Here is a 55,354-nt window from a genome sequence, read left to right as displayed (position 1 = left end):
TCGGGTCGTTAGCTCAGTTGGTAGAGCAGTTGACTTTTAATCAATTGGTCGCAGGTTCGAATCCTGCACGACCCACCAATTTAATATTAAATATCGAATTGGTGCCGAGTAAAAAATCTTTCAGGTAACACCCGAATGGGGCGTTAGCTCAGTTGGTAGAGCAGTTGACTTTTAATCAATTGGTCGCAGGTTCGAATCCTGCACGCCCCACCAATATCAAAGTGGGTTCCTGAAAAGAATAAAGCAGTAAACCCCATATGGGTCGTTAGCTCAGTTGGTAGAGCAGTTGACTTTTAATCAATTGGTCGCAGGTTCGAATCCTGCACGACCCACCAGTGTAAAAAGGCGCCCTAAAGGCGCCTTTTTGCTATGCGCAGAATTTAATGATTCGAACCTGCAGCAGGTTCGGTGTTGAGCGTAGCGAAACAACGGAGCCGCTGGCGGCGACGGCCCGAAGGGCGAGCGAAGCGAGTCATCCTGCACGACCCACCAGTGTAAAAGAGGGCGCTGGTGGCGCCTTTTTGCTATGCGCAGAATCCAACGATTCGAACCTGTGTCATGCCTGATGGCGCTTCGCTTATCAGGCCTACAATGATTGATCTGGTCAATGGCTACGCCCTTGTAGGTCGGATAAGACGTCAGTCGCTATCCGGCGTTAGCAAGCGCAATTGTTGTGACTTTTGCCGCTCAATCCGCTATCTTGTTTAGCATATAAAACAAATATGACCGAACATGGCATGCATCGCGCCTTAAGTCGGTTGTTTCGTTAAGCCAGTAAAACGAGAAAGCATGATGAGCGTGATGTTTGACCCTGAAGCCGCAATCTATCCGTTTCCCCCGAAGCCGGTACCGCTGAGCGCCGATGAAAAGGCGTTCTACCGCGAAAAGATCAAGCGCCTGCTGAAGGAGCGTGACGCAGTGATGGTTGCGCACTATTACACCGACCCTGAAATCCAGCAACTGGCTGAAGAGACCGGCGGTTGTATCTCTGATTCACTGGAGATGGCCCGCTTTGGTGCAAACCATTCTGCCTCCACGCTGCTTGTCGCAGGGGTTCGCTTTATGGGCGAGACGGCCAAAATCCTCAGCCCGGAAAAAACCATTTTAATGCCAACCCTTGAGGCGGAATGCTCGTTAGATCTCGGCTGTCCGATTGACGCGTTCAGCGCGTTCTGCGATGCCCATCCGGATCGCACTGTCGTGGTCTACGCGAATACCTCCGCGGCGGTTAAGGCCCGCGCCGACTGGGTGGTGACGTCCAGCATTGCGGTTGAACTGATTGAGCATCTGGATAGTTTGGGTGAAAAAATCATCTGGGCACCGGATCGCCATCTCGGGAAATATGTCCAGAAGCAGACGGGGGCGGATGTCCTCTGCTGGCAGGGAGCATGCATCGTCCATGATGAGTTCAAAACGCAGGCGCTGAGCCGCATGAAAGGGCTATACCCGGATGCCGCGATCCTGGTTCATCCGGAATCACCACAGTCGATAGTGGACATGGCCGATGCCGTCGGTTCGACCAGTCAGCTCATTAATGCAGCTAAAACCCTGCCGCATCAGCAACTTATTGTCGCCACCGATCGGGGTATTTTCTACAAAATGCAGCAGGCGGTACCGGGCAAAGAGTTGCTGGAAGCCCCCACAGCCGGTGAAGGGGCCACCTGCCGCAGCTGTGCGCACTGTCCGTGGATGGCGATGAACGGCCTCAGAGCGATCGCTGAAGGCCTGGAGCAGGGTGGGAAGACCCATGAGATACACGTTGATGAGGCGCTGCGAGAAGGCGCACTCGTGCCGTTAAACCGCATGCTGAAATTTGCGGCTACACTACGTGCGTAGATAATCAAACGCTCTGGGGGAAAAGATGGACTTTTTTAGCACGCAGAACATTCTGGTACATATTCCAATCGGCGCAGGGGGGTACGATCTGTCATGGATCGAAGCGGTGGGCACCATCGCCGGTTTGCTGTGTATTGGCCTTGCCAGCATGGAGAAGATCAGCAACTACGCTTTCGGCCTGATTAACGTCACGCTGTTTGCGATCATCTTTTTTCAGATCCAACTCTACGCCAGCCTGCTGCTGCAACTTTTCTTCTTCGCTGCCAACATTTACGGCTGGTACGCCTGGTCGCGGCAGACCACGCAGAACGAGGCGGAACTCAAAATTCGCTGGCTGCCCCTGCCTAAGGCGCTGGGCTGGCTGGCGGTTTGCGTGGTGGCGATCGGTTTGATGACGGTTTATATCGACCCGGTTTTTGCCTTTTTGACCCGCATTGCGGTGACGCTCATGCAGATGCTTGGCTTGCAGGTCGCCGTCCCGGAATTGCAGCCAGATGCCTTCCCGTTCTGGGATTCCTGTATGATGGTGCTATCGATTGTGGCGATGATCCTGATGACTCGCAAATACGTCGAGAACTGGCTGCTGTGGGTGGTTATCAATGTGATTAGCGTCGTGATCTTTGCCCTGCAGGGGGTTTATGCGATGTCGCTGGAGTACTTGATCCTGACCTTCATTGCGCTCAACGGTAGCAGGATGTGGATTAACAGCGCACGCGAACGAGGCTCGCACGCGCTGTCCCATTAGTGGTGATGATGTGAATGACCGGATGTCTTCTGGTTCAGATCGCAGTCCGGTCCGTGACAGGGCTGATATTCCATCTGAATGGTGGCGTGTTCAATCTGGTAATGATGAATCAGAAAGTGCTGGATGCGTTCCAGTAGCCCGTCATGATCGTGCGGCGGAATCACCTGTACATGCAGGGTCATGACCGGTTTTTCACCCACCATCCACACGTGCACGTGATGGACATTACGCACTTCGGGAAGCTCCCGGCTGAGGTGGCGTTGCAGGGCAGCGATATCCAGCGAAACCGGGGCACCTTCCAGTAACTCATTCACGCTATCTTTCAATAAGCGCCACGCGCTCCGCAGAACCAGCAGCGAGACCAGTATTGACAGAATCGGGTCAGCGGGCGTCCAGCCGGTCCAGATAATAATTACCGCCGCGATGATAGCCCCGACCGACCCCAGTAAATCGCCCATCACATGCAGTGCCGCGGCGCGCACGTTGAGGTTTTTTTCTTCGCTGCCACGATGCAGGATCCAGAAGGCAAAGACGTTTGCCAGCAAGCCAGCGACGGCGATGATCATCATCATGCCGCCTGCCACCGGGCGCGGCGTGTAGAAGCGCTCAATCGCCTCCCAGACGATTAAAATCGTAATGACTACCAGCGCAATCGCGTTGACGAAGGCGGCCAGCGTTGTCAGCCTCAGCCAGCCGAAGGTGTGGCGGATAGTTGGTGGTCGGCGGGCAAACTGGACGGCCAGTAGTGCAAACAACAGCGCGGCGGCATCGGTCAGCATATGTCCGGCATCGGCGAGTAGCGCCAGCGATCCGGATAAAATTCCTCCCACCACCTCCAGCAACATAAAGCCCGCAGTGATGCAAAATGCGAGCAGCAGTCGGCGGGCGTTGCCATCCTCGGGCAGGTGCGGGGCAGAATGAGAGTGTGAGTGCGCCATAATGTCATCCCTTGGTTATTCTTATCTTAACTGTATGACATCATACCGTTTCTGGACGAATAAAATAAAAAGGAGAGCCAGGGCTCTCCCGAAAGTGTTGACCAACCTCATGCTGATACCGGACAAGCAGAGATCGCCTAATTAAAAAACGGGAAAATCAATTTATTGATTTTCGGCTGATAACCACAAAGAAGGAAAAACCACGCTTTTTCCTTCTTTGTCTGCAATCAGAGGAGAGCCAGGGCTCTCCCATTATTAGTCCGGTTTTCAGTTTTACTGGGTGGTACCATCGGTTTTGCTATCAACATCGTTGTTCATACCATCACCGGTTTCCACTTTTTTGTTCATGTCCGGGCAGCGCCCGTCCTTACACATTGTGTTTTTGTGTACTTCATCCTGGGTCATTCCCTCCTGATTCATGGATGAGCCATTTGGATGCAGCATCGTGCCGCCAGAGTTGATATTGTCGTTATCGACATTATTCGGGGCGACGTTTTCTTTTGCATCCGGGGCAACCTGGCCGGCGTCGGCGGCGGCGTTCGCCTGGCCATTATTGCTCTGGGTGTTGGATTCGGCGGCCAGTGCAGCGCTGCTGGCGAGGCTGAGCGTGGCGGTCAAAAAAAGTGAAGCCAATTTTGTCATTTTCATAAGATGCTCCTGTTTTGGTTGAGATGTCGGATAACGTCTTCCAACAGTGCATATGCCAGTCAAAGGGTCAGGCAATGGTTGAAGATCCCAGATGAGCGCAATAGCTCAGTAGAGAATCTTGAAAAAATTCACAAACAGAGTGGTTGCAGTTAAGAATTGTAGGTTAGATCTCGTTTTCCGCTACTTTCTGGCGTTTTTCAGCTAAATTCCAGGATTAATCCGTCCGAAGTGTAAAAGCCCGTTTACACTTTTAGACTGAGGATATAGATTGGAGGGATTGCATTCATTTATATAAGTATGGCAACGCTGGAATAATCATGAATTATCAGAACGACGATTTACGTATTAAAGAGATCAACGAGTTATTACCCCCTGTCGCACTGCTGGAAAAATTCCCCGCTACAGAAAATGCCGCCAACACGGTTGCCCATGCGCGTAAAGCCATTCACAAAATTTTGAAAGGGAATGACGATCGCCTGCTGGTGGTGATTGGGCCGTGCTCAATTCATGATCCCGTCGCGGCGAAAGAGTACGCGGGTCGCCTGCTGGCGCTGCGCGAAGCGCTGAAAGGCGAGCTGGAAATCGTCATGCGTGTCTACTTTGAGAAACCGCGTACGACCGTTGGCTGGAAAGGGCTGATTAACGATCCGCACATGGATAACAGCTTCCAGATTAATGACGGTCTGCGTATTGCGCGTAAGCTGCTGCTGGATATCAATGACAGCGGCCTGCCGACGGCTGGTGAATTCCTCGATATGATTACCCCGCAATATCTGGCGGACATGATGAGCTGGGGCGCGATTGGCGCGCGTACCACAGAATCTCAGGTTCACCGTGAGCTGGCGTCGGGTCTCTCCTGTCCGGTTGGCTTCAAGAACGGTACCGATGGCACCATCAAAGTGGCGATTGATGCCATCAACGCTGCCGGTGCGCCACACTGCTTCCTCTCGGTCACCAAATGGGGTCACTCCGCCATTGTGAACACCAGCGGTAACGGCGACTGCCATATCATTCTGCGCGGCGGCAAAGAGCCGAACTACAGCGCTGCACACGTAGCGGCGGTGAAAGAAGGTCTGGCGAAAGCGGGTCTGCCTGCGCAAATCATGATTGATTTCAGCCATGCCAACTCCTGTAAGCAGTTTAAAAAGCAGATGGAAGTCGGGGCCGATGTGTGTCAGCAAATCGCCAACGGTGAGACAGCCATTATGGGCGTGATGATTGAAAGCCATTTGGTTGAAGGTAATCAGAATCCGGACAGTGGTGAACCGCTGGTGTACGGTAAAAGCATTACCGATGCCTGTATTAACTGGGAAGATACCGACACTATCCTGCGCCAACTCGCGGATGCGGTAAAAGCGCGTCGCGGATAAAACGTCCTAAACCTGAAAAGCCGACTGCTGGAGTCGGCTTTTTTGTCTCTTCGTCGTCTAACAATCTATCGAGATATAATTTCTTATATAGCGTGTGGCAAGTGCGCTATAATTCGGCCTTCATTCGCCAACTCCCGTTACCCGCTATGTCTCTTCTTTCTCAGACACCCATTGATGATGCCATTAATACACAATATCGCAGGATCATCCGCACGCGTGTGCTGTTGGTACTGATGAGCGTACTGGCGATTGGCGGCTCGCTGTTGCTGGATTTCACGCTTGGCCCGTCAGGTTTGCCAATCGGCGAGCTCTGGCAAACGCTGATTCATCCAATGAGCGCCAGCGGCGGCACTCGGGTTATCGTCTGGGAAATCCGCCTGCCTTACGCCCTCATGGCGCTATTGGTGGGCATGGCGCTGGGGCTGGCCGGGGCTGAGATGCAGACCATCCTCAATAATCCGCTGGCGAGTCCGTTCACGTTGGGCGTCTCTTCGGCAGCGGCATTTGGCGCGGCGCTGGCGATTGTGCTGGGGATCGGCATTCCTGGTATTCCTGACGCGTGGTTCATTCCAGCAAATGCCTTCATTTTTGCGTTGCTCTCTGCACTGTTGCTCGACGGCATAACCCGCTGGACCCGCGTGGCGACCTCTGGCGTGGTGCTGTTTGGTATTGCACTGGTGTTTACCTTTAATGCGCTGGTGTCGATGATGCAGTTTGTGGCCGATGAGGATACGTTACAGGGGCTGGTGTTCTGGACAATGGGCAGTCTGGCGCGGGCGTCGTGGGAAAAACTGGCCGTACTGGCGTTGGCGTTTATCTGCGTTGGCGCGTGGTCAATGCGCAGCGCCTGGCAACTGACCGCGCTGCGACTGGGGGAGGATCGGGCGATGAGTTTTGGCATCGACGTACGCCGCTTACGCCTGTCGTCGCTGTTGCGCATCAGCCTGCTGTCCGCACTCTCAGTGGCCTTCGTCGGCCCGATTGGCTTCATTGGCCTGGTGGCACCGCACATCTCACGTCTGCTGTTTGGTGAAGATCACCGCTTCTATCTGCCTGGCAGCATCCTGACGGGCGGGCTGGTGCTCTCTCTGGCCTCTGTCGCCTCGAAGAACATCCTTCCCGGTATCATCATTCCGGTGGGCATTGTCACCTCGCTGGTGGGCGTCCCGTTCTTTCTGAGCATTATTTTGCGCCACCGGGGGAGCATGTCATGAGTGGCTTGATCCTGCGGGGCGTCACTGCGGGCTACCCAAAACGACCGGTGATTGACGATCTTCATGTCGACGAACTGCCGCGCGGTAAAATTACCGCGCTGCTGGGGCCGAACGGCTGCGGGAAGTCCACCTTGTTACGCGCGCTGGCCGGATTGAGTAAAGCGCAGGGTGAGATGATGCTTGGGGGAAAAAACCTGTCGGCGCTGTCGCTGGCTGAGCGGGCCGCCAACGTCGTGTTTTTGCCCCAGTCACTGCCGCAAGGGGTACATTTGCATGTTCTGGAGTCGATCCATGTCGCGCAGCGGGCGCTGGGTAAACGCGATGATGAACAGGTGCTGGCGATTCTCGAACAACTGGGGATTGCCCATCTGGCGTTGCATTTTCTTGATCAGCTTTCCGGGGGACAACGGCAACTTGTGGGGCTGGCGCAATCGCTGATCCGCCGTCCCGAGTTGTTGTTGCTCGATGAGCCCCTGAGCGCGTTAGATCTAAACTACCAATTTCATGTGATGAATCTCGTTCGCCGTGAAACCCGGCTACGCAATATGGTCACGGTGGTAGTGGTACATGACATCAATATTGCGCTACGCCATTGTGAACATGTGCTGATGCTGAAAGCCGGAAAGCGGGTCGCCAGCGGCGAGCCGGAAAAGGTCATCACCACGGAAAGTCTGGCGGAAGTGTATAACGTACAGGCTCGCGTGGAGCGTTGCTCGCAGGGCAGGGCGCAGGTGGTGCTGGATGGGGTGACTGGAGTTTAAGAAAAATGGCCCGGTCAGCATTCGCCACCGGGCCATTCAGATTACTTCGCTTTACCCTGGTTGGCGACGGCAGCGGCTTTCGCGGCGATCTCGTCAGCATTACCCAGATAGTAGCGCTTGAGCGGTTTGAAGTTTTCGTCGAATTCATACACCAGCGGTACGCCGGTTGGGATGTTCAATTCGAGGATTTCTTCTTCGCTCAGGTTATCGAGGTATTTTACCAGCGCGCGCAGGGAGTTACCGTGCGCCGCGATGATTACGCGCTCGCCGCTCTTCATGCGTGGCAGAATGGTGTCGTTCCAGTAAGGGATAACGCGATCGATAGTGAGTGCCAGGCTTTCGGTCAGCGGCAACTCTTTTTCGGTCAGTTTGGCATAACGCGGATCGTGGCCCGGATAGCGCTCGTCATCTTTGGTCAGTTCCGGCGGGGTCACCGCGAAACCACGACGCCACTGTTTAACCTGCTCGTCACCGTACTTTTCAGCGGTTTCCGCTTTATTCAGACCCTGCAACGCCCCGTAGTGACGTTCGTTCAGCTTCCAGGATTTCTCCACCGGCAACCAGGCCTGATCCAGTTCATCCAGTACGTTCCACAGCGTGTGGATGGCACGTTTCAGCACGGAGGTATAAGCAAAATCGAAGCTATAGCCTTCAGCTTTCAGCAGTTTGCCTGCCGCTTTCGCTTCGCCCACGCCTTTTTCGGACAGGTCAACGTCGTACCAACCGGTGAAGCGGTTTTCATTGTTCCACTGGCTTTCGCCGTGGCGTACCAGAACCAGCTTAGTTACAGCCATACTCTCACTCCTCAAGCTTTATCGAATGATAATAATTCTCATTATATTGCCATGACAGGTCAGCGGCAATGCTTACGCATAACCATAGCGAAAATAGTGCAGCAGTGTAAGGTTCTTGTGAACTCTGAGTTGCGATTTTGTCTTTGAGTGGTGGGGATTTGAGCAAGGTGAGATGTCTTAAGCCCGACACGCATGCGCTATCGGGCACTTAACACAGGGTCGCTGCACCCTCAGGAAGGAATAAAGCGATATTCCGTCAGGCTGGTGTACTCTTCGCCGGGGCGCAGAACGCAGTCTGGCTGCGGCCATTCCGGATGGTTCGGGCTGTCCGGCAGGAATTCACTCTCCAGCGCCAGACCCTGATAATCGCCGTAGGCGTTCGGTCCGCGTGAAGAGGTGCCGCCGAGAAAGTTACCGGAGTAAAACTGCAGCGCCGGGGCCGAAGTGTAGACTTCCATCTGCAACTTCCCGTCCTCAGAAGAGAGCAGGGCAACCGGCTTTTTACTGTCGCCTTGTGCCTGCAACAGGAAGGCGTGATCGTAACCCTTCACTTTGCGCTGGTCGTCATCGGCAAGAAACTCACTGGCGATAACCTTCGCGGTGCGGAAATCAAATGAGGTTCCGGCGACCGGTTTCAGACCATCGCGTGGGATCCCGCCTTCATCAACCGGCAGATACTCATCCGCCAGAAGCTGCAACTTGTGGTTGCGCACGTCGGTCTGATCGCCGTCGAGGTTGAAGTAGACGTGGCTGGTCAGATTCACCGGGCACGGCTTGTCCACCGTCGCGCGATAGGTAATGGAAATGCGGTTGTCATCGGTCAGACGATACTGCACCGTGGCGCAAAGGTTGCCCGGAAACCCCTGATCGCCATCGTCTGAGCTTATGGCAAACAGAACCTGACGCTCGTTATGGTTAACGATTTGCCAGCGGCGTTTATCAAATCCGTCCGGCCCACCGTGCAACTGGTTGACGCCCTGGCTTGGTTGCAGGGTCACCGTTTCCCCGTTGAGGACGTAGCGGCTGTCGGCGATACGGTTGGCGTAACGACCAATTGAGGCACCCAGAAACGCCGCTTGCTCCTGATAATGTTCCGGACTGGCACAGCCCAGCAGCGCTTCACGCACACAGCCGTCGGAAAGGGGAATGCGGGCCGAGAGTAATGTAGCACCCCAGTCCATCAGCGTGACCACCATCCCTGCGCTATTGCGCAGGGTTAACAGGCGGTACGGCTGACCATCGGGTGCCAGTGCAGGTGTTTCATTCAGCACTGTCCTGCTCCTTGTGATGGTTTGCACACATAGAAAGTTTCTTTGATACCGGTTTTGGCTTCGTACTGTTCGGCGACGGCCTGCTGGACCGCTGGGACCAGCGCTTCCGGCATCAGTGCGACGATGCAGCCGCCAAACCCGCCGCCGGTCATGCGCACGCCGCCTTTGTCGCCAATCGTGGCTTTGACGATGTCAACCAGCGTATCAATCTGCGGCACGGTGATTTCGAAATCATCACGCATTGATGCGTGCGATTCCGCCATCAGTTGCCCCATGCGGTGCAGATCGCCTTTTTCCAGCGCGCTGGCAGCTTCTACCGTCCGCGCATTCTCAGTTAACACGTGACGGACGCGTTTGGCAACCAGTGGGTCCAGTTCATTCGCCACGGCGTTAAAAGCCTCGAGGCTGACATCACGCAATGCCGGTTGCTGGAAGAAACGTGCGCCCGTTTCGCACTGTTGACGACGTGTGTTGTACTCGCTGCCGACCAGCGTGCGCTTAAAGTTGCTATTGATGATCACAATCGCCACGCCTTCTGGCATCGAGACCGCTTTGGTGCCCAGCGTCCGGCAGTCGATCAGCAGGGCATGATCTTTCTTACCCAGCGCAGAAATGAGCTGATCCATAATTCCGCAGTTACAACCGACAAACTGGTTTTCCGCTTCCTGACCGTTAAGCGCAATCTGTGCGCCGTCCAGCGGCAGATGATAGAGCTGCTGGAACACAGTACCGACCGCCACTTCCAGCGAGGCGGAAGAGCTCAGGCCCGCGCCCTGCGGAACATTACCGCTGATGACCAGGTCCGCGCCGCCAAAGCTGCTGTCACGTTTTAACAGGTGTTTCACCACGCCGCGCACATAGTTTGACCATTGCTGGCTGTCGTGAGTCACGATGGGGGCATCAAGGGAGAACTCGTCAGTCTGATTATCGTAATCGGCAGCAATAACGCGGATCAGGCGGTCGTTGCGGGCAGCGCAACTGATGACGGTTTGATAGTCAATGGCGCAGGGTAGCACAAAGCCGTCATTATAATCGGTATGCTCACCGATAAGGTTGACGCGGCCTGGTGCCTGAATAGTGTGGGTCGCAGGGTAGCCGAAAATTTCTGCAAACAGAGATTGTGTTTTCTCTTTCAGACTCATTTTTATACTCCGGATTCGCGAAAATGGATGTCGCTGACCGCGCGCAGACGTTCTGCCGCTTGTTCCGCTGTGAGATCGCGCTGGGTCTCTGCCAGCATTTCGTAACCGACCATAAATTTACGGACGGTCGCGGAGCGCAGTAACGGCGGATAAAAGTGCGCGTGCAACTGCCAGTGGCCATTCTCTTCACCGTTAAACGGCGCGCCGTGCCAGCCCATCGAATACGGGAAAGAGCACTGGAAGAGATTGTCATAACGACTGGTCAGTTTTTTCAACGCCAGCGCCAGGTCTGCACGCTGTTCGTCGGTCAAATCGGTGATGCGTAGTACATGCGCTTTCGGCAGCAATAGCGTTTCGAACGGCCAGGCCGCCCAGTAAGGCACCACCGCCAGCCAGTGTTCGGTTTCCACTACCGTACGACTGCCGTCAGCCAGTTCGCGCTGTACGTAGTCGACCAGCATCGGTGACCCCTGCTCAGCTAACCAGGCTTTTTGCAGACGATCTTCGCGTTCGGCTTCGTTTGGCAGGAAACTGTTGGCCCAAATCTGTCCGTGGGGGTGGGGGTTCGAGCACCCCATCGCCGCGCCTTTGTTTTCAAAAACCTGCACCCAGGGATAGTGTTTCCCGAGATCTGCGGTTTGCTCTTGCCAGGTTTTCACAATTTCTGTCAGGGCGGGAACGCTAAGCTCTGGCAGGGTTTTGCTGTGATCCGGCGAAAAGCAAATAACGCGACTGGTGCCGCGTGCGCTCTGGCAGCGCATCAGCGGATCGTGACTGTCCGGCGCGTCGGGCGTGTCGGTCATCAGCGCCGCGAAGTCGTTGGTGAAGACGAACGTCCCACGGTAATCCGGGTTCTTATCGCCAGTGACGCGGGTATTGCCTGCACACAGGAAGCAGTCCGGATCGTGTGCCGGTAGCGCGTCGTTTGAGGGGGTTTCTTGCGCCCCCTGCCAGGGGCGTTTAGCACGATGCGGCGAGACCAGAATCCACTGTCCGGTGAGGAGATTAAAGCGGCGATGCGGATGATCGACGGGGTTGAATTGACTCATGATGGTTTCTTAATCCTCGTATCCCTGCGGATGACGCGACTGCCAGTGCCAGGTGTCCTGTGCCATCTCATCAAGCGTGCGCGTCACGCGCCAGTCCAGTTCGCGGTCGGCTTTGCTGGCATCCGCCCAGTAGGCAGGCAGATCGCCATCACGGCGCGGAGCAAAGTGATAGTTAACCGGTTTACCGCAGGCTTTGCTGAAGGCGTTGACCACGTCAAGCACGCTGCTGCCGACCCCCGCGCCGAGGTTGTATATATGGACGCCCTGTTTGTCCGCCAGTTTTTCCATCGCGGCAACGTGACCGTCAGCGAGATCCATCACGTGGATGTAATCGCGTACGCCAGTGCCGTCTTCGGTCGGGTAGTCGTTGCCAAAAATGGCCAGGGAGTCGCGACGGCCCACCGCCACCTGCGCGATGTACGGCATCAGGTTATTCGGGATGCCCTGCGGGTCTTCGCCCATGTCACCTGATGGATGTGCGCCAACCGGGTTGAAATAGCGCAGCAGCGCGATGCTCCATTCCGGCTGCGCTTTTTGCAGATCGGTGAGGATCTGCTCGACCATCAATTTGCTTTTGCCATAAGGGCTTTGCGGCGTACCGGTCGGGAAGCTTTCGACGTAAGGGATTTTCGGCTGGTCGCCGTAGACGGTTGCCGACGAGCTGAAAATGACGTTTTTGACACCGGCGGCGCGCATGGCGCTAATCAGTCGCAGCGTTCCGTTGACGTTGTTGTCATAGTATTCCAACGGCTTTGCGACAGATTCGCCGACGGCCTTCAGCCCGGCAAAATGGATGACGGTGTCAATCGCGTGATCGTGCAGGATTTCGGTTATCAGCGCTTCGTTGCGGATATCGCCTTCGATAAACGTCGGATGTTTGCCGCTCAGACGTTCAATAACAGGCAGTACGCTGCGCTTACTGTTACAGAGGTTATCAAGGATGATGACGTCATGACCGTTTTTCAGTAACTGCACACAAGTATGACTTCCTATGTAACCGCTACCACCGGTGACCAGAACTCTCATAATTCGCTCCGTTAAGCTTATGGTATGGAATTACCATAGCATAACAAAGATGCGAAAAGTGTGACATGGAATAAAATAGTGGAATCGTTTACACTCGCGAATTCTCTCGCTGAGCCATCAATTATTTAATTATAAATCATAAGCTTTAAGAATGATTGCGCCTTTTATCCGAAAAAAAAGGGCGCTTTCGCACCCACGGATGAAAACTAACGCAACGGCGTTTGCAGATAGGTATAGGTCTCGCCCTCTGGCACAAATTCCAGACGGTGGGTAATGCAGGCCGGTGCATCTTCAGCGTGATGGGAAACAAACAGTAGCTGCGTGTCGCCCTCGCTAATCAACACGTCGACAAAACGACGGATGAGCTGGCGGTTCAGCGGGTCCAGCCCCTGTAAAGGTTCGTCCAGAATCAGCAGGGTCGGGTGCTTAACCAGCGCCCGGGCGATCAGTGCCAGACGCTGTTGTCCCCAGGAGAGGCTATGAAACGGCGCGTCGGCGGTACGTTTATTGAGTCCCAGAATATCCAGCCACTGTTGCGCGAGTTTCTGCTGACGGTCTGACACGGCCTGATAGATCCCAATAGAGTCGAAATATCCCGACAAAATCACATTGCGCACCGTGGTGCTCACCCGGTAGTCGAGATGCAGGCTACTACTGACATAGCCAATGTGTTTTTTGATATCCCAGATGGTTTCACCGCTGCCACGACGACGGCCAAACAGCGTCAAATCGTTACTGTATCCCTGCGGGTGGTCACCGGTTATCAGGCTGAGCAACGTGGATTTTCCGGCGCCGTTGGGGCCGACAATCTGCCAGTGCTCACCGGGATCCACCTGCCAGCTCAGGCGATCGAGAATAGGACGATCGTTGTACGACACGACGCCATTCTTGAGGATGATCCGCGGCGTCTCGGCAGACAGGGCGGGGTGGGCAGCAGGTTCGTCTGCTTCAGGCAGCGCCACCCCTTCCAGTCGCTCGCTATGGGCAAGTTGGGCGATCAGCGCCTGCTGGAGCAAGTCCGTTTTCGATCCGATTTCCGTTAAGGTGCAGTCAACCAGCACGCCGGCATACTGAACGAACGCCGGGATTTCATCAAAGCGGTTCAGCACCAGCACCAGCGTGATGCCGGACTGGTACAGCGTTTCAAGCAGTGCTGCTAACTGCTGGCGGGAGGCGACATCCAGGCCGTCAAATGGCTCATCGAGAATTAACAAATCAGGCTCAGACATCAGCGCCTGACAGAGTAATGTTTTGCGCGTTTCGCCGGTAGAGAGGTATTTAAAGCGGCGATCGAGCAGATGAGTGATACCAAACTGCCGCGCCAGCGTCGCACAGCGGTCCGGGTCTTTCACCTCGTCCTGAACGATCTCTGCCGTGGTGCGTCCGGTATCCTCTTCGCCGGGGCTGAGCATATCGGTGTTATTGCGTTGCCATTCATCGCTGACCAGCTTCTGCAGTTGCTCAAATGAAAGACGGGTCATTCGCAAGAATGCGCACTGGCGTTCGCCTTTGAGCTGCGGTAACTCGCCGGCCAGCGCGCGCGCCAGCGCCGATTTCCCGCTTCCGTTCGAGCCGACAAACGCCCAACTCTCACCCGCGTTTAATGTCACGGAATCCAGGCGAAGCGTTTTTGTATCGCTAAGACGAAACGTGCCTTGCGAAATATGCAACGATGACATTTTGTATCCCATTTTTTGCAGCAATGAATGACAGGGATACGTGTTCCGGGAAGGAATGTCAATGTGATTAGCGCGACTGCGGGTAAAAAAAACGGCGCTTTAAAATCGATGTAGGTATCTGTGCCATGTGGCGGTTACGGCGACAGAACTATCGCTATTTTGTGAACCACTGCAAAAAAGGGCGACGCGTTATCCAGTATTTTTCGCAGCCAGTAGAGATGTCATGGCGATTAATGATGGAGTGTTTTGTGGATATTTTTATCTCGAAAAAAATGCGTAATTTCATCCTGTTGGCGCAAACCAATAATATCGCCAGAGCGGCTGAAAAAATACACATGACGGCATCGCCGTTTGGCAAAAGTATTTCGGCGCTGGAAGATCAGATTGGCTACACGCTGTTTACCCGCAAGGATAACAGCATAAGTCTGAACAAGGCCGGGCAGGAGTTGTATCAGAAACTGTTTCCGATTTATCAGTCCTTGTCGGCGATCGATAATGAAATTCATCACTCTGTGCGCGGTTCGCGCAATATTGTGATTGGCGTAGACAACACCTATCCGACGATTATTTTCGACCAGTTGATTAGCCTGGGCGACAAGTACGACGGCGTGACCGTTAAGTCTGTCGAGTTCAGCGAAAACGAAGTCATTGATAACCTGTTTGGCCGTCAACTCGATTTTATCATTTCGCCGCAGTATGTTTCGGCCCGCGTGCAGGAACTGGATAATCTGACCATCAGTGAGTTGAAGCCGCTGCGTCTGGGGTTCCTCGTTTCCCGTCGCTACGAGGATAAACAGCCGCAGGATCTGCTACGTGAACTGCCCTGGCTGCAAATGCGTTTTCAGAATCGGGCCAATTTTGAGGCGATACTGGAAGCACATATGCGGCCATGCGGCATTAACCCGACGATTATCTACCGCCCTTACAGCTTTATGGCGAAGATCAGCGCGGTGGAGCGCGGGCAGTTTCTGACCGTGATCCCATACTTTGCGTGGCGTCTGGTGAACCCGGCGACACTGAAGTATTTCGATGCGCCTGGCCGTCCGATGTATATGCAGGAATACCTGTACTCGTTGAAAAACCACCGCTATACCGCCACGATGCTTCAGCAAATTGCGGAAGATCGTGGCACAGAGGTGAATTAGCCGAGCATCGAACCGTGTTCAATCAGATTGCGGTGCAGATCGAACACGTGGCTGAGATCGTGGTGAATATGCCCGCCAGGCGCACTATCGAGATAGCGGTGCAGATAGTCCTGGTAGAGTGGATGGGCACAGTTGTTGATGATCGTGTGCGCCCGTTGCAACGGTGAGAGTCCGCGAAGATCGGCGATCCCCTGTTCGGTGACGATCACCTTCACGCTGTGTTCGCTGTGGTCAACGTGGCTGCACATCGGGACGATGGTGGAAATCTTGCCGCCTTTGGCGATGGATGGCGCCATAAAGATAGACAGATAGGCGTTGCGCTCAAAATCACCGCTGCCGCCAATGCCGTTCATCAGATTCACACCGGCCACGTGTGTCGAGTTGGCGTGACCGTAGATATCAAATTCCAGCCCCACGTTCAGGGCTATCACCCCAAGACGGCGGATAATCTCTGGATTATTGGAAATCTCCTGCGGGCGGAGCACAATACGGCTGGCGAAGAAGTCCATATTGTCGTAAATCTTCAGCAAGGAATCGGCGGATACCGTCAGGCTGGAGGCGCTGGATCCGGTGATTTTTCCCGTTTCCAGCAGATGGACGACCGACTCCTGCAACACCTCTGAGTACATCATAAAGGGCGGAATGTCCGGATTCTCCCCAAGCCGCGCCATTACGGCATTATTGATATTGCCAACCCCACTTTGCAGCGGCAGAAACTCGGGTGGAATGCGCCCGCGCGCCATCTCTTCCAGCAGAAACGTCACGACGTTATCGGCGATTTGCTGGCTGACAGGGTTGGTGTTATCCAGTACGTTTCCGCTGTCGGGCAGTTCAGTGTCAACCACCGCCACAATCTTGTCAGGATCGATTTGCACATACCGGGTGCCAACGCGATCCATCGCATGATAAATGGGCACGCTGTTGCGACGCGGCGGCGCGCCGGGAATGACGATATCAGCCAGTTCAGCGACGCGTGGGTTGTGGTAGTGATTCAGCTCAATGATGACTTTTTTTGCCCGCAGCAGCCAGGTGGGGGCATTGCCGATCCCGCTGGTAAGCCAGACCCGTCCGTCAGGCGCAATGGCCGAGGCTTCAATTACCGCAACGTCAATATCACCAAAGAAGCCATAGTTAACCATCTGTGCCACTTCGCTCAGATGTAAGTCAACAAAGCGTACCTGACCCTGATTGATTTTTTGCCGTAGGCTGCCTGACGTCTGATACGGCGCGCGCCATGAGATGGCGTCAGCCTCGGACAGTACATCATCGGCGGCAGCACTAATAGACGCCCCCGTCAGCAGCCTAATCTGAAACGGTTTTTGCGCCTGATGAAACTCGCTGGCGCGGCGGGCGATAGCCGCAGGGAGTGCTTTGGGAGAACCCGCGGGGGTAAAGCCGCTGAAGGCAACCATCGCATTATGTTCAATAATCTGCGCCGCGTCGTCGGCGCTCATCCGTGACCAGGGGTCTTTCATATTGTGTCCCTTCCCGGTATCAGTGGCCGACAAAGTTGGGTTTACGTTTATTCAAAAACGCGTTCATCCCTTCCTGATAATCTTCGCTGTCATAAACGGCACGGCGCATTCCCTGAATACGTTCGAACTCGTCGGAATTCATGGTGTGCGCTTCGCCAAGCACGCGTAGCTCTTCTTTTATCACCGCGATGGCAAGCGGCGCTTTTTCCGAGATATGGTGCGCCATCTGCAACGTGAAATCCTCCAGCTCTTCGACGGCGACAACGTGGTTGAGGATACCGACCGCCTGCGCACGCTGTGCGGTAATAGGGGAGGCGGTGAAGATCAGCTCTTTGACGATATGGAAACCCGCATCGCGAGTCAGGTTGTGGATACCGACCAGATTGTACGGCACGCCAAGATTAACCGGAGTCATAGAGAACGTGGAGGTACTGGCTGCGATGATCAGATCGGAACTCATGATCATCTCAAATGCGCCTCCCCAGACGCTGCCCTCGACCATGGAGATAACCGGTTTTGGGTACTTCTGAATCATGCGGGTGATCTGGCGTAGCGGATCGTCATAAGAGAGCGGATCGCGCCTGCCAGCGGGGAGCTCATGAATATCGTGACCGGCGGAAAATACCTTCGCACCGGCTGGTGCGCGCAGGATAATACAGCGAATATCCGGGCGATTGAGATCGCTGAGCGCCAGCATGAGATCGTCAATAAACACTTTGCTCAGGGCGTTCAGCTTGCGGGCATAGTTGAACTCAATGACTGCCACTTTTCGGATAATGACAACATTAACGTATTGATAAGACATATTTTTCTCTTTATTCAAAGTAATGATTCAGAAGGTATTCGCGGATTTGCTGAAGACCGGCGCGTGACGAGAGACGGTTATTTTTGACGGCCTGCTGCGTCAGGTTGTAATAGTGGTCGAAGTCGTCACGGGAGAACAGGAGCCGCAGCGCCTCGGCTTCTGTCTGTTTTTGCAACCAGTTAATTTCCTGCAACTGGCGCACCTGCTGCAGTCGTCCGCTGGCGGTTAACTGGGTTCTGAAATCGCAGATGGCCTGCCAGACCTCGTCAATACCGCGCTTTTCCAGCGCGCTACAGCTCAGCACCTGCGGCTGCCATTCGGCATATTTATGGCGCAAAATATGCAGTGCGCTTTCGTACATATGGCGGGTTATGGCGACGTGGTTGTGGTTTTCGCCGTCATCCTTGTTGATGACAATCAAATCCGCCATTTCCATGATCCCTTTTTTGATGCCCTGCAGGTCGTCGCCGCCACCGGCTATTTGTAACGACACAAAGCAGTCCACCATGTGAGCGATTTCCGTTTCCGACTGTCCAACGCCGACGGTTTCAACGATCACAACGTCGAACCCCGCCGCTTCGCACAGCAGCACCAGTTCCCGGGCATGCAGGCAGGCACCGCCCAGATGACCACGCGAGGGCGCCGGGCGGATAAAGGCCGCATCCGATCGCGCCAGTTCGGTCATTCGCGTTTTGTCGCCAAGAATGCTGCCACCGCTGACAGGACTGCTGGGATCGACGGCAATCACCGCCACGCGCAGTCCGTCGCGGGTAAGACGCGTACCGAAAGCCTCCAGAAACGTGCTTTTCCCGGCGCCAGGCGTGCCCGTGATGCCCAGGCGCAGCGCGTTGCCGGTGAAAGGCATAATGGCATCCAGCAGTTGCGCGCTCAGCGCCTGATGGCGAGGATGTTGACTCTCCACCAGCGTCATGGCCTGGGCGAGCGTGGCCCGTTCTCCCTGTCGTAATAGCCTCACGGTGTCAGCCAGCGTGGATTCGTTAATCATGATGTTGGCTTATCCGCCTCAGCACATCGCGTACGCTGTCCAGCATCGGCGTGCCGGGGCCGTAAATTGCCGCTACGCCGCGCTCCTGCAGGTAGGCATAATCCTGGGGAGGAATCACGCCGCCGGCGACCACGCAGATATCGTCACGCCCCCATTTTTTCAACGCGGCGACCAGTTCAGGGATGAGCGTTTTGTGACCGGCCGCCAGCGATGAGGCGCCGACGACGTGTACATCGTTTTCTACCGCCAGACGGGCGATCTCTTCCGGGGTGGAGAACATCGGGCTGAGATCGACATCGAATCCGAGATCGGAATAGGCGCTGGCGATCACTTTCGCACCGCGATCGTGACCATCCTGGCCCATTTTGGCGATCAAAATGCGGGGACGGCGACCATTGTCTTCGAGGAACTGCCCGGTCTGCGCAACGATGGCGTCAAACTCGCAGGCCGATTTCTCGGATTGATGGTAGCTCTGCGCAATCACCCCGGTGACGCACTGGCTTGGCACCAGATAACGGTCAAATGCGGATTCCAGCGCGTCGGAGATCTCACCCAGCGTGGCGCGTGCGCGCGCCGCATGAATGGCGGCGGCCAACAGATTTTCATTATGCTGTGCGGCGTGGGTTAACGCCGCCAGCGCGGCGTTAACGGCGGCATCATCGCGGGTCGCGCGGACCTGCGCCAGCGAGGCGATCTGCTCGTTGCGCACCTTAATGTTGTCTATCTCCAGTACCGTCGTTTCGTCTTCTTTTTCCAGCTTGTATTTGTTGACGCCGACAATCACGCGCTTGCCCTGGTCGATCAGCGACTGTTCGCGGGCAGAGGACTCTTCGATCATCCGTTTCGGCAGCCCGGCTTCGATAGCTTTTGCCATTCCACCGGCCTCGTCGATCTGCCTGATAATCTCCCGCGTCTGTTTCACGACCTGATCGGTCAATGATTCCACATAGTATGATCCGGCAAGCGGATCCACGGTGCGGCAGATTTCTGACTCTTCCTGAAGGATTATCTGCGTGTTACGTGCAATGCGGGCGGAAAAGTCGGTGGGCAGACCGAGTGCTTCGTCAAAGGCGTTGGTATGGAGCGACTGGGTGCCGCCAAGCGTGGCGCCGAGCGCTTCGATAGTGGTTCGGATCACGTTGTTATACGGATCCTGTTCGGTCAGGCTCCAGCCAGAGGTCTGGCAGTGGGTGCGAAGCGCTAAGGATTTCGGGTCGGTTGCGCCGAAACCCCTAACTGCTTCGCTCCACAGATAACGCGCCGCGCGCAGCATGGCGATGTTCATGAACAGATCCATGCCTATGCCAAAGAAGAACGAAAGGCGGGGCGCGAAGTCGTCAATTTTCAGTCCGGCGGAAAGGGCGGCTTTGATGTATTCAATGCCATCGGCCAGCGTAAAGGCGACCTGCTGCACGCAGTTGGCACCCGCTTCGGCCATATGGTAGCCGCTGATGCTGATGGTATTAAAGCGAGGCATGTTGTCCGAACACCAGGCGATGATGTCGGCGATAATTCGCATTGAGGACGTTGGCGGGTAGATGTAAGTATTGCGGCAGAGGTACTCTTTCAGAATATCGTTCTGAATGGTTCCGGTTAGCTGCTGCGGCGTCACGCCTTGCTCTTGCGCCGCGACGATGTAAAACGCCATCACTGGCAGTACCGCGCCGTTCATGGTCATCGACACCGACATCTTATCCAGAGGGATCTGGTCGAAAAGTACCTTCATGTCTTCGACGGTATCTATCGCCACGCCCGCTTTGCCGACATCGCCCGCGACGCGTGGGTTATCGGAATCATAACCACGGTGGGTGGCGAGATCGAAAGCCACAGAAAGGCCCTTCTGTCCGGCGGCGAGGTTGCGACGATAGAAAGCGTTAGACTCTTTGGCGGTAGAGAAACCGGCGTACTGACGGATGGTCCACGGTTGCGCGGTATACATGGTTGCGCGCGGTCCGCGTACGTAAGGCGGCAGACCGGGAAGGGTGCCGGTGACTTCCAGTTTATCGAGATCGGCTTCGGTATACAGCGGCTTGATGGCAATGCCTTCCGCTGTCTGTTTGACCAGCGATTCGACGGTTTTTCCCCGTCGGCTGAGCTCCTTGTTGGCGAGTGTCTGCCACTCCGGTAAGTCTGACATTTTTTGCTCCGTAATCCGCAATAAAAAGAGGGTATTGCGGGTACGATGAGCTTTTTAATGCCCCCTGTCGCCAGCAAAAAATAGCCAACGATGCGTCGTTTTTTGCCGGGTGGGATTATTCATTTTGTAATGAATTTCAAAGAAAAAATAACGGCGGGTAACTTCCCGCCGTTATACCGTTGCGGTGATACTCAGCACAATGTCGCGAGAATCACTCTGTCGGCATTGAAATACGCTGTAACGTTAGCGCCTTCGGACAGCGATGCGGCATCATCCACGGGTACGGTGGCGCACAGTATCTGACCGTCCGGCAGCGTCATTAATACTTCACACTGTTCTGCGCCGCGTTCAATATGATTGATAATGCCCTGGAGTTGGTTATCTGCCGCCTGGGCGATGGCGTCGTCCAGGGTGATCCCCACCCACGGCGCTTTCAGCAGCACGAGGACTTCTTTGCCTTCATCAAGCCCCAGTCGCTCGCCGCTCTGGGCGGTAATCGCCACTTTCAGCCGCGTTTCACCATCGGCTAACAGCACATCGACATGCTGCTGCACCTGATCGCGATCGCGGGCGGTAATGGTGCCAAACCACTGGTTACGCGCGCTGGTTTGCAGGGAAAAACGCGAGATCGCCGCTAACAGGCTATTGAGCGGCAGCGCGTCATCGTCGCTTAAGACATCGAAGGCTTTTTGCTGAATCTGCCCCAGCAGATCGTAAAGCTGGATCAGGCGCTGCCCGTAGCGGGTCAACACTGCGCCACCGCCGCCTTTGCCGCCTGTCGCACGGTCGACCAGCGTCTGCTCGCTGAGGAGGTTCATTTCATTGATGGCGTCCCAGGCGCTCTTATAGCTGATGCCTGCATCTTTCGCGCCCTGACTAATGGAACCGGAAAGTGCAATATGCTTGAGCAAAGAGATGCGTCGGGGATCGGCAAACAGTTTTTGCTGAAGTTTCAGGGTAAGAAGGATTTCGGCTTGCATAACAAGATCCTGGTAAAAAGGTTATTGTGACGGAAAACCACAGAGACGCAAAGCCGACCGCACAAAAGGGGAGTGCTTTTCTCAGTGATGCGGTTAGAATACTACAAGGACTATATCAGGAGTTGACCATGTTAGAGTTATTGAAAAGTCTGGTATTCGCCGTAATCATGGTACCTGTGGTGATGGCCATCATCCTGGGTCTGATTTACGGTCTCGGTGAAGTGTTCAACATTTTCTCCGGTATCGGTCAGAAAGACCAGTCCAGACAGAATCACTGATTTCAAACGCCCGCTCAGTCGGGCGTTTTTGTCTCCTTCGTCTTTCAGGCCGCATTTTTGTTGGCCGCGCCCGATCGCTCAAAGATTTGCCGCCCTAATGCAACCCGAAATCCAATGGGGATTGTTTCTCAAGTTCTCCTCATTCCTGCCGATATTTTCTTTGCGTAACCTCTTATAGGTATCAATAACTTCTGGGAAAAACGTTGCTTTGTCGTTATATTTGCGTCTACATAACGACACTCGAAAGGAGTTACAGATGGCTCGTACATGGTTACGCCTGTTTGCTGGGGCAACATTATCACTGACTGTTGCCGGACATGCGCTGGCGGATGAAGGGAAAATCACGGTATTTGCAGCGGCGTCATTGACTAACGCGATGCAGGATATCGCGGCAGAATACAAAAAAGAGAAGAATGTCGACGTGGTCTCCTCTTTTGCTTCATCTTCGACGCTGGCTCGCCAGATAGAAGCTGGTGCGCCAGCGGATCTGTTCATTTCTGCCGATCAGAAATGGATGGACTACGCGGTAGATAAGAAGTCGATTGATACGGCATCGCGTCAGACGCTGCTGGGCAACAGCCTTGTGGTGGTGGCGCCAAAAGCCAGTGAGCAGAAAGATTTTACTATCGACAGTAAAACCAACTGGACGACGCTGCTGAACGGTGGACGGCTGGCGGTGGGCGATCCGGAACACGTTCCGGCGGGGATCTACGCGAAAGAAGCGCTACAGAAACTGGGTGCCTGGGAAACATTGTCACCGAAACTGGCACCAGCAGAAGATGTGCGCGGCGCGCTGGCGCTGGTCGAGCGTAACGAAGCGCCACTGGGCATCGTTTACGGTTCTGACGCGGTTGCCAGCAAAGGGGTTAAAGTCGTGGCCACCTTCCCGGAAGACTCGCACAAAAAAGTGGAATACCCCATCGCGATTGTCGATGGACATAAAAACGCCACGGTCAGCGCGTTCTATGATTACCTGAAAGGACCGCAGGCTGCTGAAATCTTTAAACGCTACGGATTTACGACCAAGTAATGATATTGACCGATCCCGAATGGCAGGCCGTTTTCCTGAGCCTGAAAGTGTCTTCCCTGGCCGTGCTGTTTAGTTTGCCGTTTGGGATATTCTTTGCCTGGCTGCTGGTGCGCTGCACCTTCCCAGGCAAAGCCTTACTGGATAGCGTGCTGCATCTGCCGCTGGTGTTACCGCCGGTGGTGGTCGGTTATCTGCTGCTGGTCTCGATGGGACGGCGCGGATTTATCGGTCAGTGGCTGTACGACTGGTTTGGTATTACCTTTGCCTTTAGCTGGCGCGGCGCGGTACTGGCGGCGGCAGTGATGTCTTTCCCACTGATGGTGCGCGCCATCCGGCTGGCGCTGGAAGGGGTGGACATCAAGCTGGAGCAAGCCGCCCGGACGTTGGGCGCTGGACGCTGGCGCGTCTTCTTCACCATTACTCTCCCGCTAACGCTGCCTGGCATTATTGTCGGCACGGTGCTGGCATTTGCCCGCTCGCTCGGCGAGTTTGGCGCTACGATTACCTTTGTCTCCAACATTCCCGGAGAAACGCGCACCATTCCTTCGGCGATGTATACCCTGATCCAGACGCCTGGCGGTGAAAGCGCCGCGGCGCGACTGTGCCTTATCTCCATCGTACTGGCGCTGATTTCACTGTTGATTTCTGAATGGCTGGCGCGGCTCAGCCGCGAACGGGCGGGGCGATAATCATGCTGGAACTCAACTTCTCTCAGACGCTGGGCACCCACTGCGTCACGCTCAACCAAACGCTGCCCGCCAGCGGAATCACCGCGATTTTTGGCGTCTCCGGTTCTGGAAAAACCTCGCTCATCAATGCCATCAGTGGCCTGACGCGACCGCAAAAAGGGCGCATTGTGCTCAACGGACGGGTGCTGAACGACACGGAAAAACGTATTTGTCTGACGCCGGAAAAACGTCGGGTAGGCTACGTTTTTCAGGATGCGCGCCTGTTTCCGCATTATAAAGTACGCGGCAATCTGCGTTACGGCATGGCGAAAAGCATGGCCGGTCAGTTTGATAAGCTGGTGGCGCTGTTAGGTATTGAGCCCCTGCTCGACAGACTGCCGGGCGGCCTCTCCGGTGGTGAAAAACAGCGTGTGGCGATTGGTCGGGCGCTGCTGACCGCGCCGGAACTGCTGCTGCTGGATGAACCACTCGCCTCGCTGGATATTCCGCGTAAGCGCGAACTGTTGCCCTATCTGCAACGCCTGGCGCGGGAGATCAACATTCCCATGCTCTACGTCAGCCACTCGCTCGACGAAATTCTCCATCTGGCCGATAACGTGATGGTACTGGAAGACGGTCGGGTGAAGGCGTTTGGCGCGCTGGAAGAGGTCTGGAGCAGCAGCGTGATGCATCCGTGGCTGCCGAAAGAACAGCAGAGCAGCATCCTGAAGGTGAGCGTGCTGGAGCATCATCCGCATTACGCCATGACGGCACTGGCGCTGGGCGACCAGCATTTGTGGGTCAATAAGCTCAATGAACCGCTGCAAGCCTCGTTGCGCATTCGTATTCAGGCGTCGGATGTTTCACTGGTGCTACAACCGCCGCAGCAGACCAGTATCCGCAATATTTTGCGCGCGAAGGTGACCCACTGCTACGACGATAACGGGCAGGTGGAAGTTCAGCTTGAGGTCGGGGGCAAAACGCTGTGGGCGCGCATAAGCCCGTGGGCCAGGGATGAGCTTGGGATCAAACCAGGCCTGTGGCTGTACGCGCAAATCAAGAGCGTATCCATAACCGCCTGATTACAGCAGTTGGCTATAGATGAACTTCGCAATGCTGTCGGTGGTGTTGTCGCCGATGACGACGTTAGCACGTGCTTTGATCTCGTCGTCAGCATTGCCCATCGCCACGCCGGTACCGGCCGCTTCCAGCATGCTGATGTCGTTGTAGTTATCCCCGAAGGCAATCACGTTTTCCATCGAGCCGCCCTGAGATTCGACCCACTGGGTCAGGCGTTTGCCCTTACTGTTACCCTGACGGGCGATATCGACCTGATCGTGCCACGACCATTCGCATTCAAGGCCCAGTTGCTGTTCGACATGTTTGCCAAATTGCTGCAGTTTAGGGATATCGTCGTCTGTCAGGGCGAATTTCCAGACCGCGTTGACATCGCGCGCCGCCTGTGCCAGTGAAGGCACCTGAGTGAAGACCGGACGCTGTTCCGGTGGCAGCGTCTGCGCCCAGTTTGATGTGCGAATGACATGGCCGGTCGGATGCTCATACAGCATGGCGTCATCGACATACATCAGACCATGAACCTGATGCGATTCCAGCAATGTAATAAGCTGCAGCGCCTGGTCAACCGGCAATGGGTCGGCCTCAAGAACATTTTTTGCGTGATAATCATACAAATAAGTGCCATTACAGCAAATTGCAGGTGTATCCAGCGCCAGTGCCTGATAAAAAGGATGAATCGCGACGTGATGACGCCCGGTGACGATGATAAGTTGGTAACCCGCCGCTCTGGCGCGTGACAGCGCTTCGACAGACGAGGGGAGCAGGGTCTTTTGCGGGGTCAGCAGGGTTCCATCTAAATCCAGGGCAATCACGCGAGCGGTCATATCGTCATCCCGATTAACATTGAAAATTTTGTCTGCCTGAATGGTACACCGGGACGGGGAGCAGGCAAAATTTAGTACGTATACCCTGAATAATTCGAGTTGCAGGTGCGTTGGCTGCAACTTGAAGTATGACGGATATAGATTCAGCATTCACCGTTAAAAGCGACTACGTTAAGCTGTATTCCATCATTGCAGCCAGTTGCCTAAAGCAGAGGAGCATTCATGAAGCAAACCGTTTATACCGCCAGCCCTGAAAGCCAACAGATCCACGTCTGGAGCCTGAGTCATGATGGCGCGTTGAAGCTGGTACAGGTGGTTGATGTGCCCGGGCAGGTTCAGCCGATGGTGGTCAGCCCGGATAAACGCTATCTCTACGTGGGCGTGCGTCCTGAATTCCGCGTGCTGGCTTACCGGATTGCGCCGGATGATGGTGCGCTGACGTTTGCTGCAGAATCCGCACTGCCGGGCAGCCCAACACACATTTCAACCGATCATCATGGGCGTTTCGTCTTTGTCGGCTCCTATAATGCGGGCAACGTCAGCGTGACGCGTCTGGAAGACGGCCTGCCGGTCGGGCTTGTGGATGTGGTGGAAGGGATGGATGGCTGTCACTCTGCCAATATCTCTCCGGACAACCGCACCCTGTGGGTGCCTGCGCTGAAGCAGGATCGCATCTGCCTGTTTACCCTAAGCGATGACGGTAAGCTGGTGGCGCAAGAGCCGGCAGAAGTGACCACCGTTGAAGGGGCCGGTCCGCGTCATATGGCGTTCCATCCGAATCAGCAATATGCGTACTGCGTCAACGAGCTCAACAGTTCTGTGGACGTCTGGGAGCTGAAAGATCCGCACGGCGACATCGAATGCGTGCAAACGCTGGATATGATGCCGGCTGATTTCTCTGACACCCGCTGGGCGGCGGACATTCACATTACGCCCGATGGTCGTCATCTGTATGCCTGTGACCGCACCGCCAGCCTGATTACCGTATTCAGCGTTTCAGAAGATGGCAGCGTGTTGACCAAAGAGGGCTTCCAGCCAACCGAAACGCAGCCGCGCGGTTTCAACGTTGACCATAGTGGGAAATACCTGATTGCCGCCGGACAGAAGTCGCACCATATTGCGGTGTACGAGATTGCCGGTGAGCAGGGGTTGTTGACGGAAAAGGGACGTTATGCGGTAGGCCAGGGCCCAATGTGGGTAGTGGTTAACGCGTATTAATCGGGGGCGCTTTTAACCCACCGGTAAAAGAACAACCGGCATCGCAGGATGCCGGTTTTTTATGCTTACTGCTTCGGTGCCGCCACCACTTTGCTGCCCACACCGCGGTTATTGTATTCCCACATGCGGTTAAAGTTGGTGTCGTTCAGGTTACGCTGGGTTTCGCCTTTATCATCTTTCGCGCCGGTATTGCCCGCGAAAGGACGCTTCGAGACCACCGCGTCAGCCCACGGCTGCGCCATGTTAAAGCCTTCGTTGATCACGCTATCGCGGATCACGACCTGACCGTTGGTGTTGCTGTCAACATCCAGTGAGCGGCCCAGTTGCGCCACGCCGTCACCGGCGGCAGTGAAGCGGCTGTTGGTGGCGAGGAAACCGTAGTAAATGTTCGACAGCGTTGCCGGTGCGAAGACGTACGCTTCTTGTTGAGTACGGGAGTTCACCACGCGGAAATCGGTGTTATCGAACACCACTGCGCCGCGACCGGAAACCATATCCACATCACCTTCGATGTAGCTGTTGGTGACCAGGGTGCGCGGCTGACGATCATTTTCCAGACGGTTCTGCACGCCGCTGTTGGTCACAAAGAAGGTGTTCTGGCGACCCAGAATGTTTACCTTGTCGATCTGAACTTTGTCACCGTCGGTGCGTAACGCAACGGCCGGGTGGTTACCCGCATCCACGCTGTCGCCGAGATTGTTTTCAACGGTCAGATTCTGCAACTGCAGGCCATTGTTCTGTGACCACAGTACGGCTGAACACATCACGCCAATGTTCGCGCCGCGTTTGCTCTGGCAGTTGTCAAACATGTACCAGGCCGGTTTACCAGGCATATATTTCCCACCCGGGTTCACCGTATGACGCCAGTCAGCGGTGCTCATTTCACCGTCAATCGCCGCGCCAATCTTCACGTCTAACGGTTTTTCACCCGTTCCGTATAGCGTCAGGCTGCCCGGTGCCGCAGGGATATAGACCGTTCCCTGATACTCACCCGGCATAATGGCAATGTACTGACGTTTGTTGGTGCGCGTGGTGATCGCTGCATCCACTGCCGCCTGAATGGTGGCATGGGTCACGCCCTGCGTACCGGCCGGGCCGACGACAAAGTCAGGCTGCGCGGGCAGAGAAATCGAGGACGGCGTCCACGGCGCGGTGTTCGGCGTCAGGGAAGAAAAATAGTTTTTAGCGACAAAATTCTGCGCTTCATTCGCCGACAAAATGGGGCGCGAGGAGGTTCCAGGCGCGGTTTGATCGGAAGGAATTTGATCCGGCGGGGTAGAGCTACAGGCGGTCAGCGTCACGCCAAAAGCCAGTGCCAGCGCCAGACGGGAAACTGATGATGTGTTCACGAGTTGCTCCGGGCTATAAAAGTATCCATTGAAGCCTGCTTTTTTATACTAAGTTGAGCAAAACGGGAAGGCGAAAAGCTAAAAAGTTGTTTTTTAAACCACTCCTCGCGGATCCTGATACCGCGAACGTCACAATTAAGTAACATTTTTGCCCTGGATGATTGACTTCCCGCGCGCGATCTCAAATAAATGTCTATACAACCTAAGACAAGTGGGAGAGGGCATGCAACACCTGTTACCTGATGATACGCTCTGGCGAAACCTTCGTCTGGCGACGCTCGACCCGGAGCAGCCGACGCCGTATGGCATGCTGGACCGTCATGCGTTGATTATCCGTGAGGGGCGCGTGCTGGCGATTGTGCCGGAGACATCACTCCCGACAGCGCACGCCAATACGCATGACCTGCAGGGGCGTCTGGTGACGCCCGGACTGATTGACTGCCACACGCATCTGGTGTTTGGCGGCAACCGCGCCAGCGAGTGGGAACAACGGCTGAACGGTGTCTCTTACCAGCAGATCAGCGCGCAGGGCGGTGGTATTAACGCTACCGTGTCGGCAACGCGTGCCGCAACAGAGGAGACGCTCTTTGCCTCTGCACAGGCGCGGATCGCGCGTCTGATACGAGAGGGCGTGACCCTGCTGGAAGTGAAATCCGGCTACGGTCTGAATGTGGCAGCAGAAGAAAAGATGCTGCGCGTTGCGGCCCGCCTGGCCGAAGAGAATCTCATCGAAATCAGCCCCACGCTGCTGGCGGCGCATGCCGTACCGGTTGAATATCGGGACAATCCTGACGGTTATATCACCCACGTCTGCGAAACGATACTGCCGCAGTTATGGGAAAAGGGGCTGTTTGAAGCGGTCGATCTGTTTTGCGAGAGCGTAGGGTTTACCCTGGCCCAGAGCGAGCGGGTACTGCACGCGGCGCAGGCGGCAGGCATCCCGGTCAAAGGGCATGTTGAGCAATTGTCTCTGCTTGGCGGGACGCAGCTGGTCAGTCGCTATCATGGGCTTTCTGCGGATCACATTGAATATCTTGATGAAGCAGGCGTGGCGGCGATGCGTCACAGCGGTACCGTTGGCGTACTGCTTCCGGGGGCGTTTTATTTTCTGAAAGAGACACAGCGCCCGCCCGTTGAATTGCTGCGTCGCTACCAGATCCCAATGGCCGTAGCGACCGATTTCAATCCCGGCACCAGTCCCTTCATCAGCCTGCACCTGGCGATGAACATGGCCTGCGTTCAGTTTGGACTGACACCGGAAGAGGCGTGGGCGGGCGTTACCCGTCATGCCGCTCAGGCGCTGGGACGCCAGACGACGCACGGACAACTAAAAGCGGGCTACGTTGCCGATTTTAACGTCTGGGATGCGCAAAACCCGGTGGAGATCCTCTATGAACCAGGACGCAACCCGCTGTATCAACGCATATTTCGAGGAGAAATGACATGACGCAATGGGAAACTGCTGCCCCTGATCTGTGGCAGGGGCGAGATGACAGCGGTGAAGCCGCAAACGCGCTGCGTCTGTTTCAGACCACAGCGCGCAGCCTGACGTTTTCGCCAGAGCATTATCGCGACAAAATAGCGCTGCTCGGCTTTGCCTGCGATGAGGGGGTTAAGCGTAATCAAGGGCGTCCCGGTGCCGCCGGCGCGCCGGACGCGCTGCGTTGTGCGCTGGCGAACCTGGCGAGCCACGCGGGGCATGAGCGACTGGTGGATATGGGGAATCTACTGGCCCCGACGGCGGATCTGGAAGGGGCGCAACAGGCGCTGCGTGATGCGGTCTCTCGATGTCATCAGGCCGGGATGCGCACCTTCGTTCTTGGCGGCGGACATGAGACGGCATTCGGCCACGGGGCGGGTATTTTCGACGCGTTCCCCGGCGAGCGGGTAGGGATCGTTAACCTCGACGCACATCTGGATCTGCGCAACGCCGGGCGGGCGACTTCCGGTACGCCGTTTCGTCAACTGGCACAGCTTTGCGACCAGCAGCAGCGCGAGTTCCGCTACGCCTGCATCGGCGTCAGTCGGGCGGCAAATACTCAGGCGCTGTGGGACGAGGCGCAAAAGCGCAACGTGCTGGTGGTTGAAGATTTGCAGTGCAGCGAAGCCCACGCCCGGCTGGCGGCGTTTATCAGCGAGGTAGATAAACTCTATCTGACGGTCGATCTCGACGTACTGCCTGTTGCCGAGATGCCCGCGGTGTCGGCTCCGGCGGCGCTGGGCGTGCCCTTGGCGACCCTGCTGACGGTGATTGAGCCTGTTTGTCGCAGCGGTAAGCTGCAGGCGGTGGATATGGTTGAATTTAATCCTCGCTTTGATAATGATGGCAGGTCGGCACGCGTGGCTGCGCGGCTTGGCTGGCAAATCGCCCATTGGTGGCAGTAATCGATTGATAAGGTAAAACATTCCCATGACACTCTCTCGCCCTCGTTCTGCTCCCGCGCCGTTTTATGAGACGGTTAAACGCGAGATTAGCGAAAAGATCGCCAGCGGCGTCTGGCAGCCGCACGATCGCATTCCGTCGGAGGCGGAGCTGGTGGCGCAGTACGGCTTCAGTCGGATGACCATCAACCGGGCGCTGCGCGAACTGACCGACGAAGGGATGCTGGTGCGCCTGCAGGGGGTGGGAACCTTTGTCGCGGAGCCGAAAGGCCAGTCTGCACTGTTTGAAATTCGCAGTATTGCCGACGAAATCGCCTCCCGGGGGCATCGGCATCACTGCGAGGTGCTGATTCTGGAAAAAAAACCGGCCAATGCGCGACAGGCGGCGGTGCTGAAGGTCAGTGAAGGGACGACGATTTTCCACTCTGTGATGGTACATTTTGAAAACGACCAGCCGGTACAGATAGAAGATCGCTGTGTGAATGCCGACATTGTCCCGGCATATCTGGCGCAGGATTACAGTCAGACCACGCCACATGCCTATCTGTCGTTGATTGCCCCGCTGACGGAAGGGGAGCACATTGTTGAAGCAGTGCGCGCTACGGCGCAAGAGTGTGCCTTACTGGATATTGGCGAGACCGATCCTTGTCTGCTGATTCGTCGTACCACCTGGTCCGCCACGCAGATCGTTTCCCATGCGCGACTGCTCTTCCCGGGGTCTCGCTACCGGTTACAGGGCCATTTCTCCTCCTGAATCACGCGAACTGAAAAGCGTGATTGCTGACGCAATATAACAAAAATGTATCTTTTTTGTTAATTGCTGCCTTGTTATGTCTTGTATAGACAAGTATATATTTACCTCACACCCTATCATTCCATTATGCCGGATAAACAGTATCCGGCACGTCCGTGAGGAGTCGTTGTTATGTCTCATAGCAAGTATCGCCAGCAAGATATCCGCGCCCCGCGAGGGACAACGCTGACGGCCAAATCCTGGCTGACCGAAGCGCCGCTGCGCATGTTGATGAATAACCTGGATCCCGACGTCGCCGAAAACCCGCATGAGCTGGTGGTGTACGGTGGTATAGGGCGCGCGGCCCGTAACTGGGAGTGCTATGACGCGATTGTCAATGCCCTGACTCAACTGGAAGCGGATGAAACGCTGCTGGTTCAGTCCGGCAAACCGGTTGGCGTATTCAGAACCCATCAGAACGCCCCGCGCGTGCTCATCGCCAACTCCAACCTCGTTCCGCACTGGGCGACCTGGGAGCATTTCAACGAACTGGATGCGAAAGGGCTGGCGATGTACGGCCAGATGACGGCCGGAAGCTGGATCTATATCGGCAGTCAGGGGATTGTGCAGGGCACCTATGAAACGTTTGTCGAAGCGGGACGCCAGCATTACGACGGCAATCTGCGCGGGCGCTGGGTGTTAACCGCCGGACTCGGCGGCATGGGGGGCGCGCAGCCGTTGGCGGCAACGCTGGCTGGCGCCTGTTCTCTGAACATTGAATGTCAACAGAGCCGCATCGATTTCCGCCTGCGCACCCGCTATGTCGATGAACAGGCGACGTCTCTCGATGACGCGCTGGCGCGTATCGAAAAATATACCCGCGAAGGCAAAGCCGTTTCGATTGCCCTGTGCGCCAATGCGGCGGACGTCGTGCCCGAGCTGGTGAAACGCGGCGTACGCCCGGACATGGTCACCGACCAGACCAGCGCCCACGATCCCTTGCATGGCTATCTGCCTTCCGGCTGGGACTGGGAGACCTATCAGCAGAAAGCGCTCTCCGATCCGCAGGGAACCGTAGAGGCAGCGAAGCGTTCGATGGCGAAACACGTCGAGGCTATGCTGGCGTTCAACGACATGGGCGTACCTACGTTCGATTACGGCAACAATATCCGTCAGATGGCAAAAGAGATGGGCGTGGAAAACGCCTTTGCCTTTCCTGGCTTCGTACCGGCCTATATTCGCCCGCTGTTCTGTCGCGGAATCGGACCGTTCCGCTGGGTGGCGCTTTCCGGCGATCCACAGGATATTTATAAAACCGATGCCAAAGTGAAAGAGATTGTGGCGGATGACGAGCACCTCCATCGCTGGCTGGACATGGCGCGGGAGCGGATTAATTTCCAGGGGCTGCCAGCGCGTATCTGCTGGGTGGGTCTTGAATGGCGGCAAAAACTCGGCCTGGCGTTCAACGAAATGGTGCGCAGTGGTGAAGTCTCAGCACCGATTGTGATCGGTCGCGACCATCTGGATTCCGGCTCTGTCGCCAGCCCGAACCGCGAAACCGAGGCGATGCGCGACGGCTCTGACGCGGTGTCCGACTGGCCGCTGCTCAATGCGCTGCTCAACACGGCGAGCGGAGCCACCTGGGTATCGCTGCACCACGGCGGCGGCGTAGGAATGGGCTTCTCGCAGCACGCCGGGATGGTCATTGTCTGCGACGGCAGCGATGAAGCGGCCGAGCGAATTGCCCGGGTACTGCATAACGATCCGGCGACCGGCGTGATGCGTCATGCGGATGCGGGCTACGACATCGCCGTGGAGTGCGCTGTGGAACAAGGTCTGAATCTACCGATGGTTGCGGCAACGCAGGGGAAACGCTGATATGAACACCATGACCTTAACGCCGGGCCATCTGAGCTTTTCACAGCTGCGCGAAGTCTGGCAGCGGCCGGTTAAACTGAGCCTCGACGCCAGCGCCATCGACGGCATTAACGCCAGCGTGGCCTGCGTCAACACGATTGTCGCTGAAGGGCGTACGGCCTACGGCATTAACACGGGTTTTGGCCTGCTGGCGCAAACGCGCATTGCCGATGACGATCTGCAAAACCTGCAGCGTTCGCTGGTGCTGTCGCATGCGGCAGGCGTGGGCGACGCGTTAGATGACGCGCTGGTGCGCCTGATCATGGTGCTGAAGATAAACAGCCTGGCGCGTGGTTTCTCCGGCATTCGTCTTAGCGTGATAGACGCGCTGATTGCGCTGGTTAACGCCGAAGTCTGGCCGCACATTCCGGCGAAAGGGTCGGTGGGCGCATCAGGTGATTTGGCGCCGCTGGCCCATATGTCGCTCACGCTGTTAGGTGAAGGGAAGGCGCGCTGGCAGGGCGAATGGCTACCCGCGACGGAAGCACTGAAAAAAGCCGGGCTGGAGCCGATTACGCTGGCGGCGAAAGAAGGGCTGGCGCTGCTTAACGGCACGCAGGCGTCGACGGCGTTTGCGCTGCGCGGGCTGTTTGAAGCGCAGGAGCTGTTCGCGTCCGCCATCGTGTGCGGATCGTTAACCACCGAAGCGGTGCTGGGGTCACGCCGCCCGTTTGATGCGCGCATTCACGCCGCGCGCGGGCAGCGTGGGCAGATTGACGCGGCGGCGCTGTATCGCCACGTACTGACGGAGACCAGCGCGCTGTCGGCGTCACACCACAATTGTGAAAAGGTGCAGGATCCGTATTCTCTGCGCTGTCAGCCGCAGGTGATGGGCGCGTGCCTGACGCAGATGCGCCAGGTGATGGACGTGCTGCTGGCGGAAGCCAATGCGGTCTCCGATAACCCGCTGGTTTTTGCTGAGCAGGGGGACGTCATCTCCGGCGGTAACTTCCATGCCGAACCGGTGGCGATGGCGGCGGATAATCTGGCGCTGGCCATTGCCGAGATAGGCGCGCTTTCCGAACGCCGTATTGCGCTGATGATGGATAAACACATGTCGCAACTGCCGCCTTTCCTCGTCAAAAACGGTGGGGTGAACTCCGGCTTTATGATTGCCCAGGTGACGGCGGCAGCGCTCGCCAGTGAGAACAAAGCGCTGGCGCATCCGCACAGCGTGGACAGTCTGCCAACGTCGGCGAATCAGGAAGATCATGTATCGATGGCACCGGCGGCGGGACGCAGGTTGTGGGAAATGGCGGCGAATACTCGCGGCGTACTGGCCGTCGAGTGGCTGGCAGCCTGTCAGGGGATCGATTTACGCGAAGGGTTAACGTCAAGTCCGCTACTGGAGCAGGCGCGAACCGCATTACGTGAGCAGGTCGCGCATTATACCCAGGACCGTTTTTTCGCCCCGGATATTGAGCGTGCGACAGCATTGCTTGCGCAGGGGACTTTGTTGCAGCTTGTGCCGGAGTTTCTTTGAACAGCGCCGGATGGCGCTGACGCTTATCCGGCCTACGAATTCCTCCCGTAGGCCGGATAAGACGCGTGAGCGTCGTCATCCGGCACAATACGATCAACTGAACATCGCGGTAATCGACGCGCTGGCGAGCGAGTGGAAATGGACGTTAAATCCTACCATCGCGCCGCTGGCACCTTCATCGACGTCAATCTTGTCCACATCCAGCGCGTGAACGGTAAAGATATAGCGGTGGGTTTCCCCTTTTGGCGGCGCGGCGCCGCCGTAGCCCGCTTTACCGAAGTCGGTACGCGTCTGGATAACGCCGTCTGGCAGCGCGACCAGGCCGGAGCCAAAGCCCTGCGGCAGCACCCGGGTGTCGGCTGGAATATTGGCCACTACCCAGTGCCACCAGCCGGAACCGGTTGGCGCATCCGGGTCAAAACAGGTCACCACGAAACTCTTCGTTCCGGCAGGCACCTCGTCCCAGGCCAGATGCGGAGAAAGGTTATCGCCGTTATAGCCCATACCGTTGAAGACATGGCGCTGGGGAAGCTTTTCCCCGTCGCGCAGATCGTTGCTGATTAATTTCATGCACTCTCCTTCATTCTTGCCAAAAAGTGTCGCCAGAAACTCCACAGCTTACCGTTAATTAGTAAGCGTCGTCTCAGCACCGTCTGGCAGATCCTGATATTCCTGAGAGGATAGTGGACACCAAATATGGTGGACGCTATCCATGAAATCATTAACCGCAGTGCGTAAAAAAAGCCCTAATTATCCCGTTGAGTTCAAAATCAAAATGGTTGAACTCTCGCATCGACCAGAGATCTCCGTAGCGCAACTCGCTCGTGAGCATGGGATCAACGATAATTTGCTGTTCAAGTGGCGCCAGTACTGGCGCGAAGGAAAACTACGTCCTCCTTCAACAACAGAAAACAACGTGCCTGAGCTGCTCCCGATAACACTTGATGCCGAAGATGTTGTCCCTACAACCTCCCCCCGGTCACAACCTGTAGCTGCTGCGGCACCTGAATCACTCAATATCAGCTGTGAAGTAACGTTCCGGCACGGATCACTCCGTCTGAATGGTGCCATCAGCGAAAATATCCTGAACCTGCTGATACGGGAGCTCAAACGTTGATCCCATTACCATCAGGGACAAAGATCTGGCTGGTCGCTGGCATCACCGATATGAGAAACGGCTTCAACGGCCTGGCGGCAAAGGTGCAGACGACGCTGAAAGACGATCCGATGTCAGGTCACGTTTTTATCTTCCGTGGGCGTAATGGCAGTCAGATAAAGCTCCTCTGGTCTACCGGCGATGGACTGTGTCTGCTGACCAAACGGCTGGAGCGCGGCCGCTTCGCCTGGCCGTCAGCCCGGGATGGCAAAGTGTTCCTCACACCGGCACAGCTGGCGATGCTCCTTGAAGGTATCGACTGGCGGCAGCCTAAAAGACTGCTTACGTCCCTGACTATGTTGTAAGCCTCTTTATCCTGGTCGACGCTGAATGAGCCTGGTAATATACCCGGTATGAGCAGCTCACTTCCTGACGATATCAATGCACTGAAACGTCTCCTTGCCGAACAGGAGGCGCTGAACCGTGCCCTGCTGGAAAAGCTGAACGAGCGTGAACGCGAAATAGACCATCTGCAGGCACAGCTGGATAAGCTGCGCCGGATGAACTTCGGCAGCCGCTCCGAAAAAGTCTCCCGTCGTATCGCACAGATGGAAGCTGACCTGAAGGCACTTCAGAAAGAAAGTGATACCCTTACCGGTCGGGTTGACGACCCGGCCGTGCAGCGCCCGCTGCGTCAAACCCGCACCCGCAAACCGTTCCCCGAATCACTCCCCCGCGATGAAAAACGACTACTGCCGGCAGCGTCATGCTGCCCGGAATGTGGAGGCTCGCTGAGCTATCTGGGTGAGGATGCCGCCGAACAGCTGGAGCTGATGCGCAACGCCTTCCGGGTTATCCGGACTGTACGTGAAAAGCATGCCTGTACTCAGTGCGATGCCATCGTGCAGGCCCCCGCGCCTTCACGGCCCATCGAGCGGGGTATCGCAGGACCGGGGCTGCTGGCCCGCGTGCTGATCTCAAAGTATGCAGAGCACACCCCGCTGTACCGCCAGTCTGAAATATACGGCCGCCAGGGCGTGGAGCTGAGTCGTTCACTGCTGTCGGGCTGGGTGGATGCATGCTGCCGGCTACTGTCACCGCTGGAAGAAGCGCTTCAGGACTATGTGCTGACTGACGGTAAGCTCCATGCTGATGACACGCCTGTCCCGGTGCTGTTGCCAGGCAATAAGAAAACGAAGACCGGGCGGTTATGGACCTACGTTCGTGACGACCGTAACGCCGGGTCAACGCTGGCGCCGGCGGTGTGGTTCGCTTACAGCCCGGACAGAAAAGGCATCCATCCGCAGACCCATCTTGCGGGGTTCAGTGGTGTACTGCAGGCGGATGCATACGCTGGGTTCAACGAGCTGTACCGGGATGGTCGGATAACGGAAGCCGCCTGTTGGGCTCACGCCCGCCGTAAAATCCACGATGTGCACGTTCGCACCCCGTCAGCCCTGACGGAGGAAGCGCTGAAACGGATCGGCGAACTGTACGCCATCGAGGCAGAGATAAGGGGAATGACGGCGGAGCAGCGCCTTGCCGAACGTCAGTTGAAAACGAAACCGCTGCTGAAATCCCTGGAAAGCTGGCTGCGTGAAAAGATGAAAACCCTGTCGCGACACTCAGAACTGGCGAAAGCGTTCGCATACGCCCTGAACCAGTGGCCGGCGCTGACGTACTATGCAGATGATGGCTGGGCTGAGGCGGACAATAACATCGCTGAAAATGCGCTGCGGATGGTCAGTCTGGGCCGCAAAAACTACCTGTTCTTCGGTTCGGATCATGGAGGAGAGCGGGGAGCGCTGCTGTACAGCCTGATCGGGACGTGCAAACTGAACGGAGTGGAGCCAGAAAGCTACCTCCGCTATGTCCTTGACGTCATAGCCGACTGGCCGATAAACCGGGTCGGCGAACTGCTCCCCTGGCGCGTAGCACTGCCGACTGAATAACACATCCCCGTCAATACGGTTCTTGCTGCACGCTTACGTTAATTATGCGTTAAAAAACGTTTCTTCGCGCACAGCGTCGTTCACTGCCTGTGTCAGACGGCGCAGTTGCGCTGGCTCAATGAGATACGGCGGCATCAGGTAGATGAGCTTGCCAAACGGACGGATCCACACGCCCTGTTGCACAAAGAATTTTTGCAGAGCCGCCATGTTGACCGGATGCGTCGTTTCCACCACGCCGATCGCCCCCAGCACGCGCACATCCGCCACCCACGGCGACGTCTGCGCCGGGGCGAGTTCCTGACGGAGTTGGGTTTCAATGGCCGATACCTGTGCCTGCCAGTCGCCGGACTCCAGCAGAGACAGACTGGCGGTTGCCACCGCGCAGGCCAGCGGATTGCCCATAAACGTGGGGCCGTGCATGAAACAGCCCGCTTCGCCGTCGCTGATGGTTTCCGCCACCTGGCGGGTGGTCAGGGTGGCGGAGAGAGTCATCGTCCCGCCGGTCAGCGCTTTGCCCAGACACAGAATATCAGGCGCGATCCCGGCGTGTTCGCAGGCAAACAGTTTGCCCGTGCGGCCAAATCCGGTCGCGATTTCATCGGCAATCAGCAGAATGCCTTCCCGGTCACACATTTTGCGGATACGGCGCAGCCACTCCGGATGGTACATGCGCATACCGCCCGCTCCCTGGACGATCGGCTCAAGAATAACTGCCGCGATATCATGACGATGCGCCGCCATCAGGCGCGCGAAGGCCACCATATCACGCTCATCCCACTCGCCATCCATCCGGCTTTGCGGCGCAGGGGCAAACAGGTTTTCCGGCAGATAGCCCTTCCACAGGCTGTGCATAGAGTTGTCCGGATCGCAGACCGACATCGCGCCGAAGGTATCGCCGTGATAGCCGTTACGGAACGTCAGGAAGCGCTGACGTGATTCACCCAACGCCTGCCAGTATTGCAGCGCCATTTTCATCGCGACTTCCACCGCGACGGAACCGGAATCGGCGAGAAATACGCACTCAAGCGTCGCGGGCGTCATGGCGACCAGTTTACGGCACAGGTTGACGGCGGGGGCATGCGTGATCCCACCGAACATCACGTGTGACATGGCGTCAATCTGCGTTTTCATCGCCGCATTGAGCTGTGGGTGATTGTAGCCGTGAATCGCGGCCCACCATGACGACATGCCATCAATCAGGCGCTCACCGCTGGATAAAATCAGTTCGCAGCCTTCAGCCCGTTCAACGGGATAGACCGGCAGCGGGGACGTCATAGAGGTGTAGGGGTGCCAAATGTGGCGCTGATCAAAAGTGATATCGTCCGTTGTCATAATCGACTTGTAAACCAAATTAAAAAGTTTTAGGTTTACAAGTCTACACCTTTATCACCACAAAAAGTATAAAATTATGACCACTCATTCTCGCTGGACGCTGTCGCAAGTCACCGAATTATTTGAAAAACCGCTGCTGGATCTGCTGTTCGAGGCACAGCAAATTCACCGTCAGCATTTTGACCCTCGTCAGGTACAGGTCAGCACGCTGTTGTCGATCAAGACCGGTGCCTGCCCGGAAGACTGCAAATATTGCCCGCAAAGTTCGCGCTATAAAACGGGCCTTGAATCTGAGCGGCTGATGGAAGTCGAGCAGGTGCTGGAGTCGGCGCGCAAAGCGAAAAACGCGGGTTCCACCCGTTTCTGCATGGGGGCGGCGTGGAAGAACCCGCACGAGCGTGACATGCCGTATTTGCAGCAAATGGTTCAGGGGGTGAAAGCGCTGGGGCTGGAAGCCTGCATGACGCTCGGCACGCTCGATGAATCGCAGGCACAGCGACTGGCGGAGGCGGGGCTGGACTATTACAACCACAACCTCGATACGTCGCCGGAATTCTACGGCAACATCATCACCACCCGTTCCTACCAGGAGCGTCTCGATACGCTGGACAACGTGCGCGAGGCCGGGATCAAAGTCTGTTCTGGCGGCATCGTCGGTCTGGGCGAGACGGTGACAGACCGTGCCGGGCTGCTCCTGCAACTGGCAAATCTGCCGACTCCGCCGGAAAGCGTGCCGATCAACATGTTGGTGAAGGTGAAAGGCACGCCGCTGGCGGATAACGATGACGTTGACGCGTTTGATTTTATTCGCACCATTGCCGTGGCGCGCATCATGATGCCGACCTCTTACGTTCGTCTGTCCGCCGGTCGCGAGCAGATGAATGAGCAAACGCAGGCCATGTGCTTTATGGCCGGGGCCAACTCCATTTTCTACGGCTGCAAACTGCTCACCACGCCAAACCCGGAAGAGGACAAAGATCTCCAGCTCTTCCATAAGCTGGGACTGAATCCACAGCAGACGTCGGTGCTTGCGGGGGATAACGAGCAGCGTGCGCGTCTGGAGCAGGCGCTGCTGACGCCGGATACCGACGATTACTACAACGCGGCTGCCGTATGATCTGGCAACGGAAAATCGACGATGCGCTGACGGTGCGTCGTTCGGCTGACACCCTGCGCCGCCGTTACGCGGTCGTGCAGGGGGCCGGTCGCTGGCTGGAGGCGAACGACCAGCGCTATCTCAATTTCTCCAGCAATGATTATCTGGGCTTAAGCCACCATCCCCGCATTGTTCGCGCCTGGCAGCAGGGGGCGGAACGGTTTGGCGTCGGCAGCGGCGGCTCGGGTCACGTCAGCGGTTATTCCATCGCCCATCAGCAACTGGAAGAAGAACTGGCCGACTGGCTGGGCTATCCGCGCGCGCTGCTGTTTATCTCCGGTTTCGCCGCAAACCAGGCGGTGATTACCGCGCTGATGGAAAAGGATGACCGGATTGTCGCTGACCGCCTCAGCCATGCTTCGCTACTGGAAGCGGCCAGTCTAAGTCCGGCGCAGCTTCGCCGCTTTACCCATAACGACGCGTCGCATCTCACGCGCCTGCTTGATGTCCCCTGTTCGGGGCGACAGCTGGTGGTGACCGAGGGCGTGTTCAGCATGGATGGCGACAGCGCGCCGCTTGCGGAAATTCAGCACGCCGCACAGACCCGCAAGGGCTGGCTGCTGGTGGATGACGCCCACGGCATTGGCGTGAGTGGAGAAGAGGGGCGTGGGAGCTGCTGGCAGCAGCGGGTAAAACCGGCGCTGTTGGTGGTGACGTTTGGCAAAGGGTTTGGCGTCAGCGGAGCGGCGATCCTGTGCTCCGAAAGCGTTGCCGATTATCTGCTGCAGTTCGCCCGTCATCTGATATACAGCACCAGCATGCCGCCCGCGCAGGCGATGGCGCTACAGGCGTCGCTTTCGGTGATTCGCAGTCAGGAAGGTGACGCGCGCAGGGAGAAACTGGCTGCGCTTATCCAGCGCTTTCGTTCATCAGTCAATCACGCCGATTTCACCCTGGCGCAGTCGCACAGTGCCATCCAGCCGCTGATTGTCGGCGAAAATGCACGCGCGTTACGGCTGGCGGACACCCTGCGCCGTCAGGGATGCTGGGTCACGGCTATCCGTCCACCGACCGTGCCCGCCGGGACGGCCCGTCTGCGCCTGACGTTAACCCAGGCGCATGAGCCCGAGGATATCGATCGTTTGCTGGAGGTGCTGCATGGGGCAAGTGAATAAGCAGGCTGTCGCGGCGGCGTTTGGCCGTGCGGCAGCGCACTATGAGCAGCACGCCACATTGCAGCGTCTGAGCGCAGACGCCTTGCTGGCGCAACTGCCGCAACGCCCGTTTTCGCAGGTGCTGGATGCCGGCTGCGGGCCGGGTCGTCTGAGTCGCTACTGGCGCGAGCAGGGCAGCCAGGTTACCGCGCTGGATCTCTCTGCCCGGATGCTGGACGAGGCACGTCGTCAGAATGTGGCGCATCACTATCTCGCCGGAGACATCGAGTCGCTGCCGCTAGCCACCGCGTCGTTCGACCTGGCCTGGAGCAATCTGGCCGTGCAGTGGTGTGACAGTCTGCATCATGCGCTAAGCGAGCTTTACCGGGTCGTGCGTCCCGGCGGGCGTGTGGCCTTCACCACGCTGGCCCAGGACTCGCTGCCGGAGCTTCATCAGGCCTGGCGCGCGGTGGATGACCGGGCGCATGGCAACCGGTTTTTATCCCGTGAGGCGCTGTGTGACGCGATGCGCGGCTGGCAGGGGCATCATCAATCGATCTCCCTGACGCTGGAATTTGATGACGCTCTGAGCGCCATGCGCTCGCTGAAAGGTATCGGCGCGACCCATTTGCACGAGGGGCGCGCATCGCGCGTCTTAACCCGCTCGCAGTTGCAGCAGCTTCAACTGGCCTGGCCCCAGCGGCAGGGGAAATATCCTCTGACCTACCATCTTTTTACAGGAGTGATTACACGTGACTAAACGTTATTTTGTCACCGGCACCGACACGGAAGTCGGTAAAACCGTCGCCAGCTGTGCGCTGCTACAGGCGGCGCGCAGTCTGGGCTACCGGACGGCTGGCTATAAACCCGTCGCCTCAGGCAGTGAAATGACGCCAGAAGGACTGCGCAACAGCGACGCCCTGGCGCTTCAGCGCAACAGCAGTCTGGCGCTGGACTATGCGGCGGTGAATCCTTACACCTTCGCGGAACCCACCTCACCGCATATCATCAGCGCCGATGAAGGGAGGCCGATTCATGCTGACGTGATGTCAGACGGACTGCGCGCGCTGGACGCGCAGGCGGAGTGGCTGCTGGTCGAAGGTGCAGGCGGCTGGTTTACCCCGCTTGCGGAGGATTTTACCTTCGCCGACTGGGTGCAGCGCGAGCGGTTGCCGGTTATCCTGGTCGTCGGCGTAAAGCTGGGATGTATTAACCATGCCATGCTGACAGCGCAGGCAGTACAGCAGGCAGGGCTCCGGCTTGCCGGGTGGGTGGCGAATGACGTCACGCCGCCGGGGAAACGCCACCATGAGTATATGGCGACGCTTCAGCGGGTCATCCCTGTGCCGCTGTTAGGCGAAATCCCGTGGCTTGACGCTGGAGCCGAAAACGCGGTCACAGGACAATATCTGGATCTCGCTTTGCTCGCGGACGAGTAAAAGGCGAAATTGCGAGCAAGATCTCGCCTGCCAGGGGCGCTTCGTTAGCTGATAAAAATCAAAATTTAGCGATAATTTTTTTTTATGTGCGTCCTGGTGGGCCGGACCGGGAATTTGCCAGGCGGCAGGCCATACGGCCTGCAGGCAGTTATCCACCATTCCTGTGGATAACCTTGTGTATTAGAGTTAGAAAACACAAGGCAAGCGAGAGAATACGCGGCTTCCAGCCGAATTGGCGCGAAAGGCGTCTTTACGAAATATCCTATAATTTACAGCGCGTTAGATAAAATCAATGGCTGTCATATCCCGGTCATTGAATGCAATAAAACTTTCATAACACATCTTGACAATGTTAACGAAGTCAATGGTCTGGGGATAAACCCGCTTCATAGTGTAATATCTTGTCAGCGGTGAAATTTTAGCCGCCTGTGAACCGATTTTATCACGCGTAACACAAATATTATGAGGCGTTACTGTTTTTTCATCCAGTGTATTTTACTGGCAATATTATCCTCTGCGAGTAAAATTACACACCTGCCCGCCCATTCCTTCAGGTAGCTGCTCATGAGTAAACCGTTCAAACTGAATTCCGCATTTAAACCTTCCGGCGATCAGCCCGAGGCGATACGACGTCTGGAAGAGGGACTGGAGGACGGCCTGGCGCATCAGACGCTGCTTGGCGTAACGGGGTCAGGGAAAACCTTCACCATCGCCAATGTGATTGCGGATCTACAGCGCCCGACGATGGTGCTGGCACCCAACAAAACGCTGGCGGCGCAGCTGTATGGTGAAATGAAAGAGTTTTTCCCGGATAACGCCGTCGAGTATTTCGTCTCCTACTACGACTACTATCAGCCGGAAGCGTACGTTCCCAGCTCTGACACCTTTATCGAAAAGGATGCGTCGGTGAACGAACACATTGAGCAGATGCGTCTGTCCGCCACCAAAGCATTGCTGGAGCGCCGTGACGTGATCGTCGTGGCATCCGTTTCTGCCATCTATGGTCTGGGCGATCCGGATTTATACCTGAAGATGATGCTGCACATGACGGTAGGCATGATCATCGATCAGCGCGCCATTCTGCGGCGACTGGCCGAACTGCAATATACCCGCAACGATCAGGCTTTCCAGCGCGGGACCTTCCGCGTGCGCGGTGAAGTGATCGACATCTTCCCGGCGGAATCCGACGACATTGCGCTGCGCGTTGAGCTGTTTGACGAAGAGGTGGAGCGTTTGTCGCTGTTTGACCCGCTGACCGGGCAGGTGGAGTCCACCATTTCGCGCTACACCATCTACCCGAAAACGCACTACGTGACCCCGCGTGAGCGCATTGTGCAGGCGATGGAAGAGATCAAAGTCGAACTGGCTGAACGACGCAAAGTCCTGCTCGCTAATGACAAACTGCTGGAAGAGCAGCGTCTGAGCCAACGTACCCAGTTTGATCTGGAGATGATGAACGAGCTGGGCTACTGCTCGGGGATTGAAAACTACTCGCGCTTTCTCTCAGGACGCGGGCCGGGTGAGCCGCCGCCGACGTTGTTTGACTATCTGCCCGCCGACGGTTTGCTGGTGGTGGATGAATCCCACGTGACTATCCCGCAGATTGGTGGGATGTATCGTGGCGACCGCGCGCGTAAAGAGACGCTGGTGGAGTACGGTTTCCGTCTGCCGTCGGCGCTGGATAACCGGCCGTTAAAGTTCGAAGAGTTTGAAGCGCTGGCACCGCAGACCATCTACGTTTCTGCGACGCCGGGCAATTACGAACTGGAGAAATCCGGCGGCGATGTGGTTGATCAGGTGGTGCGTCCGACAGGGTTGCTGGATCCGGTGATTGAAGTGCGTCCGGTGGCAACGCAGGTGGACGATCTGCTTTCTGAGATCCGCAAGCGCGCGCAGATCAACGAGCGTGTGCTGGTGACCACGCTGACCAAACGGATGGCGGAAGATCTTACCGAATATCTGGAAGAGCACGGCGAGCGGGTGCGCTATCTGCACTCGGACATCGATACCGTGGAGCGTATGGAAATCATTCGTGACCTGCGTCTGGGCGAGTTTGACGTGCTGGTGGGGATCAACCTGTTGCGCGAAGGTCTCGATATGCCTGAGGTGTCGCTGGTGGCGATTCTCGACGCCGACAAGGAAGGGTTCCTGCGTTCCGAACGTTCGCTGATTCAGACTATCGGTCGTGCGGCGCGTAACATCAACGGGAAGGCGATTCTCTACGGCGACAAAATCACGGCCTCAATGGCGAAGGCGATTAGCGAAACTGAACGCCGTCGCGAGAAACAGCAGCAGTACAACGAAGAGCACGGCATTATCCCGCAGGGCCTGAATAAAAAAGTGGTCGATATTCTGGCGCTGGGGCAGAACATCGCGAAAACCAAGGCGAAGGGCAGAGGCAAGTCGCGTTCCGCGGCGAAGTCGGATGTGGTCGAACTGGACATGACGCCAAAAGCGCTGCAGCAGAAGATTCACGAGCTGGAAGGGCAGATGATGCAGCATGCGCAGAATCTGGAGTTCGAAGAGGCCGCGCAGATTCGCGATCAGTTGCATCAGCTGCGTGAACTGTTTATCGCCGCCTCGTAGTCCAGGCCAGGCTTTGTAGGCCGGATAAGCGAAGCGCCATCCGGCAATAAAATATTCATCCCAAAGCTTGCACTGCTTTCTCCAGCGCGTTGTGTAATAACTGGCGGTCATGGCGATAGGGAATGTCGCTGGCCTCCAGCACTTCCTGAATCACCACCCGGTCACTGACCGCAGAGATATCCACCTTCGGCCCCACGATCACCGCATCAACGACTCTCTTGCCGACATACTGCTCCATAATGGTTAGCTTATCGAGAAGCGTCAGGCTTGCGGCGGGGATGCTCAGTTCCCGGCCCAGATTGCCGATATAGACCATGGGCGCCTGCGTGCGACGCAGCGCCTGCGCGAGCTCATCCAGCAGCAGGATTGGCATCAGGCTGGTGTAAAAGCTGCCCGGACCAATAATAATCAGGTCGGCGTCGTTAATCGCCTGCACCGCTTCCCGGGTGGTGGGCACCTTCGGCGACAGCATAAGCTCCTGCAACGGTGAAGTGAGCTGATCAATATTCACTTCGCCGTACACTTCATGCCCCTGATCGTCGATCGCCATCAGGTCAACAGGCAACTCCGACATGGGGATTAAATGCGCATCTACTTTCAGCAGATTACGAATTAAATTGATGGCTTCCAGAGGCCGCACGCTCAGGTGATCGAGCGCCTTTAACATCAGATTTCCGAGGTTATGGCCGGAAAGTTCGCCATTCCCGCCAAAACGGTATTCAAACATGGCGGAGGCAACGCTGGGTTCGGTGATCAGCTGATTGAGACAGTTGCGCATATCGCCCCAGGCTATCCCCCCCTCTGAACGGCGAATACGGCCCGTCGAGCCGCCGTTATCGGTGGTGGTCACGATACCGGTGAGGCGTGAACCCAGGGGAGAGAGGGAAGAGAGAACGCGTCCTAATCCATGCCCTCCGCCGAGCGCGACGACACGATCCAGGTCAGCCAGCGTACGATTGCGCATAAAAATTCCTGAAGTCAGATTTACCGCGCTACAGTAGCGCAAACAGGGGCTTTTCAGCAATTCGCCAGCGGCGAGTTAAGAAAATAAATTCTGACGCACTACCCCTTTAAGGTGATGCGCGCCTGACAGCGAAATGATGTACATCAATGCAAAAGTGCTATTTTCGCTTATTCTGTAGCGAAATGGCACGATCATGACGCTATATACATGATTATATAGCGTTAAGTGTGAATGGCATAATGTCCGTTTACACGCTAGTATCGGCATAACCACAGTAAACACTCTAGCCTCTGCACCTGGGTCAAATGATACGGTGCTTTGGCCGTGACAATGCAAACGCATTGTCACCAGGGCGCAGGAAGAAATGACTTCGCCTCCCATATTTGGAAAGGTGTACATGGCCACACAACTGACCGATGCTTTCGCGCGCAAGTTTTACTACTTGCGTCTGTCGATTACCGACGTGTGTAACTTTCGTTGCACATACTGTCTGCCGGATGGCTACAAGCCCGGCGGCGTCACCAATAAAGGTTTTCTCTCCGTCGATGAAATTCGTCGGGTGACACGCGCCTTTGCCAATCTGGGCACTGAAAAAGTGCGCCTGACCGGTGGCGAACCCTCCCTGCGTCGCGACTTTACCGACATCATTGCCGCCGTGCGTGAAAACGACGCGATTCGTCAACTGGCGGTGACCACGAACGGCTACCGTCTGGCGCGTGATGCCGCCCACTGGCGCGATGCCGGCTTGACCGGCATTAACGTTAGCGTCGATAGCCTCGATGCGCGTCAATTCCACGCGATTACCGGGCAGGATAAATTCCAGCAGGTGATGGCGGGTATTGACGCTGCGTTTGATGCCGGCTTTAAAAAGGTCAAAGTGAACACCGTGCTGATGCGCGATGTGAACCACCATCAGCTCGATACTTTTCTCGACTGGATCCAGACGCGTCCCATTCAACTGCGCTTCATTGAACTGATGGAAACGGGCGAGGGCAGCGACCTGTTCCGCAAACACCATATCTCCGGTCAGGTGCTGCGTGATGAACTGCTGCGTCGCGGCTGGATCCACCAGCTACGCCAGCGCAGCGATGGCCCGGCGCAGGTCTTCTGCCACCCCGATTATGAGGGTGAGATCGGCCTCATCATGCCGTATGAAAAAGACTTCTGCGCCACCTGCAACCGTCTGCGCGTCTCCTCCGTGGGTAAACTTCATCTCTGCCTGTTCGGTGAGGGCGGCGTCAGCCTGCGCGATCTGCTGGAAGATGATGCTCAGCAAGACGCGCTGGAAGAGCGTATCTCGCTGGCGTTGCGTGAGAAAAAGCAGACTCATTTCCTGCACCAGAACAATACGGGTATTACCCAGAACCTCTCATACATAGGCGGTTAACCCCGCTTTGAACAAGGAGTTTGCCATGAGTCAGGTAAGCGCTGAATTTATCCCGACCCGCATTGCTATTTTGACGGTATCGAATCGTCGTGGCGAAGAGGACGATACCTCCGGCCATTTCCTGCGTGATGCCGCGCAGGAAGCGGGACATCAGGTCATCGATAAAGCGATTGTCAAAGAGAACCGCTACGCCATTCGCGCACAGGTTTCGGCGTGGATTGCCAGTGATGAGGTGCAGGTGGTGCTGGTCACCGGCGGCACAGGCCTGACCGAAGGCGACCAGGCCCCGGAAGCGCTGCTGCCGCTGTTTGACAGAGAAGTGGAAGGCTTTGGCGAAGTGTTCCGTATGCTGTCGTTTGAAGAGATTGGCACCGCGACGTTGCAGTCTCGCGCGGTGGCGGGCGTGGCCAACAAAACGCTGATTTTCGCCATGCCGGGTTCCACCAAAGCGTGTCGCACCGCGTGGGACAATATTATTGCGCCGCAGCTGGATGCCCGTACGCATCCCTGTAATTTTCACCCACATCTGAAGAAATAAGTATGTCGCAACTGACTCACATTAACGCCGCCGGTGAAGCGCATATGGTGGATGTGTCCGCGAAAGCAGAGACCGTCCGCGAAGCGCGCGCCGAAGCTTTTGTCACCATGCGCAGCGAAACGCTGGCGATGATTATCGACGGTAGCCACCATAAGGGCGACGTGTTCGCCACCGCGCGCATTGCCGGGATTCAGGCGGCTAAACGCACCTGGGAGCTGATCCCTCTATGCCATCCGCTGCTGCTGAGCAAAGTGGAAGTACAACTGCAGGCGCAGCCAGAACACAACCGTGTTCGTATTGAGTCGCTGTGCCGCCTCACGGGAAAAACCGGGGTGGAGATGGAAGCACTCACCGCGGCGTCAGTCGCTGCGTTGACCATTTACGACATGTGCAAAGCGGTACAGAAAGATATGGTGATTGGCCCGGTACGCCTGCTGGCGAAAAGCGGCGGCAAGTCTGGCGATTTTAAGGCGGATTCGCATGATTAAGGTTTTGTTCTTCGCCCAGGTTCGCGAACTGGTGGGTACCGATGCGCTGGACGTGGCGGCTGATTTCCCGACGGTAGAAGCGCTGCGTCAGCATCTGGCGGCGAACAGCAACCGCTGGGCGCTGGCCCTGGAAGACGGCAAGCTGCTGGCGGCGGTAAACCAGACGCTGGTGAGCTTTGATCATCCGCTGACGGCGGGTGATGAAGTGGCCTTCTTTCCCCCGGTTACGGGAGGTTGAGATGGCTGAAACGAAAATTATTGTCGGGCCTGCGCCGTTCAGCTTGGGGGAAGAGTATCCCTGGCTGGCAGAACGCGACGAAGACGGCGCGGTGGTGACCTTTACCGGTAAAGTGCGCAATCATAATCTTGGTGACAGCGTGAAGGCGCTGACGCTGGAGCACTATCCGGGGATGACGGAAAAAGCGCTGGCGGAGATTGTTGATGAGGCACGGGCGCGCTGGCCGCTGGGACGCGTCACGGTGATTCACCGGACTGGCGAACTGTGGCCGGGCGATGAAATCGTCTTTGTCGGCGTCACCAGTTCGCACCGCAGCAGTTCGTTTGAGGCCGGGCAGTTCATCATGGACTATCTGAAGACACGCGCGCCGTTCTGGAAGCGTGAAGCCACGCCGGAAGGAGAGCGCTGGGTGGAAGCCCGCGACAGCGATCGTCAGGCGGCGCAACGCTGGTAGCCGGAAATTGTGATACGCTTATCCCGTGTAGTCACTTTCAATCAGGAGATTATCATGGACCGATTTCCACGATCCGAATCAATCGTGCAGGCCCGTTCCGGCCTGCAAACCTATATGGCGCAGGTCTACGGCTGGATGACGGTCGGGCTGCTGCTAACCGCGTTTATTGCGTGGTATGCGGCGAATTCCAGTGCGTTCATGGAGTTGCTTTATACCAACAGAATCTTTTTCTTTGGCCTTGTCATTGCACAATTAGCAGTCGTATTTGTGTTATCGGGTCTGGTCAACAGACTCGGTGCGGGCGTCATGACCACACTGTTTATGCTCTATTCCGTCCTGACCGGTCTGACGCTTTCCAGCATTTTTATTATTTATACCGCGTCCTCCATTGCCAGCACCTTTGTGGTCACCGGCGGGATGTTTGGCGTGATGAGCCTGTGGGGATACACCACGAAGCGCGATCTGAGCGGCTGGGGCAACATGCTGTTTATGGCGCTGATTGGCATCACCCTGGCCTCACTGGTGAACTTCTGGCTGAAGAGTGAAGCGCTAATGTGGGCAGTGACCTATATCGGGGTGGTGGTGTTTGTCGGTCTGACCGCCTACGACACCCAGAAGCTAAAAAATATCGGTGAGCAGATCGATGTGCGCGACAGTTCTAACCTGCGTAAATATTCTATTCTCGGCGCGCTAACGCTGTATCTGGACTTTATTAACCTGTTCCTGATGCTGCTGCGTATCTTAGGCAACCGTCGCTGAGTTTGCTGTGCCGGATGGCGGCTACGCCTTATCGCCTACAAAAAATGATCCTGTAGGTCTGATAAGCGTAGCGCCATCGGGCAACGATTTATCACTTCGCCATCGCCTTTTCGTTTTTCGCCCGTAGTTTCTTCGCCCGACTCTCCAGCAGCAGATAACTCATTAGCGCCAGCAAAAGCGGGGCAAAGTAATACAGCACGCGGTACGCAAGCAGCGCGGCAATGATGATGCCCTGCGACGTCTGTTCTCCCGCCAGCAGCGCGATAAAGACCGCTTCCAGTACGCCAATCCCCGCTGGAATGTGGACAATCACCCCCGCGATACTGCTGACCAGCAGCACGCCGAGCACGAAAAAGTAGTTCACCTCCTGACCCAGCAACAACCAGATGATCGCTCCCATTACCATCCAGTTGGTGCTGGAGATAGCCATCTGAGCCAGTGCAAATTTCCATGACGGCAGCACCAGCTTTTGTCCCTTAATGGTCATATGGCGATGTCTGGCGAAGGCGCAGAACCACAGATAAATGGTGATAATTAGCAGCAGCGCCACGCCCAGAATGCGCAGAGTGCTTTCGTCGATATACCAGTGTGCGGGCAGTTGCACCACGCCAAAGGTGAAGATGATCCCGCCAAGCAGAATGTAACCCAGCCAGTTGGTTGTGATACTCAGGGAGAAAATACGGGTGATGGTGCTACCCGGCAGGCCGAGGCGGGAATAGAGCCGGTAGCGCATACCGATGCCACCGACCCAGGTACTGAGCGTCAGGTTGAAGGCGTAGCAGATAAACGACACCAGCATCACCTGCCGCTTTGCCAGTCTGTGACCGCAATAGGCGCGTCCCAGCAGGTCATAGCAGCCATAGAGCAGATAGCTGAGGATCACCAGTCCAACGGCGCTCAGTAATACCACCCGGTTATAATCGCGAATAACCGTCCATACATCCTCCCAGTTGACTTTCCTGGCGTAGACAACCAGCAGCACAATCACGGCGATGAAAAACAGCCAGGTGAGGATCTTTTTCGCCACTCGCCAGCGCGGGTGTGATTTTGCCATCAGGGTTTCGCTCCTGTGTTCTGTATCTCCACCCGATCCTGCGTTTCCATCTCGGGCTGTGCTGGCGGATCAACCTGCGCCAGACGGGGGGTATGCGCCGGAAGCCAGCCGACCAGCGCCGGGAAGTGGCGTAAGAAGTGGAACGCCAGTACGCTTTTGGTCAGGTTCCACCAGGTGCGTTTCGGCAGCATCGACTCGTCCACCTGCTTACAGTCTTCGGCAATGATAGCGTTGAGGTTATCGCGCAGCGTCTGGTTAAACGCTCTGTCGTGTACGATCAGGTTGGCTTCCAGATTGAGCGACAGGCTGAGCGGGTCAAGATTACTGGAGCCGACCGTCGCCCAGTGGTCATCCATCAATGCCACCTTGCCATGCAGCGGTTTGCGTCGGTACTCGTAAACCTGGACATCGCCTTTCACCAGATAGTTGTACAGCAGGCGGGCGCCAACTTTTACAATCGGCATATCCGGTTCGCCTTGCACAACCAGTTTCACACGCACGCCTCGTCGGGCAGCCTTACGCATGGCATGCAACAACCGGTAACCGGGAAAGAAGTAGGCGTTCGCAATAATCACCTCCCGCCGGGCCTGGGTGAGCATTTTCAGGTAGTGGCGCTCGATATCGTCGCGGTGCTCGTCGTTGTCGCGCCAGACGAACAGCGCCTGCGCCTCGCCGGGCTGGCGGTTCTCTTCAGCACGATGATGGCGACGCCACCAGCGGCGTACCGCGCTCTGTCCGGGGAGGTTTTCCACCTCAAACTGTAGAATATCGGCGACGACGGGGCCTTCCACTCGTACCGCGTAATCCTGCTTGGCCTCGGGCCCGTAATCGGACATATGCTCGTCGGAATAATTAATCCCGCCGACAAATGCCACCCGGTCGTCAATCACCACAATCTTGCGATGCATGCGGCGAAAGACGTTGGTACGCATGCCGAACACCCGAGGGCGGGGGTCATAGTAGCGAAACACCACGCCTGCCGAGGTCAGTTCGCCGACGAACGCGTCGCTCAGGTCCGGCGAGCCGTAGCCGTCCAGCAGTACTTCCGCCTTCACACCGCGTTTCGCCGCGGCTAACAGCGCTGCATGAAGCTGTTTTCCCACTTCATCTTCAAACCAGATGAAGGTTTCCAGAATAATTTTCTGCCGCGCATCGGCAATCGCCGCAAACACGGCGGGGTAATACTGGTCGCCGTTTTCCAGTAACTGGATCTGATTACCTTCACGCCAGCCACATTTCATAGATGGATCTCCGCGCTAAGAGGGGCATGGTCTGAGAGATGCCGCCAGTTGCGCAGCGGCAGCATTGTCGGCGAACTGGCATGGGCATTTTTCACGTAAATACGATCGAGGCGCAGCAGCGGCAGACTGGCGGGAAAAGTCCGCGCCGGGCGACCGCGGGCGCGGGTAAAGATTTCATCCAGCCCGGCGGCTTTTAAGGGAGGGTTTGCCTTCTGCCGCCAGTCGTTGAAATCACCGGCTACCACCACCGGTTCGCCGTCGGGCAGGGCGTTGACCCAGTCTGCCAGCAGAGTGAGCTGCGCCTGCCGGTGGGCTTCGCGCAGGCCGAGGTGAACACACATCACATGAATCGGTTTCCCAAGCTGCGGGGGGACAATGCGACAATAGAGTACGCCGCGCTTTTCACTGCTGCCGACTGAGATATCGCGATTTTCATAATGTTCAATAGGATAGCGTGACAGCACCGCGTTGCCATGATGCCCTTGCGGATAGACGGCGTTGCGCCCGTAGGCGTAGTCACTCCACATGGTGTCGGCGAGAAATTCGTAGTGGGTGGTATCCGGCCAGTTTTCGACGTGCAGCGGATGCACCTCGTGCGCGCCCATCACCTCCTGCAGACAGACGATGTCGGCGCCAACCGTACGAACGGCATCGCGCAGTTCCGGTAAAATGAAGCGCTTGTTAAAGGCGGTAAAGCCTTTATGCGTATTAATAGTGAGCACGTTAAATGAAAAATTTTGCGTCGATTGAGTCATTTTTCTCCTGTTGGCGTCACTCTTCTGATTGAAATAGTGTAGTCGTCGTCACAAAAAGGTGCGGCGTTACGGAATTTTCCGTAAAGTGCGGTACTCTGAGTAATTAGAGAAAAATCCTTCAGGAGAAAAGCCATGAGGTGGCAACAACGTGTTCGTGTCGCAACGGGGTTAAGTTGCTGGCAGATTATGTTGCATTTACTGGTCGTGGCGTTGTTGGTCATGGGCTGGATGAGCGGCACGCTGGTGCACGTCGGCCTGGGATTATGCGTAGTGTATGGCGTGACCGTATTACTGATGCTGGCGTTACAGCGTCATCATGAGCAGCGTTGGCGCGAAGTCGCTGACGTGCTGGAAGAACTCACCACCACCTGGTATTTCGGTGCAGCGCTGATCGTGCTGTGGCTGCTGTCCCGGGTTTTACAAAACAACATCCTGCTGGCGCTGGCGGGACTGGCAATCCTGGCCGGACCCGCTGTGGTTTCGCTGCTGGCGAAAGACAAAAAGCTACATAATTTTGCGTCTAAACATCGCATACGCCGCTGATCCCGTCGTGGTCGCTATCACCAGTAGCGGCCACAAGCTTCCCCAGACAATCTGCAAACTCGCATCTTTCAAATAGATCTGCTTGGTGATATCCGTGAAGTGACGGATAGGGTTTATCCATGTCAGGTTCTGCAACCAGACCGGCATATTTTCGACCGGGGAGACGTACCCCGACAGTAAAATCGCCGGCATCATAAAGACGAACACGCCGATAAATGCCTGCTGCTGTGTGGAGCAGAGCGAGGATATCAGCAGCCCGAAGCCCACCAGCGACAGTCCGTAAATCACCATCGTGAAGTAAAACAGCGCCAGCGACCCGGCAAACGGGATCTGATACGCCCAGATACCGATTGCCAGCACGATAGAGGCCTGTCCGGTGGCGACAATCAGCGCGGGAACCGCTTTACCAATAAAGATTTGCCAGGTGGTGAGCGGGGAGACCAGCAGCTGATCCAGCGTACCCTGTTCACGTTCGCGCGCCACGGACAGCGAGGTGACAATCATCACGCCAATGGTGGTGATCATCGCGATCAGTGATGGCACCACGAACCACTTATAGTCGAGGTTAGGGTTGTACCAGTTGCGCACCACCAGCTCGCTGTTGTTAGGCTTCGGTTTGCCCTCCATCAGTTCCTGCTGATAGTTCTTCACGATTTGCTGGAGATAGTTGGCGGCGATCTGCGCGCTGTTCGAGTTACGTCCGTCGAGAATTAACTGCATGGGCGCAGACTGAAAGGTATCCAGATTGCGCGAGAAATCCGCCGGAAAGCGCACCAGCAACAGCGCCTTTTGCGTATCGATCGTGGGCTGGATTTCCTGCGGGCTTTTCAGCAACAGAATATGGGTAAAGGCTTTGGCGCGAGCAAAGCGCTGGGTCAGCTCAACCGAATGCTTCCCATTGTCTTCGTTATAGATGGCGATGGTCGCGTTAGTCACTTCCAGGGTCGCCGCAAAGGGAAACAGAAACACCTGAATCAGTACCGGCAGAATCAGGATCGCGCGGGTCTGCGGCTCGCGTAACAGCGACTGCAGCTCTTTGCGAATTAACGTCCATAAACGATGAAACATAATGTTGCCCTTAATACCCGATGAAACATCTCGTAGGCCTGATAAGCGCAGCGTCATCAGGCAGTTTGCCGGATGACGGCACAAGGCCTTATCCGGCCTACGGTGACTTATACCCGATGAAGCACTCCGTAGGCCTGATAAGCGCAGCGCCATCAGGCAGTTTGCCGGATGACGGCACAAGACCTTATCCGGCCTACGGTGACCTATACCCGATGAAGCACTCCGTAGGC

Annotated in this window: 53 protein-coding genes, 3 tRNA genes, 1 other RNA gene and 1 riboswitch; of the genes, 35 read left to right on the top strand and 22 right to left on the bottom strand. The window is 56.3% G+C overall.

The features are described 5' to 3' along the window. Positions 1 to 2 precede the first annotated feature (2 nt). The 6 genes from OGY35_RS17085 to pnuC all read left to right on the top strand — a co-directional run bounded on the left by OGY35_RS17085 (position 3) and on the right by pnuC (position 2,581). Positions 3 to 78: transfer RNA gene (locus OGY35_RS17085), tRNA-Lys, on the top strand. 59 nt (positions 79 to 137) lie between these two features. Continuing rightward, positions 138 to 213: transfer RNA gene (locus tag OGY35_RS17080), tRNA-Lys, on the top strand. 46 nt (positions 214 to 259) lie between these two features. Then, positions 260 to 335 (top strand) — tRNA-Lys (locus OGY35_RS17075). Between the two features lie 22 nt (positions 336 to 357). After that, positions 358 to 492, top strand: a non-coding RNA gene (locus tag OGY35_RS17070) — RtT sRNA. Between the two features lie 300 nt (positions 493 to 792). Next, positions 793 to 1,836, top strand: coding sequence for a quinolinate synthase NadA (gene nadA / locus OGY35_RS17065; protein ID WP_286632922.1), 1,044 nt, complete (start codon positions 793 to 795; stop codon positions 1,834 to 1,836). A gap of 25 nt (positions 1,837 to 1,861) precedes the next feature. Next, positions 1,862 to 2,581, top strand: coding sequence for a nicotinamide riboside transporter PnuC (pnuC, locus tag OGY35_RS17060; protein ID WP_152405409.1), 720 nt, complete (start codon positions 1,862 to 1,864; stop codon positions 2,579 to 2,581). On the opposite strand, the gene zitB is transcribed toward pnuC, so the two are convergent. Continuing rightward, complete coding sequence (zitB, locus tag OGY35_RS17055; RefSeq protein WP_286632916.1) at positions 2,578 to 3,519, bottom strand: CDF family zinc transporter ZitB; 942 nt, start codon at positions 3,517 to 3,519, stop codon at positions 2,578 to 2,580. The two genes, pnuC and zitB, sit on opposite strands and share 4 nt — an antisense overlap. A gap of 273 nt (positions 3,520 to 3,792) precedes the next feature. After that, positions 3,793 to 4,167 (bottom strand): YbgS-like family protein, encoded by a 375-nt coding sequence (locus OGY35_RS17050; protein WP_152405407.1) that lies wholly within the window; start codon positions 4,165 to 4,167, stop codon positions 3,793 to 3,795. 317 nt (positions 4,168 to 4,484) lie between these two features. Here OGY35_RS17050 and aroG point away from each other — a divergent pair, with 317 nt between their 5' ends. The 3 genes from aroG (at position 4,485) to OGY35_RS17035 (ending at position 7,512) form a co-directional block, all read left to right on the top strand. Next, the gene (gene aroG, locus OGY35_RS17045; protein WP_043001333.1) at positions 4,485 to 5,537 is read left to right on the top strand and encodes a 3-deoxy-7-phosphoheptulonate synthase AroG; all 1,053 of its coding nucleotides are present in this window, start codon (positions 4,485 to 4,487) and stop codon (positions 5,535 to 5,537) included. Positions 5,538 to 5,683: 146 nt separating this feature from the next. Further along, the gene (locus OGY35_RS17040) at positions 5,684 to 6,751 is read left to right on the top strand and encodes a FecCD family ABC transporter permease (protein ID WP_286632915.1); all 1,068 of its coding nucleotides are present in this window, start codon (positions 5,684 to 5,686) and stop codon (positions 6,749 to 6,751) included. Further along, positions 6,748 to 7,512, top strand: coding sequence for an ABC transporter ATP-binding protein (locus OGY35_RS17035; RefSeq protein WP_178825474.1), 765 nt, complete (start codon positions 6,748 to 6,750; stop codon positions 7,510 to 7,512). The genes OGY35_RS17040 and OGY35_RS17035 overlap by 4 nt, the downstream gene beginning before the upstream one ends. 41 nt (positions 7,513 to 7,553) lie before the next feature. On the opposite strand, the gene gpmA is transcribed toward OGY35_RS17035, so the two are convergent. The 6 genes from gpmA to modF form a co-directional block, all read right to left on the bottom strand. Further along, a complete protein-coding gene (gpmA, locus tag OGY35_RS17030) occupies positions 7,554 to 8,306 on the bottom strand; it encodes a 2,3-diphosphoglycerate-dependent phosphoglycerate mutase (RefSeq protein WP_042320535.1) in 753 nt (250 codons plus the stop codon). A 230-nt stretch (positions 8,307 to 8,536) separates the two neighbouring features. Beyond that, positions 8,537 to 9,577 (bottom strand): galactose-1-epimerase, encoded by a 1,041-nt coding sequence (galM, locus tag OGY35_RS17025; protein WP_286632914.1) that lies wholly within the window; start codon positions 9,575 to 9,577, stop codon positions 8,537 to 8,539. Continuing rightward, entirely contained in the window at positions 9,571 to 10,719 is a 1,149-nt protein-coding gene (galK, locus tag OGY35_RS17020) for a galactokinase (RefSeq protein ID WP_286632913.1), read from the bottom strand. Before galK ends, galM begins: the two co-directional genes overlap by 7 nt. Positions 10,720 to 10,721: 2 nt before the next feature. Then, a complete protein-coding gene (gene galT, locus OGY35_RS17015) occupies positions 10,722 to 11,768 on the bottom strand; it encodes a galactose-1-phosphate uridylyltransferase (protein WP_286632912.1) in 1,047 nt (348 codons plus the stop codon). Positions 11,769 to 11,777: 9 nt separating this feature from the next. Continuing rightward, positions 11,778 to 12,794, bottom strand: a complete 1,017-nt coding sequence (galE, locus tag OGY35_RS17010) for a UDP-glucose 4-epimerase GalE (protein WP_152405400.1) — start codon at positions 12,792 to 12,794, stop codon at positions 11,778 to 11,780. Positions 12,795 to 13,000: 206 nt separating this feature from the next. After that, the gene (gene modF, locus OGY35_RS17005) at positions 13,001 to 14,473 is read right to left on the bottom strand and encodes a molybdate ABC transporter ATP-binding protein ModF (protein WP_286632911.1); all 1,473 of its coding nucleotides are present in this window, start codon (positions 14,471 to 14,473) and stop codon (positions 13,001 to 13,003) included. Between the two features lie 248 nt (positions 14,474 to 14,721). On the opposite strand from modF, the gene srsR reads away from it, so the two are divergent. Continuing rightward, positions 14,722 to 15,618, top strand: coding sequence for a LysR family transcriptional regulator SrsR (srsR, locus tag OGY35_RS17000; protein WP_178826107.1), 897 nt, complete (start codon positions 14,722 to 14,724; stop codon positions 15,616 to 15,618). Here srsR and scpC read toward each other — a convergent pair. From scpC to modE, 5 genes are all read right to left on the bottom strand, one after another. Further along, positions 15,615 to 17,093 (bottom strand): succinyl-CoA:acetate CoA-transferase ScpC, encoded by a 1,479-nt coding sequence (gene scpC / locus OGY35_RS16995; RefSeq protein ID WP_286632910.1) that lies wholly within the window; start codon positions 17,091 to 17,093, stop codon positions 15,615 to 15,617. The genes srsR and scpC overlap by 4 nt on opposite strands. 19 nt (positions 17,094 to 17,112) lie before the next feature. Beyond that, positions 17,113 to 17,898, bottom strand: a complete 786-nt coding sequence (gene scpB / locus OGY35_RS16990) for a methylmalonyl-CoA decarboxylase (protein WP_286632909.1) — start codon at positions 17,896 to 17,898, stop codon at positions 17,113 to 17,115. A gap of 10 nt (positions 17,899 to 17,908) precedes the next feature. Next, positions 17,909 to 18,904 (bottom strand): methylmalonyl Co-A mutase-associated GTPase MeaB, encoded by a 996-nt coding sequence (gene meaB / locus OGY35_RS16985; protein WP_286632908.1) that lies wholly within the window; start codon positions 18,902 to 18,904, stop codon positions 17,909 to 17,911. Continuing rightward, the gene (scpA, locus tag OGY35_RS16980) at positions 18,897 to 21,041 is read right to left on the bottom strand and encodes a methylmalonyl-CoA mutase (protein WP_286632907.1); all 2,145 of its coding nucleotides are present in this window, start codon (positions 21,039 to 21,041) and stop codon (positions 18,897 to 18,899) included. Before scpA ends, meaB begins: the two co-directional genes overlap by 8 nt. 191 nt (positions 21,042 to 21,232) lie before the next feature. Next, positions 21,233 to 22,021 (bottom strand): molybdenum-dependent transcriptional regulator, encoded by a 789-nt coding sequence (modE, locus tag OGY35_RS16975; RefSeq protein WP_286632906.1) that lies wholly within the window; start codon positions 22,019 to 22,021, stop codon positions 21,233 to 21,235. Positions 22,022 to 22,149: 128 nt separating this feature from the next. Here modE and OGY35_RS16970 point away from each other — a divergent pair, with 128 nt between their 5' ends. From OGY35_RS16970 to modC, 4 genes are all read left to right on the top strand, one after another. Then, positions 22,150 to 22,299 carry an AcrZ family multidrug efflux pump-associated protein gene (locus tag OGY35_RS16970; RefSeq protein WP_003023026.1) on the top strand — a complete coding sequence of 50 codons (150 nt, stop codon included), beginning with the start codon at positions 22,150 to 22,152 and terminating at the stop codon, positions 22,297 to 22,299. A 256-nt stretch (positions 22,300 to 22,555) separates the two neighbouring features. Then, complete coding sequence (gene modA / locus OGY35_RS16965; RefSeq protein WP_042320522.1) at positions 22,556 to 23,329, top strand: molybdate ABC transporter substrate-binding protein; 774 nt, start codon at positions 22,556 to 22,558, stop codon at positions 23,327 to 23,329. Then, the gene (gene modB, locus OGY35_RS16960) at positions 23,329 to 24,018 is read left to right on the top strand and encodes a molybdate ABC transporter permease subunit (RefSeq protein ID WP_152405393.1); all 690 of its coding nucleotides are present in this window, start codon (positions 23,329 to 23,331) and stop codon (positions 24,016 to 24,018) included. The genes modA and modB overlap by 1 nt, the downstream gene beginning before the upstream one ends. Positions 24,019 to 24,020: 2 nt before the next feature. Further along, positions 24,021 to 25,079: a molybdenum ABC transporter ATP-binding protein ModC gene (gene modC / locus OGY35_RS16955; RefSeq protein WP_286632921.1), complete on the top strand. Its 1,059-nt coding sequence runs from the start codon at positions 24,021 to 24,023 to the stop codon at positions 25,077 to 25,079. Here modC and OGY35_RS16950 read toward each other — a convergent pair whose 3' ends face one another. Then, positions 25,080 to 25,898 carry a pyridoxal phosphatase gene (locus OGY35_RS16950; RefSeq protein ID WP_286632905.1) on the bottom strand — a complete coding sequence of 273 codons (819 nt, stop codon included), beginning with the start codon at positions 25,896 to 25,898 and terminating at the stop codon, positions 25,080 to 25,082. Between the two features lie 222 nt (positions 25,899 to 26,120). Here OGY35_RS16950 and pgl point away from each other — a divergent pair, with 222 nt between their 5' ends. Next, complete coding sequence (pgl, locus tag OGY35_RS16945) at positions 26,121 to 27,116, top strand: 6-phosphogluconolactonase (protein ID WP_286632904.1); 996 nt, start codon at positions 26,121 to 26,123, stop codon at positions 27,114 to 27,116. A gap of 65 nt (positions 27,117 to 27,181) precedes the next feature. Here pgl and OGY35_RS16940 read toward each other — a convergent pair whose 3' ends face one another. Next, the gene (locus OGY35_RS16940) at positions 27,182 to 28,465 is read right to left on the bottom strand and encodes a putative acyl-CoA thioester hydrolase (RefSeq protein ID WP_286632903.1); all 1,284 of its coding nucleotides are present in this window, start codon (positions 28,463 to 28,465) and stop codon (positions 27,182 to 27,184) included. 223 nt (positions 28,466 to 28,688) lie between these two features. Between OGY35_RS16940 and hutI the strand changes: the two genes are divergently transcribed. The 5 genes from hutI to hutH all read left to right on the top strand — a co-directional run bounded on the left by hutI (position 28,689) and on the right by hutH (position 34,980). Then, positions 28,689 to 29,912, top strand: a complete 1,224-nt coding sequence (gene hutI / locus OGY35_RS16935; RefSeq protein ID WP_286632902.1) for an imidazolonepropionase — start codon at positions 28,689 to 28,691, stop codon at positions 29,910 to 29,912. Then, positions 29,909 to 30,850, top strand: coding sequence for a formimidoylglutamase (gene hutG, locus OGY35_RS16930; protein ID WP_286632901.1), 942 nt, complete (start codon positions 29,909 to 29,911; stop codon positions 30,848 to 30,850). Before hutI ends, hutG begins: the two co-directional genes overlap by 4 nt. A gap of 25 nt (positions 30,851 to 30,875) precedes the next feature. Beyond that, positions 30,876 to 31,601: a histidine utilization repressor gene (locus OGY35_RS16925; protein ID WP_152405386.1), complete on the top strand. Its 726-nt coding sequence runs from the start codon at positions 30,876 to 30,878 to the stop codon at positions 31,599 to 31,601. 171 nt (positions 31,602 to 31,772) lie between these two features. Further along, entirely contained in the window at positions 31,773 to 33,458 is a 1,686-nt protein-coding gene (hutU, locus tag OGY35_RS16920; protein WP_286632900.1) for a urocanate hydratase, read from the top strand. A 1-nt stretch (position 33,459) separates the two neighbouring features. After that, positions 33,460 to 34,980: a histidine ammonia-lyase gene (gene hutH, locus OGY35_RS16915; protein ID WP_286632899.1), complete on the top strand. Its 1,521-nt coding sequence runs from the start codon at positions 33,460 to 33,462 to the stop codon at positions 34,978 to 34,980. A gap of 93 nt (positions 34,981 to 35,073) precedes the next feature. Here the strand turns inward: hutH and OGY35_RS16910 are convergent, their stop codons facing one another. After that, positions 35,074 to 35,550 carry a kinase inhibitor gene (locus tag OGY35_RS16910; RefSeq protein ID WP_152405383.1) on the bottom strand — a complete coding sequence of 159 codons (477 nt, stop codon included), beginning with the start codon at positions 35,548 to 35,550 and terminating at the stop codon, positions 35,074 to 35,076. 142 nt (positions 35,551 to 35,692) lie between these two features. Here OGY35_RS16910 and tnpA point away from each other — a divergent pair, with 142 nt between their 5' ends. Genes tnpA through OGY35_RS16895 form a run of 3 tightly spaced genes read left to right on the top strand, consistent with a single transcriptional unit; the run spans position 35,693 to position 38,028 of the window. Further along, positions 35,693 to 36,097 carry an IS66-like element accessory protein TnpA gene (tnpA, locus tag OGY35_RS16905; protein WP_004196883.1) on the top strand — a complete coding sequence of 135 codons (405 nt, stop codon included), beginning with the start codon at positions 35,693 to 35,695 and terminating at the stop codon, positions 36,095 to 36,097. Beyond that, positions 36,094 to 36,441: an IS66 family insertion sequence element accessory protein TnpB gene (gene tnpB / locus OGY35_RS16900; protein ID WP_004196919.1), complete on the top strand. Its 348-nt coding sequence runs from the start codon at positions 36,094 to 36,096 to the stop codon at positions 36,439 to 36,441. The genes tnpA and tnpB overlap by 4 nt, the downstream gene beginning before the upstream one ends. 48 nt (positions 36,442 to 36,489) lie before the next feature. Continuing rightward, positions 36,490 to 38,028 carry an IS66-like element ISEc22 family transposase gene (locus OGY35_RS16895; RefSeq protein WP_004196907.1) on the top strand — a complete coding sequence of 513 codons (1,539 nt, stop codon included), beginning with the start codon at positions 36,490 to 36,492 and terminating at the stop codon, positions 38,026 to 38,028. Between the two features lie 42 nt (positions 38,029 to 38,070). On the opposite strand, the gene bioA is transcribed toward OGY35_RS16895, so the two are convergent. Beyond that, positions 38,071 to 39,360, bottom strand: a complete 1,290-nt coding sequence (bioA, locus tag OGY35_RS16890; RefSeq protein WP_286632898.1) for an adenosylmethionine--8-amino-7-oxononanoate transaminase — start codon at positions 39,358 to 39,360, stop codon at positions 38,071 to 38,073. Positions 39,361 to 39,436: 76 nt separating this feature from the next. On the opposite strand from bioA, the gene bioB reads away from it, so the two are divergent. From bioB to uvrB, 5 genes are all read left to right on the top strand, one after another. Further along, positions 39,437 to 40,477 carry a biotin synthase BioB gene (gene bioB / locus OGY35_RS16885; protein WP_286632897.1) on the top strand — a complete coding sequence of 347 codons (1,041 nt, stop codon included), beginning with the start codon at positions 39,437 to 39,439 and terminating at the stop codon, positions 40,475 to 40,477. After that, complete coding sequence (gene bioF / locus OGY35_RS16880; RefSeq protein WP_286632896.1) at positions 40,474 to 41,631, top strand: 8-amino-7-oxononanoate synthase; 1,158 nt, start codon at positions 40,474 to 40,476, stop codon at positions 41,629 to 41,631. Before bioB ends, bioF begins: the two co-directional genes overlap by 4 nt. Beyond that, positions 41,615 to 42,370 carry a malonyl-ACP O-methyltransferase BioC gene (bioC, locus tag OGY35_RS16875; protein ID WP_286632895.1) on the top strand — a complete coding sequence of 252 codons (756 nt, stop codon included), beginning with the start codon at positions 41,615 to 41,617 and terminating at the stop codon, positions 42,368 to 42,370. Before bioF ends, bioC begins: the two co-directional genes overlap by 17 nt. Continuing rightward, the gene (bioD, locus tag OGY35_RS16870) at positions 42,363 to 43,049 is read left to right on the top strand and encodes a dethiobiotin synthase (RefSeq protein ID WP_286632894.1); all 687 of its coding nucleotides are present in this window, start codon (positions 42,363 to 42,365) and stop codon (positions 43,047 to 43,049) included. Before bioC ends, bioD begins: the two co-directional genes overlap by 8 nt. 564 nt (positions 43,050 to 43,613) lie before the next feature. Beyond that, positions 43,614 to 45,635: an excinuclease ABC subunit UvrB gene (gene uvrB, locus OGY35_RS16865; RefSeq protein WP_152405377.1), complete on the top strand. Its 2,022-nt coding sequence runs from the start codon at positions 43,614 to 43,616 to the stop codon at positions 45,633 to 45,635. Between the two features lie 55 nt (positions 45,636 to 45,690). Here the strand turns inward: uvrB and OGY35_RS16860 are convergent, their stop codons facing one another. Continuing rightward, positions 45,691 to 46,599, bottom strand: a complete 909-nt coding sequence (locus tag OGY35_RS16860; RefSeq protein ID WP_286632893.1) for a YvcK family protein — start codon at positions 46,597 to 46,599, stop codon at positions 45,691 to 45,693. A gap of 267 nt (positions 46,600 to 46,866) precedes the next feature. Continuing rightward, positions 46,867 to 47,009, top strand: a riboswitch (molybdenum cofactor riboswitch). Between OGY35_RS16860 and moaA the strand changes: the two genes are divergently transcribed. The 6 genes from moaA to OGY35_RS16830 all read left to right on the top strand — a co-directional run bounded on the left by moaA (position 46,997) and on the right by OGY35_RS16830 (position 50,463). Next, entirely contained in the window at positions 46,997 to 47,986 is a 990-nt protein-coding gene (gene moaA / locus OGY35_RS16855; protein ID WP_286632892.1) for a GTP 3',8-cyclase MoaA, read from the top strand. It overlaps the preceding riboswitch by 13 nt. A gap of 25 nt (positions 47,987 to 48,011) precedes the next feature. Beyond that, a complete protein-coding gene (gene moaB, locus OGY35_RS16850) occupies positions 48,012 to 48,524 on the top strand; it encodes a molybdenum cofactor biosynthesis protein B (RefSeq protein WP_195506223.1) in 513 nt (170 codons plus the stop codon). 2 nt (positions 48,525 to 48,526) lie between these two features. Beyond that, positions 48,527 to 49,012 (top strand): cyclic pyranopterin monophosphate synthase MoaC, encoded by a 486-nt coding sequence (gene moaC / locus OGY35_RS16845; RefSeq protein ID WP_286632891.1) that lies wholly within the window; start codon positions 48,527 to 48,529, stop codon positions 49,010 to 49,012. After that, positions 49,005 to 49,250: a molybdopterin synthase sulfur carrier subunit gene (gene moaD, locus OGY35_RS16840; RefSeq protein ID WP_152405372.1), complete on the top strand. Its 246-nt coding sequence runs from the start codon at positions 49,005 to 49,007 to the stop codon at positions 49,248 to 49,250. Before moaC ends, moaD begins: the two co-directional genes overlap by 8 nt. Position 49,251: 1 nt before the next feature. Then, positions 49,252 to 49,704 carry a molybdopterin synthase catalytic subunit MoaE gene (moaE, locus tag OGY35_RS16835; protein ID WP_286632890.1) on the top strand — a complete coding sequence of 151 codons (453 nt, stop codon included), beginning with the start codon at positions 49,252 to 49,254 and terminating at the stop codon, positions 49,702 to 49,704. A gap of 54 nt (positions 49,705 to 49,758) precedes the next feature. Continuing rightward, on the top strand, positions 49,759 to 50,463 hold the full coding sequence (locus OGY35_RS16830; protein WP_286632889.1) for a Bax inhibitor-1/YccA family protein: 705 nt from the start codon (positions 49,759 to 49,761) through the stop codon (positions 50,461 to 50,463). Between the two features lie 91 nt (positions 50,464 to 50,554). On the opposite strand, the gene OGY35_RS16825 is transcribed toward OGY35_RS16830, so the two are convergent. Genes OGY35_RS16825 through OGY35_RS16815 form a run of 3 tightly spaced genes read right to left on the bottom strand, consistent with a single transcriptional unit; the run spans position 50,555 to position 53,513 of the window. After that, positions 50,555 to 51,517: a lysylphosphatidylglycerol synthase domain-containing protein gene (locus OGY35_RS16825; protein ID WP_286632888.1), complete on the bottom strand. Its 963-nt coding sequence runs from the start codon at positions 51,515 to 51,517 to the stop codon at positions 50,555 to 50,557. After that, positions 51,517 to 52,758 carry a cardiolipin synthase ClsB gene (clsB, locus tag OGY35_RS16820; RefSeq protein WP_286632887.1) on the bottom strand — a complete coding sequence of 414 codons (1,242 nt, stop codon included), beginning with the start codon at positions 52,756 to 52,758 and terminating at the stop codon, positions 51,517 to 51,519. Before clsB ends, OGY35_RS16825 begins: the two co-directional genes overlap by 1 nt. Then, positions 52,755 to 53,513 (bottom strand): endonuclease/exonuclease/phosphatase family protein, encoded by a 759-nt coding sequence (locus OGY35_RS16815; RefSeq protein WP_286632886.1) that lies wholly within the window; start codon positions 53,511 to 53,513, stop codon positions 52,755 to 52,757. The genes clsB and OGY35_RS16815 overlap by 4 nt, the downstream gene beginning before the upstream one ends. Positions 53,514 to 53,645: 132 nt before the next feature. Between OGY35_RS16815 and OGY35_RS16810 the strand changes: the two genes are divergently transcribed. Further along, on the top strand, positions 53,646 to 54,056 hold the full coding sequence (locus OGY35_RS16810) for a YbhQ family protein (protein ID WP_152405366.1): 411 nt from the start codon (positions 53,646 to 53,648) through the stop codon (positions 54,054 to 54,056). Here OGY35_RS16810 and OGY35_RS16805 read toward each other — a convergent pair. Beyond that, complete coding sequence (locus tag OGY35_RS16805) at positions 54,018 to 55,124, bottom strand: ABC transporter permease (RefSeq protein WP_286632885.1); 1,107 nt, start codon at positions 55,122 to 55,124, stop codon at positions 54,018 to 54,020. The genes OGY35_RS16810 and OGY35_RS16805 overlap by 39 nt on opposite strands. Between the last annotated feature and the right edge of the window lie 230 nt (positions 55,125 to 55,354).

Source organism: Citrobacter sp. Ct235 (assembly GCF_030332305.1).
GTDB classification, from domain to species: Bacteria; Pseudomonadota; Gammaproteobacteria; order Enterobacterales; family Enterobacteriaceae; genus Citrobacter_A; species Citrobacter_A telavivensis.
Note: the sequence above shows the minus strand (reverse complement) of the source record. Positions and strands in the feature narration are given on the sequence as shown.

What these genes read in the sequence shown, in the direction of transcription:
- nadA (WP_286632922.1), top strand. Translation starts at nt 793, where the DNA reads ATGAGCGTGATGTTTGACCCTGAAGCCGCAATCTATCCGTTTCCCCCG.
- pnuC (WP_152405409.1), top strand. Translation starts at nt 1,862, where the DNA reads ATGGACTTTTTTAGCACGCAGAACATTCTGGTACATATTCCAATCGGC.
- zitB (WP_286632916.1), bottom strand. Translation starts at nt 3,519, where the DNA reads ATGGCGCACTCACACTCTCATTCTGCCCCGCACCTGCCCGAGGATGGC.
- OGY35_RS17050 (WP_152405407.1), bottom strand. Translation starts at nt 4,167, where the DNA reads ATGAAAATGACAAAATTGGCTTCACTTTTTTTGACCGCCACGCTCAGC.
- aroG (WP_043001333.1), top strand. Translation starts at nt 4,485, where the DNA reads ATGAATTATCAGAACGACGATTTACGTATTAAAGAGATCAACGAGTTA.
- OGY35_RS17040 (WP_286632915.1), top strand. Translation starts at nt 5,684, where the DNA reads ATGTCTCTTCTTTCTCAGACACCCATTGATGATGCCATTAATACACAA.
- OGY35_RS17035 (WP_178825474.1), top strand. Translation starts at nt 6,748, where the DNA reads ATGAGTGGCTTGATCCTGCGGGGCGTCACTGCGGGCTACCCAAAACGA.
- gpmA (WP_042320535.1), bottom strand. Translation starts at nt 8,306, where the DNA reads ATGGCTGTAACTAAGCTGGTTCTGGTACGCCACGGCGAAAGCCAGTGG.
- galK (WP_286632913.1), bottom strand. Translation starts at nt 10,719, where the DNA reads ATGAGTCTGAAAGAGAAAACACAATCTCTGTTTGCAGAAATTTTCGGC.
- galT (WP_286632912.1), bottom strand. Translation starts at nt 11,768, where the DNA reads ATGAGTCAATTCAACCCCGTCGATCATCCGCATCGCCGCTTTAATCTC.
- galE (WP_152405400.1), bottom strand. Translation starts at nt 12,794, where the DNA reads ATGAGAGTTCTGGTCACCGGTGGTAGCGGTTACATAGGAAGTCATACT.
- modF (WP_286632911.1), bottom strand. Translation starts at nt 14,473, where the DNA reads ATGTCATCGTTGCATATTTCGCAAGGCACGTTTCGTCTTAGCGATACA.
- scpC (WP_286632910.1), bottom strand. Translation starts at nt 17,093, where the DNA reads ATGAAAGACCCCTGGTCACGGATGAGCGCCGACGACGCGGCGCAGATT.
- scpB (WP_286632909.1), bottom strand. Translation starts at nt 17,898, where the DNA reads ATGTCTTATCAATACGTTAATGTTGTCATTATCCGAAAAGTGGCAGTC.
- meaB (WP_286632908.1), bottom strand. Translation starts at nt 18,904, where the DNA reads ATGATTAACGAATCCACGCTGGCTGACACCGTGAGGCTATTACGACAG.
- scpA (WP_286632907.1), bottom strand. Translation starts at nt 21,041, where the DNA reads ATGTCAGACTTACCGGAGTGGCAGACACTCGCCAACAAGGAGCTCAGC.
- modE (WP_286632906.1), bottom strand. Translation starts at nt 22,021, where the DNA reads ATGCAAGCCGAAATCCTTCTTACCCTGAAACTTCAGCAAAAACTGTTT.
- OGY35_RS16970 (WP_003023026.1), top strand. Translation starts at nt 22,150, where the DNA reads ATGTTAGAGTTATTGAAAAGTCTGGTATTCGCCGTAATCATGGTACCT.
- modA (WP_042320522.1), top strand. Translation starts at nt 22,556, where the DNA reads ATGGCTCGTACATGGTTACGCCTGTTTGCTGGGGCAACATTATCACTG.
- modB (WP_152405393.1), top strand. Translation starts at nt 23,329, where the DNA reads ATGATATTGACCGATCCCGAATGGCAGGCCGTTTTCCTGAGCCTGAAA.
- modC (WP_286632921.1), top strand. Translation starts at nt 24,021, where the DNA reads ATGCTGGAACTCAACTTCTCTCAGACGCTGGGCACCCACTGCGTCACG.
- OGY35_RS16950 (WP_286632905.1), bottom strand. Translation starts at nt 25,898, where the DNA reads ATGACCGCTCGCGTGATTGCCCTGGATTTAGATGGAACCCTGCTGACC.
- pgl (WP_286632904.1), top strand. Translation starts at nt 26,121, where the DNA reads ATGAAGCAAACCGTTTATACCGCCAGCCCTGAAAGCCAACAGATCCAC.
- hutI (WP_286632902.1), top strand. Translation starts at nt 28,689, where the DNA reads ATGCAACACCTGTTACCTGATGATACGCTCTGGCGAAACCTTCGTCTG.
- hutG (WP_286632901.1), top strand. Translation starts at nt 29,909, where the DNA reads ATGACGCAATGGGAAACTGCTGCCCCTGATCTGTGGCAGGGGCGAGAT.
- OGY35_RS16925 (WP_152405386.1), top strand. Translation starts at nt 30,876, where the DNA reads ATGACACTCTCTCGCCCTCGTTCTGCTCCCGCGCCGTTTTATGAGACG.
- hutU (WP_286632900.1), top strand. Translation starts at nt 31,773, where the DNA reads ATGTCTCATAGCAAGTATCGCCAGCAAGATATCCGCGCCCCGCGAGGG.
- hutH (WP_286632899.1), top strand. Translation starts at nt 33,460, where the DNA reads ATGAACACCATGACCTTAACGCCGGGCCATCTGAGCTTTTCACAGCTG.
- OGY35_RS16910 (WP_152405383.1), bottom strand. Translation starts at nt 35,550, where the DNA reads ATGAAATTAATCAGCAACGATCTGCGCGACGGGGAAAAGCTTCCCCAG.
- tnpA (WP_004196883.1), top strand. Translation starts at nt 35,693, where the DNA reads ATGAAATCATTAACCGCAGTGCGTAAAAAAAGCCCTAATTATCCCGTT.
- OGY35_RS16895 (WP_004196907.1), top strand. Translation starts at nt 36,490, where the DNA reads ATGAGCAGCTCACTTCCTGACGATATCAATGCACTGAAACGTCTCCTT.
- bioA (WP_286632898.1), bottom strand. Translation starts at nt 39,360, where the DNA reads ATGACAACGGACGATATCACTTTTGATCAGCGCCACATTTGGCACCCC.
- bioB (WP_286632897.1), top strand. Translation starts at nt 39,437, where the DNA reads ATGACCACTCATTCTCGCTGGACGCTGTCGCAAGTCACCGAATTATTT.
- bioF (WP_286632896.1), top strand. Translation starts at nt 40,474, where the DNA reads ATGATCTGGCAACGGAAAATCGACGATGCGCTGACGGTGCGTCGTTCG.
- bioC (WP_286632895.1), top strand. Translation starts at nt 41,615, where the DNA reads ATGGGGCAAGTGAATAAGCAGGCTGTCGCGGCGGCGTTTGGCCGTGCG.
- uvrB (WP_152405377.1), top strand. Translation starts at nt 43,614, where the DNA reads ATGAGTAAACCGTTCAAACTGAATTCCGCATTTAAACCTTCCGGCGAT.
- OGY35_RS16860 (WP_286632893.1), bottom strand. Translation starts at nt 46,599, where the DNA reads ATGCGCAATCGTACGCTGGCTGACCTGGATCGTGTCGTCGCGCTCGGC.
- moaA (WP_286632892.1), top strand. Translation starts at nt 46,997, where the DNA reads ATGGCCACACAACTGACCGATGCTTTCGCGCGCAAGTTTTACTACTTG.
- moaB (WP_195506223.1), top strand. Translation starts at nt 48,012, where the DNA reads ATGAGTCAGGTAAGCGCTGAATTTATCCCGACCCGCATTGCTATTTTG.
- moaC (WP_286632891.1), top strand. Translation starts at nt 48,527, where the DNA reads ATGTCGCAACTGACTCACATTAACGCCGCCGGTGAAGCGCATATGGTG.
- moaD (WP_152405372.1), top strand. Translation starts at nt 49,005, where the DNA reads ATGATTAAGGTTTTGTTCTTCGCCCAGGTTCGCGAACTGGTGGGTACC.
- moaE (WP_286632890.1), top strand. Translation starts at nt 49,252, where the DNA reads ATGGCTGAAACGAAAATTATTGTCGGGCCTGCGCCGTTCAGCTTGGGG.
- OGY35_RS16830 (WP_286632889.1), top strand. Translation starts at nt 49,759, where the DNA reads ATGGACCGATTTCCACGATCCGAATCAATCGTGCAGGCCCGTTCCGGC.
- OGY35_RS16825 (WP_286632888.1), bottom strand. Translation starts at nt 51,517, where the DNA reads ATGGCAAAATCACACCCGCGCTGGCGAGTGGCGAAAAAGATCCTCACC.
- clsB (WP_286632887.1), bottom strand. Translation starts at nt 52,758, where the DNA reads ATGAAATGTGGCTGGCGTGAAGGTAATCAGATCCAGTTACTGGAAAAC.
- OGY35_RS16815 (WP_286632886.1), bottom strand. Translation starts at nt 53,513, where the DNA reads ATGACTCAATCGACGCAAAATTTTTCATTTAACGTGCTCACTATTAAT.
- OGY35_RS16810 (WP_152405366.1), top strand. Translation starts at nt 53,646, where the DNA reads ATGAGGTGGCAACAACGTGTTCGTGTCGCAACGGGGTTAAGTTGCTGG.
- OGY35_RS16805 (WP_286632885.1), bottom strand. Translation starts at nt 55,124, where the DNA reads ATGTTTCATCGTTTATGGACGTTAATTCGCAAAGAGCTGCAGTCGCTG.